General features: G+C 44.5%; 44 protein-coding genes (1 of these 44 running past the window's edge). 21 read left to right on the top strand and 23 right to left on the bottom strand.

The features are described 5' to 3' along the window. From H5073_RS06745 to H5073_RS06720, 6 genes are all read left to right on the top strand, one after another. Positions 1 to 1,006 carry the 3' portion of an inorganic phosphate transporter gene (locus tag H5073_RS06745; protein WP_182678216.1) on the top strand. Its footprint begins 263 nt before the window's first position, so 1,006 of the gene's 1,269 nt are visible here — the last part of the coding sequence; the start codon falls outside the window, past its left edge; its stop codon occupies positions 1,004 to 1,006. Positions 1,007 to 1,178: 172 nt separating this feature from the next. Next, positions 1,179 to 1,706 (top strand): TIGR04211 family SH3 domain-containing protein, encoded by a 528-nt coding sequence (locus tag H5073_RS06740; RefSeq protein WP_259394843.1) that lies wholly within the window; start codon positions 1,179 to 1,181, stop codon positions 1,704 to 1,706. A 382-nt stretch (positions 1,707 to 2,088) separates the two neighbouring features. After that, entirely contained in the window at positions 2,089 to 5,283 is a 3,195-nt protein-coding gene (putA, locus tag H5073_RS06735; protein WP_182678212.1) for a bifunctional proline dehydrogenase/L-glutamate gamma-semialdehyde dehydrogenase PutA, read from the top strand. Positions 5,284 to 5,417: 134 nt separating this feature from the next. After that, entirely contained in the window at positions 5,418 to 7,109 is a 1,692-nt protein-coding gene (locus H5073_RS06730) for an RluA family pseudouridine synthase (RefSeq protein ID WP_182678314.1), read from the top strand. Between the two features lie 198 nt (positions 7,110 to 7,307). Next, entirely contained in the window at positions 7,308 to 8,657 is a 1,350-nt protein-coding gene (locus tag H5073_RS06725) for a Na+/H+ antiporter NhaC family protein (RefSeq protein WP_182678210.1), read from the top strand. Between the two features lie 43 nt (positions 8,658 to 8,700). Next, on the top strand, positions 8,701 to 9,411 hold the full coding sequence (locus H5073_RS06720) for a 23S rRNA pseudouridine(2604) synthase RluF (protein ID WP_182678208.1): 711 nt from the start codon (positions 8,701 to 8,703) through the stop codon (positions 9,409 to 9,411). A 29-nt stretch (positions 9,412 to 9,440) separates the two neighbouring features. Here the strand turns inward: H5073_RS06720 and H5073_RS06715 are convergent, their stop codons facing one another. After that, positions 9,441 to 11,597, bottom strand: a complete 2,157-nt coding sequence (locus tag H5073_RS06715) for a S46 family peptidase (RefSeq protein WP_182678206.1) — start codon at positions 11,595 to 11,597, stop codon at positions 9,441 to 9,443. Positions 11,598 to 12,062: 465 nt separating this feature from the next. Continuing rightward, on the bottom strand, positions 12,063 to 13,262 hold the full coding sequence (locus H5073_RS06710; RefSeq protein ID WP_182678204.1) for an aromatic amino acid transport family protein: 1,200 nt from the start codon (positions 13,260 to 13,262) through the stop codon (positions 12,063 to 12,065). 354 nt (positions 13,263 to 13,616) lie between these two features. Between H5073_RS06710 and H5073_RS06705 the strand changes: the two genes are divergently transcribed. The 3 genes from H5073_RS06705 (at position 13,617) to H5073_RS06695 (ending at position 17,413) form a co-directional block, all read left to right on the top strand. Beyond that, on the top strand, positions 13,617 to 14,171 hold the full coding sequence (locus tag H5073_RS06705) for a TMEM165/GDT1 family protein (protein WP_182678202.1): 555 nt from the start codon (positions 13,617 to 13,619) through the stop codon (positions 14,169 to 14,171). A gap of 650 nt (positions 14,172 to 14,821) precedes the next feature. Next, positions 14,822 to 16,927 carry a S8 family serine peptidase gene (locus H5073_RS06700; RefSeq protein WP_182678199.1) on the top strand — a complete coding sequence of 702 codons (2,106 nt, stop codon included), beginning with the start codon at positions 14,822 to 14,824 and terminating at the stop codon, positions 16,925 to 16,927. 21 nt (positions 16,928 to 16,948) lie between these two features. After that, on the top strand, positions 16,949 to 17,413 hold the full coding sequence (locus tag H5073_RS06695; RefSeq protein ID WP_182678197.1) for a hypothetical protein: 465 nt from the start codon (positions 16,949 to 16,951) through the stop codon (positions 17,411 to 17,413). A gap of 94 nt (positions 17,414 to 17,507) precedes the next feature. Here H5073_RS06695 and H5073_RS06690 read toward each other — a convergent pair whose 3' ends face one another. The 6 genes from H5073_RS06690 to ubiD all read right to left on the bottom strand — a co-directional run bounded on the left by H5073_RS06690 (position 17,508) and on the right by ubiD (position 24,596). After that, positions 17,508 to 18,200: a hypothetical protein gene (locus tag H5073_RS06690; RefSeq protein WP_182678195.1), complete on the bottom strand. Its 693-nt coding sequence runs from the start codon at positions 18,198 to 18,200 to the stop codon at positions 17,508 to 17,510. A gap of 189 nt (positions 18,201 to 18,389) precedes the next feature. Further along, positions 18,390 to 19,214: a hydratase gene (locus tag H5073_RS06685; protein ID WP_182678193.1), complete on the bottom strand. Its 825-nt coding sequence runs from the start codon at positions 19,212 to 19,214 to the stop codon at positions 18,390 to 18,392. Positions 19,215 to 19,421: 207 nt separating this feature from the next. Then, positions 19,422 to 21,332 carry a methyl-accepting chemotaxis protein gene (locus tag H5073_RS06680; RefSeq protein ID WP_310734234.1) on the bottom strand — a complete coding sequence of 637 codons (1,911 nt, stop codon included), beginning with the start codon at positions 21,330 to 21,332 and terminating at the stop codon, positions 19,422 to 19,424. 306 nt (positions 21,333 to 21,638) lie between these two features. Next, a complete protein-coding gene (locus H5073_RS06675) occupies positions 21,639 to 22,217 on the bottom strand; it encodes a nucleoside triphosphate pyrophosphohydrolase family protein (RefSeq protein WP_182678192.1) in 579 nt (192 codons plus the stop codon). Between the two features lie 98 nt (positions 22,218 to 22,315). Then, positions 22,316 to 23,014: an NAD(P)H-flavin reductase gene (gene fre, locus H5073_RS06670; protein WP_182678190.1), complete on the bottom strand. Its 699-nt coding sequence runs from the start codon at positions 23,012 to 23,014 to the stop codon at positions 22,316 to 22,318. A gap of 118 nt (positions 23,015 to 23,132) precedes the next feature. Then, on the bottom strand, positions 23,133 to 24,596 hold the full coding sequence (ubiD, locus tag H5073_RS06665; protein ID WP_182678189.1) for a 4-hydroxy-3-polyprenylbenzoate decarboxylase: 1,464 nt from the start codon (positions 24,594 to 24,596) through the stop codon (positions 23,133 to 23,135). A gap of 139 nt (positions 24,597 to 24,735) precedes the next feature. Here ubiD and H5073_RS06660 point away from each other — a divergent pair, with 139 nt between their 5' ends. After that, a complete protein-coding gene (locus tag H5073_RS06660) occupies positions 24,736 to 25,437 on the top strand; it encodes a hypothetical protein (RefSeq protein WP_182678187.1) in 702 nt (233 codons plus the stop codon). Between the two features lie 4 nt (positions 25,438 to 25,441). Here H5073_RS06660 and H5073_RS06655 read toward each other — a convergent pair whose 3' ends face one another. Both H5073_RS06655 and H5073_RS06650 read right to left on the bottom strand, forming a co-directional pair. Continuing rightward, complete coding sequence (locus tag H5073_RS06655; RefSeq protein WP_182678185.1) at positions 25,442 to 26,842, bottom strand: diguanylate cyclase domain-containing protein; 1,401 nt, start codon at positions 26,840 to 26,842, stop codon at positions 25,442 to 25,444. A gap of 4 nt (positions 26,843 to 26,846) precedes the next feature. Continuing rightward, positions 26,847 to 27,839: an ABC transporter substrate-binding protein gene (locus H5073_RS06650; protein ID WP_182678183.1), complete on the bottom strand. Its 993-nt coding sequence runs from the start codon at positions 27,837 to 27,839 to the stop codon at positions 26,847 to 26,849. A gap of 439 nt (positions 27,840 to 28,278) precedes the next feature. Between H5073_RS06650 and H5073_RS06645 the strand changes: the two genes are divergently transcribed. The 4 genes from H5073_RS06645 to H5073_RS06630 all read left to right on the top strand — a co-directional run bounded on the left by H5073_RS06645 (position 28,279) and on the right by H5073_RS06630 (position 34,830). Further along, positions 28,279 to 29,382 (top strand): phosphoribosylaminoimidazolesuccinocarboxamide synthase, encoded by a 1,104-nt coding sequence (locus tag H5073_RS06645; protein WP_182678181.1) that lies wholly within the window; start codon positions 28,279 to 28,281, stop codon positions 29,380 to 29,382. A 246-nt stretch (positions 29,383 to 29,628) separates the two neighbouring features. Continuing rightward, the gene (locus H5073_RS06640; RefSeq protein WP_182678179.1) at positions 29,629 to 31,767 is read left to right on the top strand and encodes a TonB-dependent siderophore receptor; all 2,139 of its coding nucleotides are present in this window, start codon (positions 29,629 to 29,631) and stop codon (positions 31,765 to 31,767) included. Positions 31,768 to 31,881: 114 nt separating this feature from the next. Further along, positions 31,882 to 32,982 carry a PepSY domain-containing protein gene (locus H5073_RS06635; RefSeq protein WP_182678177.1) on the top strand — a complete coding sequence of 367 codons (1,101 nt, stop codon included), beginning with the start codon at positions 31,882 to 31,884 and terminating at the stop codon, positions 32,980 to 32,982. A gap of 381 nt (positions 32,983 to 33,363) precedes the next feature. After that, on the top strand, positions 33,364 to 34,830 hold the full coding sequence (locus tag H5073_RS06630; protein ID WP_182678175.1) for a methyl-accepting chemotaxis protein: 1,467 nt from the start codon (positions 33,364 to 33,366) through the stop codon (positions 34,828 to 34,830). Positions 34,831 to 35,186: 356 nt separating this feature from the next. Here H5073_RS06630 and pmbA read toward each other — a convergent pair whose 3' ends face one another. Then, the gene (pmbA, locus tag H5073_RS06625) at positions 35,187 to 36,530 is read right to left on the bottom strand and encodes a metalloprotease PmbA (protein ID WP_182678173.1); all 1,344 of its coding nucleotides are present in this window, start codon (positions 36,528 to 36,530) and stop codon (positions 35,187 to 35,189) included. 272 nt (positions 36,531 to 36,802) lie between these two features. Between pmbA and yjgA the strand changes: the two genes are divergently transcribed. Continuing rightward, positions 36,803 to 37,336, top strand: a complete 534-nt coding sequence (yjgA, locus tag H5073_RS06620; protein ID WP_182678171.1) for a ribosome biogenesis factor YjgA — start codon at positions 36,803 to 36,805, stop codon at positions 37,334 to 37,336. An 83-nt stretch (positions 37,337 to 37,419) separates the two neighbouring features. Here yjgA and H5073_RS06615 read toward each other — a convergent pair whose 3' ends face one another. From H5073_RS06615 to H5073_RS06605, 3 genes are read right to left on the bottom strand one after another with little or no spacing between them, the layout of a single operon-like run. Next, positions 37,420 to 38,367 carry an SPFH domain-containing protein gene (locus H5073_RS06615; protein WP_182678169.1) on the bottom strand — a complete coding sequence of 316 codons (948 nt, stop codon included), beginning with the start codon at positions 38,365 to 38,367 and terminating at the stop codon, positions 37,420 to 37,422. 2 nt (positions 38,368 to 38,369) lie between these two features. Beyond that, positions 38,370 to 39,311 (bottom strand): slipin family protein, encoded by a 942-nt coding sequence (locus H5073_RS06610; RefSeq protein WP_182678167.1) that lies wholly within the window; start codon positions 39,309 to 39,311, stop codon positions 38,370 to 38,372. 12 nt (positions 39,312 to 39,323) lie between these two features. Next, positions 39,324 to 39,803, bottom strand: coding sequence for an NfeD family protein (locus H5073_RS06605; protein ID WP_182678165.1), 480 nt, complete (start codon positions 39,801 to 39,803; stop codon positions 39,324 to 39,326). A gap of 261 nt (positions 39,804 to 40,064) precedes the next feature. Between H5073_RS06605 and H5073_RS06600 the strand changes: the two genes are divergently transcribed. Beyond that, positions 40,065 to 40,820: an outer membrane protein OmpK gene (locus tag H5073_RS06600; RefSeq protein ID WP_182678163.1), complete on the top strand. Its 756-nt coding sequence runs from the start codon at positions 40,065 to 40,067 to the stop codon at positions 40,818 to 40,820. Between the two features lie 74 nt (positions 40,821 to 40,894). On the opposite strand, the gene udp is transcribed toward H5073_RS06600, so the two are convergent. Then, positions 40,895 to 41,653: a uridine phosphorylase gene (gene udp, locus H5073_RS06595; protein WP_182678162.1), complete on the bottom strand. Its 759-nt coding sequence runs from the start codon at positions 41,651 to 41,653 to the stop codon at positions 40,895 to 40,897. A 291-nt stretch (positions 41,654 to 41,944) separates the two neighbouring features. Here udp and H5073_RS06590 point away from each other — a divergent pair, with 291 nt between their 5' ends. Continuing rightward, complete coding sequence (locus tag H5073_RS06590; protein ID WP_182678160.1) at positions 41,945 to 42,160, top strand: YdcH family protein; 216 nt, start codon at positions 41,945 to 41,947, stop codon at positions 42,158 to 42,160. 104 nt (positions 42,161 to 42,264) lie between these two features. Here the strand turns inward: H5073_RS06590 and H5073_RS06585 are convergent, their stop codons facing one another. From H5073_RS06585 to H5073_RS06565, 5 genes are all read right to left on the bottom strand, one after another. Continuing rightward, positions 42,265 to 43,440: a type III PLP-dependent enzyme gene (locus tag H5073_RS06585; protein WP_182678159.1), complete on the bottom strand. Its 1,176-nt coding sequence runs from the start codon at positions 43,438 to 43,440 to the stop codon at positions 42,265 to 42,267. 225 nt (positions 43,441 to 43,665) lie between these two features. Further along, positions 43,666 to 44,544, bottom strand: coding sequence for a radical SAM protein (locus tag H5073_RS06580; protein ID WP_182678157.1), 879 nt, complete (start codon positions 44,542 to 44,544; stop codon positions 43,666 to 43,668). Beyond that, positions 44,528 to 45,004 carry a GNAT family N-acetyltransferase gene (locus tag H5073_RS06575; protein WP_182678155.1) on the bottom strand — a complete coding sequence of 159 codons (477 nt, stop codon included), beginning with the start codon at positions 45,002 to 45,004 and terminating at the stop codon, positions 44,528 to 44,530. Before H5073_RS06575 ends, H5073_RS06580 begins: the two co-directional genes overlap by 17 nt. Positions 45,005 to 45,014: 10 nt before the next feature. After that, positions 45,015 to 46,613, bottom strand: coding sequence for an MDR family MFS transporter (locus H5073_RS06570; protein ID WP_182678153.1), 1,599 nt, complete (start codon positions 46,611 to 46,613; stop codon positions 45,015 to 45,017). A 40-nt stretch (positions 46,614 to 46,653) separates the two neighbouring features. Further along, complete coding sequence (locus H5073_RS06565) at positions 46,654 to 47,757, bottom strand: HlyD family secretion protein (protein ID WP_182678150.1); 1,104 nt, start codon at positions 47,755 to 47,757, stop codon at positions 46,654 to 46,656. A 157-nt stretch (positions 47,758 to 47,914) separates the two neighbouring features. On the opposite strand from H5073_RS06565, the gene H5073_RS06560 reads away from it, so the two are divergent. Then, on the top strand, positions 47,915 to 48,838 hold the full coding sequence (locus H5073_RS06560; RefSeq protein WP_182678148.1) for a LysR family transcriptional regulator: 924 nt from the start codon (positions 47,915 to 47,917) through the stop codon (positions 48,836 to 48,838). Positions 48,839 to 48,850: 12 nt separating this feature from the next. Here H5073_RS06560 and H5073_RS06555 read toward each other — a convergent pair whose 3' ends face one another. Continuing rightward, positions 48,851 to 49,465: a TetR/AcrR family transcriptional regulator gene (locus H5073_RS06555; RefSeq protein ID WP_182678146.1), complete on the bottom strand. Its 615-nt coding sequence runs from the start codon at positions 49,463 to 49,465 to the stop codon at positions 48,851 to 48,853. Between the two features lie 224 nt (positions 49,466 to 49,689). Here H5073_RS06555 and H5073_RS06550 point away from each other — a divergent pair, with 224 nt between their 5' ends. Genes H5073_RS06550 through H5073_RS06540 form a run of 3 tightly spaced genes read left to right on the top strand, consistent with a single transcriptional unit; the run spans position 49,690 to position 55,603 of the window. After that, a complete protein-coding gene (locus tag H5073_RS06550; protein WP_182678144.1) occupies positions 49,690 to 50,943 on the top strand; it encodes an efflux RND transporter periplasmic adaptor subunit in 1,254 nt (417 codons plus the stop codon). A 12-nt stretch (positions 50,944 to 50,955) separates the two neighbouring features. Further along, positions 50,956 to 54,123: an efflux RND transporter permease subunit gene (locus H5073_RS06545; RefSeq protein WP_182678142.1), complete on the top strand. Its 3,168-nt coding sequence runs from the start codon at positions 50,956 to 50,958 to the stop codon at positions 54,121 to 54,123. Next, a complete protein-coding gene (locus H5073_RS06540) occupies positions 54,116 to 55,603 on the top strand; it encodes an efflux transporter outer membrane subunit (protein ID WP_182678140.1) in 1,488 nt (495 codons plus the stop codon). Before H5073_RS06545 ends, H5073_RS06540 begins: the two co-directional genes overlap by 8 nt. A gap of 804 nt (positions 55,604 to 56,407) precedes the next feature. Here the strand turns inward: H5073_RS06540 and H5073_RS06535 are convergent. Together H5073_RS06535 and H5073_RS06530 are read right to left on the bottom strand one after the other, a co-directional pair. Continuing rightward, positions 56,408 to 56,935, bottom strand: a complete 528-nt coding sequence (locus H5073_RS06535) for a hypothetical protein (protein WP_220487989.1) — start codon at positions 56,933 to 56,935, stop codon at positions 56,408 to 56,410. A 427-nt stretch (positions 56,936 to 57,362) separates the two neighbouring features. Beyond that, entirely contained in the window at positions 57,363 to 57,572 is a 210-nt protein-coding gene (locus H5073_RS06530) for a hypothetical protein (protein ID WP_182678330.1), read from the bottom strand. Between the last annotated feature and the right edge of the window lie 99 nt (positions 57,573 to 57,671).

Below are 57,671 nucleotides of genomic sequence, written 5' to 3'. Positions count from 1 at the left end.
ACTGCTTGTTTACGGTATGATTTCAGCACTACTTGCTGCAGGCATTTGGCTAGTTGTTGCTTCTGCACTAGGTTGGCCGGTATCGACGACTCACTCGATTGTGGGGGCTATTGTTGGTTTTGCTGCCGTGGGCGTGAACGCAGATTCAGTCGCTTGGGGCAAGGTTGGTGGTATCGTTGGCTCTTGGGTTGTAACCCCTGCCATTTCTGGTTTTATCGCGTTTATGATATTCCAGAGCGTGCAAAAGCTTATTTTCAACACTGAAAATCCATTAGTAAATGCTAAGCGCTATGTGCCTTTCTACATGGCATTTGCGGGCTTTATTATGTCTCTGGTGACCATAACTAAAGGCTTAAAGCACGTTGGATTACATTTCTCGACAACCGAAGCCTATGGTCTTGCGCTAGCTGTTGCTATCGTTGTAGGGATTTTCGGTCGCATTGCTATCGGTCGCTTAAAAATGAGTGATAAAGCAGACCGCCAAACTACCTTTGCTAACGTTGAAAAAGTGTTTGCCATTCTTATGGTCGTCACCGCTTGCTCTATGGCATTTGCCCATGGCTCAAACGATGTTGCCAACGCCATTGGTCCATTAGCAGCTGTCGTTTCTGTAGTTGAAAGTGGCGGTGTTATCGCATCTCAATCGACACTTGTGTGGTGGATTTTGCCACTGGGCGCTGTGGGTATTGTATTGGGCCTTGCCATTTTTGGTACTCGCGTAATGCAAACTATAGGTAAAAATATTACTCACCTTACACCCAGTCGTGGTTTTGCTGCCGAACTTGCAGCAGCATCAACTGTGGTTATCGCATCAGGCACTGGTCTTCCAATCTCTACCACGCAAACCTTAGTGGGCGCGGTATTAGGTGTAGGTATGGCGCGTGGTATTGCGGCAATTAACATAGGCGTAGTACGTAACATCGTTGTGTCATGGGTCGTTACCTTACCAGCAGGCGCAGGTTTATCCATAGTGTTCTTCTACATCATCAAAGGTGTATTCGAATAAGCCATTTGGCACTTTTATTGAGTAAAATGCCAAAAAGAAGGAAGTCTTGTGACTTCCTTCTTGCATTCTAGCAATGAAGTAAATAGCATTAGCGTTAGATTTAATGCCTAGGAAAATTAACGTGTTAAGATTACTTTCAATTATAACGCTATTATTAGTCTCAAATGGATTGATGGCCGCGGAGCCCGCGCATTATATTACCGATGATGTTTATGTTTATATTCATGGTGGTCCAGGTAATCAATACCGCATCATAGGTAGCGTTGAGGCAGGTCAAGCTGTCACCTCTCTCAATGAAACTCAAGACGATTATGCCAAAATCATCGACCATAAAGGCCGGGAAGGCTGGGTAAAATCAGAGCTTATCACTACCACTAAAAGTATCCGAGAACGTCTGCCGGATCTTCAAGATATGGTCAATAAAGCTAAAGATGATCTGCTACAGATGACCCAGACACAGGCATCAACGGCAAAAGCACTTGAGGATGCCAACAAGAGTATTTCTCAGCTTAAACAGTTATTAGCTAAGACCGAAGCACAACGAGACAGTATCAAGCAAAAAGCAAGCTCAGTTGAAGACCAGCAGAAATTTGCCATGTGGCAACAAGGTGGCATCATTGGCGGCATTGGCGCCTTGATTGGTATTATTTTAGTGTATTTGCCTCGCCCAAATGGCCGTAAGCAAAACCGCTGGATGTAAATTTTACCGCAGCTGTTATGCATAAGAGCCAAGGCCAAAAGCCTTGGTTTTTTATTACATCAACCCACTCTGCCCTAGCTCCTGCTTTTACTCTCCGCTTGCATACCCTTAAATTCAATTAAAAATCTGGAATGCTCGGATTACCTGTCTTTTTCTCGTTACAAAACACTAGTTTCCTAATGCCAAAACAACAGCCCCTACCAGTTAAGCTATGGTGTGCAGAAATGTCTTTTGCTTGTATAATCGCGCCGAAAAATATCGTAGATTGTATACAAAATAATAAGAATCCCCGAACCCTCAATCTTCACTCCAGAGAATGCCTCAAAGTACAGAGTAAAGTTGGGATAAACAGCGATTTTGCATCACCCTTTAACTGACCAAGATGGAAAACATGATTATGTTCAAAGCGAGTGAAGTATTGGCCGGCCGCTATGACGATGCCACTCTTGACCAACTTTTCCAAGCCGTGACCGACAACTATATTGTCGACGAAGAAGCCTACCTTACTGAGCTTATCAAGCTTGTCCCTGCTAGTGATGAGCAAATCGAGCAAGTGACCCAGCGCGCCCATGACTTAGTCAGCAAGGTGCGTAAGTTTGAGAAAAAAGGCTTAATGATTGGCGTTGATGCTTTCTTGCAGCAATATAGCCTGGAAACTCACGAAGGCATCATCCTTATGTGTTTAGCTGAAGCGCTGCTGCGTATACCTGATGCTGAAACAGCCGATGCCCTTATCGAAGATAAACTCTCAGGCGCAAAATGGGATGCACACTTAAAACAGAGTGACTCAGTATTGGTGAATGCCTCAACTTGGGGACTCATGCTGACGGGCAAAATCATCAAGCTAGATAAGAAAATTGATGGCACGCCAAGTAATCTGCTTAAGCGCTTAGTCAATCGCTTAGGTGAGCCAGTTATCCGCCAGGCCATGTACGCAGCCATGAAAATCATGGGCAAGCAATTCGTACTGGGCCGCAATGTCAAAGAAGCCCTTAGCAACAGCGAAGCCAAACGCACGCTAGGCTACACCCACAGCTACGATATGCTAGGTGAAGCCGCACTCACGGACAAGGATGCCAAGAAATATTTCAATGATTATAGCAACGCCATTAAAGAACTTGGCGCTCAACGCTATGATGAAAATGAATCACCGCGTCCGACTATCTCAATTAAGCTTTCGGCTCTGCATCCAAGGTATGAAGTAGCCAACGAAGACAGAGTATTAACTGAGCTTTACGCTACTGTGATTAAATTGATTGTGCAGGCTCGTGAGCTTAACATTGGCATTTCAATCGATGCCGAAGAAGTCGACAGGCTGGAACTTTCCCTTAAATTATTCAAAAAACTGTTTAACTCAGTGGAATCCCAAGGCTGGAATTTACTTGGCATAGTAGTGCAAGCCTATTCTAAACGGGCATTGCCTGTGCTGTGCTGGCTTAACCGCCTTGCCAAAGAGCAAGGTGATGAAATTCCAGTACGCCTTGTAAAAGGCGCTTACTGGGACAGTGAACTTAAATGGGCGCAGCAAGCCGGTGAAGCTGGCTACCCGCTATTTACCCGTAAAGCAGGCACGGATGTGTCCTACCTAGCTTGCGCACGTTTCTTACTGTCCGATGCCACTCGCGGCGCCATCTACCCACAATTTGCCACTCATAATGCGCAAACTGTGGCGAGCATTGATGCCATGGCAACGGATAGAAACTACGAATTCCAACGTCTACACGGCATGGGCCAAGAGCTCTATGACACGATTTTGGCTGAAAGCGGTGCTAAGACGGTGCGGATCTACGCCCCAATAGGTGCCCATAAGGAGCTTCTGCCTTATTTGGTTCGCCGTCTGCTAGAAAACGGCGCTAACACCTCATTCGTGCACAAGCTGGTTGACCCTAAAACCCCTATCGCTTCGTTAGTGGTTCATCCTTTGGTCACTTTGCAAGCCTATAAGAGTCTTGCTAATAAAAACATCGCTTTACCCGCCGATATCTTTGGCGCTGAACGTAAAAATTCTAAGGGATTAAACATGAATATCTTGTCTGAAGCTCAGCCATTTTTCACCGCTATCGATAAATTTAACGACACTCAATGGCAAGCAGGCCCCTTGGTGGACGGTAAGACCTTAACGGGTGACCTAAACACTGTCGTCAGCCCTTATGATACCAAGCAGACCGTGGGTCAAGTGGTGTTCGCCGATCCCCAAGCCATAGAACAGGCGTTAGCCTCTGCCAGTCACGCCTTCCCTAACTGGGCCCGTACTCCGGTAGAAACCCGCGCCAGCGCACTGCAAAAACTTGCTGATCTGCTGGAAGAAAATCGCGAAGAGCTGATTGCTCTTTGTACCCGTGAAGCCGGTAAGAGCATTCAAGATGGCATAGATGAAGTTCGTGAAGCCGTCGACTTCTGTCGCTACTACGCCGTTCAAGCCAAGAAGCTGATGGGTCAGCCTGAATTACTGCCAGGACCTACCGGTGAGCTTAACGAACTGTTCCTCCAAGGACGCGGTGTGTTTGTCTGTATCAGCCCATGGAACTTCCCACTAGCGATATTTTTAGGCCAAGTATCGGCGGCATTAGCTGCGGGTAACACAGTTGTAGCTAAGCCTGCGGAGCAAACCTCACTCATAGGTTATCGCGCTGTGCAGCTGGCTCACCAAGCCGGCATTCCGGTTGAAGTGCTACAGTACTTACCAGGCACAGGCGCAACTGTAGGCTCAACCATCACGGCCGATGAGCGCATTGGCGGCGTATGCTTTACTGGTTCTACTGGCACAGCCAAACTCATTAACCGCACCTTAGCCAACCGTGATGGCGCGATTATTCCTTTGATTGCCGAAACCGGTGGTCAAAATGCCATGGTGGTCGACTCAAGCTCACAGCCTGAGCAAGTGGTTAACGATGTAGTGTCATCTTCATTTACCAGCGCCGGACAACGCTGCTCAGCGCTGCGAGTGTTATTTTTACAAGAAGATATCGCCGACAGAGTCATAGAAGTGATGCAAGGCGCCATGGAGCAGCTTGCTATTGGGCATCCTGGCAAGGTGCAAACCGATGTCGGCCCTGTGATTGATGCTACAGCTAAAGCGAACTTGAATGCGCATATCGATCACATCAAGCAAGTGGGCAAGCTTATCAAGCAAATCCAGCTGCCAGCCGGCACTGAAGATGGTCACTTTGTCGCGCCAATCGCGGTTGAAATTGACTCAATCAAGGTACTAGAAAAAGAACACTTCGGCCCAATATTACATGTTATCCGCTACAAGGCCGCTGATTTAAGTAAAGTAATTGATGAAATCAACAGCACAGGATTTGGCTTAACCTTAGGTATTCATAGCCGTAACGAAGGTCACGCCCTTAATTTGGCTGACAAAGTGAATGTGGGTAACGTCTACATCAACCGTAACCAAATTGGCGCTGTGGTTGGCGTGCAGCCATTCGGTGGTCAAGGTCTTTCTGGCACGGGCCCTAAAGCGGGCGGCCCTCACTACCTGACCCGTTTTGTCACCGAGAAAACTCGCACTAACAACATCACCGCCATAGGTGGTAATGCGACGCTATTGTCATTAGGCGATAGCGACGAGTAAGGGTTAATCCGATCCAAGTAAAATGCCCGCCCTGTGCGGGCATTTTTATGCCCATGGCCCAAGAGACAAAGAGACAAGCAGACCAAAGCAGGTTACCATTGCCCCTGCTTATGCCACCAACGCCAGAAACCTTTATGCCTTCTATACCCACTTGTTTTACGCCCTTTAACGTCGCAATTGATCATCACCCATTACCCGAACGCTTTACCTTCCCGTTTTATTATCAGCCGCATCCCTTGTGCATTATGGCCGCCGAGGAGTTACAGCTGCATCTCAACCAGCAGAATGAATGGCAGCATAACTTTGGGCTAACTGATGATAAACACAATGTCATCGGTAAGATGTTTGGTGTCATGCTTGTACAAAATCGGCAGGGTGAACTTGGCTATCTGGCAGCATTTTCAGGAAAACTAGCTAACAATAATCATCTGCCAGGCTTCGTGCCGCCGGTATTTGACATGCTGCATCAAGATGATTTTTTCCTTGCTGAAAACAAGATAATAAATGACCTTAATCAAAAAATAACCTTGCTACAAGATAACCCCAAACGCCATCAGCTCACAGCACAACTACAGGAGTTAAACCAAGCCGCCATTGCTGCAATCGAGGCCCACAGAGGGCTTATGATAGAAAGGCGCAAACACAGAAAAGCCCAAAGAGCAGAGCTTGCGTTGACGTTGCACAACCAAGACCTTCAGGCGGCTGAGCTTACACTTAATCAGCAGAGCGTAGCGGAAAAGCTTCAATTGCGAGACCTAAAACTCAGTTGGGACACTAAAATTGCTGCTGTAAAACTGGAATTAGATACATTCAACAAGGTGCTAGATTCGCTTAAACTCGATCGTAAACAGCGTTCTAGTGCACTACAGCAACGACTATTTGATCAATATACATTTTTAAATGCCAACGGCGCCCAAAAAAGTTTAGGCGATATTTTTGCAGCTACAGTTGAGCGTACTCCACCTGCGGGTGCAGGCGAGTGCGCGGCACCTAAATTATTACACTACGCATACCGCCACTCACTCACGCCGCTGGCCATGGCAGAATTTTGGTGGGGCACGCCACCTAAATCTCAAGTGCGTCGTCACGGGCAATTTTATCCCGCTTGCCTAAGAAAGTGCCAACCTATCCTAAGCCATATGCTAGAAGGCCTAAAGGTGGATCCCAATCCATTATTGGAAAACCCCGCAGATGATAAGCAGCTCACTGTCATCTATCAGGATGAACACTTGCTGGTCATCAATAAGCCGGCTGAGTTTTTATCTGTGCCGGGGAAAAACATTAGCGATAGCGTGCACACCCGTATCATTCGTGACTTTCCAAGTGCCAGCGGCCCCATCATAGTCCACAGGTTAGACATGTCGACCTCAGGTCTGATGGTGATAGCTCTTAATAAGCAAACCCATGAACTACTGCAAAAACAGTTTATTCAGCGCAGCGTCACTAAGCGGTATGTCGCCCTACTGGATGGTCAATTATCAACAACCTTAGGTGATGAAGGCAGTATTTCCCTGCCCCTTCGCGGCGATTTAGATGACAGGCCCAGGCAATTGGTGTGTCATGAGCATGGCAAAAACGCCGACACCCGCTGGCAAATCATTGCCAATCAAGGGGAGTATACAAAAGTATTCCTCTACCCTAAAACCGGTCGTACTCATCAGCTTAGAGTCCATTGTGCTCATGTTCAGGGGCTTAACCTGCCGATTATGGGCGATGACCTCTATGGCGTTCGTGGCACTCGGCTTCACCTACACGCAGAGTCGTTAAGTTTCACCCACCCAGTAAGTGGTAAGCCACTGCACTTCCAACTGGATGCGGACTTCTAAATGAGTTTTTTTTGTGCAAACAGACACTAAACGCACCACGGAAGCAAAGAAGTCTAGACGTCCATATTGACTCAGTAAAAATAATCTCCTATTCTAAGGCTGACTTGTTATGATGAGGTAACAAGAACAATCATTAAGCAGGCTAATATTGGTCCATTTAGATAATATTTTCGATGCTAAAAATAGAGAGAATTGCTTTTGAGTCAATCACATAGTTTAAATAAAACCAGTCCAGCGTCTTTTATTGCCCTATTACCCTTATTCCTATTTCTAAGCCTATTTATTGGTGCAGGCCTGTACTTTCAGAGCCAAGATGTGGATTACGCTTTTTACCAATTGCCGAGTGTCATCGCCATTCTGCCGGCCATAGTCTTGGCATTGATCTTATCTAAGCAACAGATAAACCAAGCCATAGAAACCTTTATCGCAGGTATTGGTCACAGCAATATTATTGCCATGTGTCTCATTTATTTACTGGCTGGCGGCTTTGCCGCTGTCGCCAAAGCCACTGGCGGCGTTGATGCCACCGTGGCTTTGGGGTTGTCGTTTATCCCTAATGATTTACTTTTACCCGGCTTTTTTGTGATTGCCGCCTTTATTGCCACCGCCATGGGCACCTCTATGGGCACTATCGCCGCCGTTGCCCCCGTTGCCGTAGGCATTGCCGACCAAGCCCAAATTGATTTCGCTTTAATGGCAGGCGCGGTAATGTCAGGGGCGCTGTTTGGTGATAATTTATCAATAATTTCTGATACCACCATAGCCGCCACTCGTACCCAAGGCTGTGAAATGAAAGATAAATTCCGTGAGAATTTAATTTTTGCCGCTCCCGCAGCACTACTCACCTTAATTGCCTTCACCTTTGCTGGCCAAGGCCAAGCAGCATTGACAGAACAAGCCCTTGCCGCCCAAGAGATTGATGTTATTAAGGTACTGCCTTACATCACTATTTTGGTATTGGCGGTTGCTGGGCTGAATGTATTCTTAGTCTTGGGCTTAGGTATCGTTTTAGCGGGCGCAGTAGGACTGCTCAATCCAGAATATTCTGTGATCCAACTGGGCAATGATATTTACACTGGCTTTAGCAATATGCAGGAAATCTTCATTCTTTCCATGTTAGTCGGCGGCTTAGCAGCATTAATGCAGCAGCGTGGCGGCCTTGCCTTTGTGAGTCAATTTATCGAGCGTGCTATCAACCGTTATTCAAATAGCGAGCAAACTCAATCACCAAGAGCTGCCGAATTTGGCATGGCCGCCATTGTTGCCGGCACCAATACTTGTGTCGCCAATAATACTGTATCTATTGTAGTTACTGGTGACATAGCCAAATCCCTTGCTACTAAACACGGCGTCAGCCCAAAGCGCGCCGCCAGTGTATTGGATATTTTCGCCTGCATTATTCAAGGTTTAATTCCCCATGGTGCCCAAGCCTTATTAGTGGCGGCGACCTTTAGCATCACCCCGTTAGTTGCCGTTGCTAACGCTTGGTACTGTATGATCTTGGCTTTGGTTGCGATTGTTATCGTTTACCTGCGCCCACGGGGTTAAGTTTTCTAGATGAAATCTCATTGATTAAATTTGGATTAATAGCATGCGTTTAGCTCAGTATCTTGCTAAGTGCGGTGTTGCTTCAAGGCGTCAAGCCAGCCGCTTGATAGAAGCGGGGCGAGTAGCGCTAGATGGGAGGCAGGCTCTGCACACGGATACCGTTGAGGCTGATAATCCCCCTCACCTACTTGTGGATGGCAGCAGAGTCGAACCTGAAACCAAAGCCTACTACTTGTACCATAAGCCTGTGGGGGTGGATTGCCGCTTATTGCCTCAAGACCCAACTAGCCTTATTCATCGACTCCCCAAAGATGCACCCAGGCTCTATCCTGCTGGCAGGTTAGATAAAGACTCTCGCGGTTTGTTACTGCTGACCAATGACGGTGACTTGACTCATAAACTGATGCACCCAGATTTTCATCACCATAAAACCTATAACGTACAAGCTAATAAACCTATCTCTGATGATGACATTAAGGCGCTTTCTTGCGGGGTAAAGTATGCCGATGTGCTCACCCGTGCCTGTGAAGCCAGGCGCCTTAGTGCGGACAGGTTTGAGATAATACTCACTCAAGGCTTAAATCGACAAATTAGGCGCATGTGTCAGGCGCTGGGCTATAAGGTCATAGATTTACAGCGCACAGCTATCATGAAGCTTGAGCTGAACTCGAAAGAATTTGGTGAAGTAGCAGAAAATAAAATGCGGCCCCTGGAGGCCGCAGAACTTAAAGCGTTACTTTCGATACTCTCATAATCCCTAACTTAGGATTACTGCTGTATTACTTAATGGACGATTTCCATTTCAGCTAATAGATTATCGGCATTATCTAAATACTTCATCACCCATAACATGTAACGGCTATCAATCTGAATAGAACGGTTGTTGCTGTCGTTATATGACCAGTCACCTATGATGCTCTCATAAACGCCATCAAACAGTAGACCAACCAATTCAGCGCGGCCGTTTAAGGTCGGTGAACCTGAGTTACCGCCAGTAGTATCTAGCGTCGATAAGAAGTTAACTGGCACAGAATCGATTGATTTCACATAGAAATCACCATACTGCTTGGCCTTGATAAGCTCGAGTTGCTTTTTAGGCGCATCAAATGGGTCCACGCCAGTATCTTTAGCCAAAATGCCTTCAAGACGAGTAAATGGCACGGCCTTTAAGCCATCCTGAGGTGAATACCCTTTCACATGACCCACGCTCACGCGCAGACTCGAGTTAGCATCGGCATACACAGGCTTACCTAACTCACGGTTATAGGCGATGATGGCATCCATGTATTGTGGACGCACCTTCATTAGGTCACCAGCAAGCTGCTTCTTCTCTTGCTCTCTTGCCATGTCGCTTTCAAATAGCGCCACTGCCATCTTGATGAAAGGATCGTTCGATGCTTTAAACTCAGCAACAGACTTGTTCATCCAGCTTAAACGGCTCGCTTGCTCGCCAAGTTTAGTATTGGCGTACATGGCGTCTAAGGTTTTAGCTAGCTTGTCTTTGCTGAAGTTTGCGTCAATAGCAAATACTTTATCTAACGCAGCAATACGCTTATCAGCAGGCAATACCGCGTAACGGCTTAATAAATCTAACAATACCGCTTTATCGACACTTGGCGCGTAGCGACGGTCAATACGTTCCATGCTCGACTTAAAATTGGTCATATCGCGGTCTTGATAACCTGGCTCTCTATCCATATCGGCTAAGGTTTTCTCATTAGCTAAGCGGTACAAGTCGCGGGCTGTGGTCATCATGGTGGTGTAACCTATGTAACCTAATAGAATATCGCGCTGTTGGTTTTGCTGACCTTTGGCCACTAATTCATCAAGCTTGGCTAAGGTGCTGCCATACTGCTGCTGACGCTTAGGATCTTTAGCTATCCACTGAGCTAATTCAGTCTCTATGTTTTGACGATCGGCCAACATGGTCGACTTACCGTAAAACTCGATCATAGAGGTGAAGTTTTTAGCGTAGTTTGCAAGGCTTGCGATTAAGCTTTCATACTTAATGCGTTCATCGCTCCCCTCTGGCGCCGTTTCTTTGATGATGTCGATATAACGCTCACGCAGCATCTTGCCTTCAGGGTAAGCCCACTCGAACTGATTTTTCACTTCGCTGGCGGTGCGGTAACGATTTGTGCTACCTGGGTAGCCGGTCACCATCACAAAATCACCTTCGCTTACGCCTTTAGCCGACACTTTAAGGAAGCTTTTTGGCTCAAAAGGCACGTTATCTTTGCTAAAGTCCGCAGGCTTACCGTTTTTACCCACATAAGCGCGGTAGAACGAGAAGTCACCAGTATGGCGCGGCCACATCCAGTTATCGATATCACCGCCGTATTTACCCACACTTGCAGCTGGGTTATAGACTAAACGCACGTCACGGATTTCCATCTGTTTAACGAGGTAATACTCAAGTCCACCATGGAAGCTGTACACTTGGCAGCGGTAGCCCGGCTCTTTTTCACATTCGGCCACTAAGGCTTTTTCTTTGCTTTCTATGCCTTTATAAAAATCATTACCGGTTTTTTCCATCTCACCGGCTTTTATTTTTGCCGTTACATCTGTCACAGCTTCGGTAACAAAAATGCGCGAGCCTGGGGTTGCAGGCAATTCTTCACTGAATGTTTTAGCCAAGAAACCGTCTTTTAACAGATTTTTCTCAGGGGTTGAATTGTACTGAATAGCGCCATAAGCACAGTGATGGTTGGTGACCACTAAGCCTTTTGGCGATACAAATGACGCAGTACAGCCACCTAGGCTGATAACGGCGTTCATTGGGAACTCTGTCAGTTTAGAAATTGATTTAGCATCGATTTCTAACCCTTTAGCTTTTAATTCATCAGCCATTGCAGGTAATTGGTGCGGTTGCCACATGCCTTCATCGGCTTGGGCGCTAAAGCTTGCCGCAATTGCGACGCTCAGTAACCATTTTTTCATTGTTGAATTCCATTTGTTGGGGAATAGAGATAAAACCAGTCCCAAAGGGCGATATAAGCTCAGTGTTAACTTATACCAATCACATTAATTATGTGATCTATCAGAGCGCCTCAAGCTTTTCAATTCAAGGCGCATTAATGCAGTAAGGGTTATTCCCTTTCAAATTAATGCAACGATGAAGAGGAACGCTTGAGACGCTCCCAAGGGGCGGGTTTCAAGGGAGACTCCTCTGCGTTGAAGACTTTTGACATAGCACCACTATGCCTTCAAGCCTCAGCCTTGATTAATCTCCTTTGAATTCCCGCTGAATGACCAGATAATTAATACGATTGGTATTAGATTCAGGACAAATAAAAAAGTCAGCGTTATGCAAGACGCATAGACGCTGACTTTATCATATTGTTTTAGCGTAATAATAGACTTTGTAAAACTCGCTTACAAAGTTACAACGTTTGCAGCCGAAAATTACATCGCTACCCAGAGTTGAGCGAGTACTATCATCAAGCCCACCAACCCAGTTAACATTAGCGCAAAGGTGCCACCAGAGACTTCATAACCGCCCTGCTGCTGCTTACGCTGGCCTAATGCCATGGCAATTGGCAAGAATATAATCATAAATACCAAGGGTATAGCCGCAAAGCCTAGTACTTTAACAAAGCCGTCTGGGTAATATAACGCGCATAACAGCGGCGGTACAAAGGTGATTAACCAGGTCTGTAAACGACCCAACACGTTTGATTTCGCTCTGGTTAACTCAGCAACAAAATCAAATAAACTCATGGTGACGCCCAAGAAGGAGGTGATCAGCGCCAGATCGGCAAATAAGCCAATACACTTACTGACAAGTTCAGATTCAGCAACCGCTTGCAGCGCACTCACTAGTGCCCCTAAGGAGCCATTAAAGCCATTGATGGTCTCACCGCCTAAAGTGCCCAAGGTCACCGTCAGCCATAAAAAGTAGCACACAAGCGGCAAGGTTGAACCAATCAATAGCACTTTACGTAACGTTTTCGCTTCACCCTCAAGGTAACCCACTAATGTGGCAATACACACGTGAAAACCAAACGATGTAAATACTACAGGGATAGCAGCCATCCACACATCCATGCCAGCACCCGTGCTCATTAAGCTAGCGCCACCACTGACTAAGGTACCCATTTCAACATCAGGCAATAAAAACATCACCACCAAAATCAGTAATGCCACCATCAAAGAAAACAGTAATCTTGAGGCTTTATCAATCCAAGCTACACCAAAAGCCGCAAAACCACCTAAAAACACAGTAAAAAGTAACACAGCCAATTGTTTATCTAGCACAACATCAAAAAAAGCCTGTGCCTTTAGTACTAACAGAGAAGAGCCACCTGTGAGATAAGCGGCCGTTAACGCAAATAGCAAACTCAGAAAAGACGCCCCTTGAATAAGCTGACCTGTCTTACCTAAGGTTTTTCCTGTAATAACATGCACGTTATCGCCAACACCTGACTTTAAGTTAATTTCTAACATTAACAATGAGGTATAAGCTGACACGCCCCAAATAACCAACAAGAGCAACACGGTAGGAATGACACCTAAAGCCGCTGTCGCCAATGGCAAAGCAAGCATTCCGGCCCCGATGGCTGTTCCTGCAACTATGGCAATGGAACCTAAAATCTTTAAATTCACTCGTTATATCCTATTGTTATTCTTTTAAGTAATATCTGTGTTTTTATTAGTATTTCGACATTAGCAGATGCACACAGGCTCAAGCAAGCCTCTCTCGCTAAAAGAGTAAGCTTGAACTTAGCTGATTTGCAGATATAATGCCGGTCTCGTATTTAGGGGAGTAGCTAACCAAGGTTAACGTTTCGATGACCTTGGGGTGAGTATCAACATACTTGGCAACATGCCATGGTAATCACAGCGGTTAAGATGCATATCCATCATAGTAAACCGCCCAGCAAGACCTAAGCACGGCGACTGCATCATGGGGTATGCGGCTGCTTGTGCTTAGCTGTTATTTACCCCTGAGATACCGATTTGGACGCTTTTATCACATCAACGTTTGCCGTTGCCGTCGCTGAAATTGGCGATAAAACTCAGCTACTGGCTTTACTTCTTGCCGCTAGATTCAAAAACAAAACCGCGATTATCACAGGCATTTTGCTGGCCACCTTATTAAATCATTTTGCCGCTGCTTGGCTTGGGCAATGGTTAATCACTTGGCTTAACCCACAAATTGGCAGCTACTTAATTGCCGCCTCATTCTTTGCCATGGCTGTATGGGTACTGGTGCCGGACAAAATGGATGACAGCAATGAAGGTTTTTACCGCCTCGGCGCTTTTGCCGCGACGTTTGTGTTGTTTTTCATGGCCGAAATGGGCGATAAAACCCAAATCGCCACAGTGATTTTGTCCGCCCGTTATGAGTCACTGACTTGGGTAGTGCTAGGCACAACGTTAGGCATGTTAATCGCCAATGTGCCCGTGGTGATCGCCGGACATTTCAGCGCAGAAAAGCTGCCGCTAACCCTCATCCACAGAGGCTGCGCCCTACTATTTACCCTGCTTGGGGTTGCAACACTGATTTATTAGCAACAAGGCTAACAAACTTAGCGCCATAGAATAGTCGAACCATGGCACTCACAGACAGCCAGCAAGTCCGTCATTGGATGCTCGTCCGCCCCATCCATGGGTCGGACGGTCGGCTCGCAAATCACCATGGTTCGCCTTTTCAGCATTTGCGTATCTGTTAGCCTGAAAGATTACAGCCTATTTTAAGTAATCTGGCAGTCCTCACGAGACTCAGCCCCAACTTATTTTTTGGGCAGAAATGAGTCAGTGTCTTTGCTTGATTAGCGTTTAACGGATTACTTTATATATGGCAAGACTTCTAACCTAATGGCCAAATTCATTCTCTACACTGTGAGCTTCATTTGACAGAGAATGAGGAACACTTTCCTTAATTTCCATGAATTGCTAACTCGATTCAACTTATACCAGAGTAATCCTGATTACTAAGGCTAACTGAAATTTAAATTTGCTTAAATTTACGACAAACAATATGAATAACGAAGCTATTTATTTCACTTTTGTTAATTTTGTGATAAAAACACGCTCGGTATGTTGCACATATCAAATAATTTATTTAGATTTTTATATACAAAGCGTAGACATGTTATTAAGCATAACTGTTGTTTAGTGGTTGATTTATGCTTGTTTGTATAACAATAAAGGAATGTTAAATGCGTAAATCTCTTGTTGCAATAAGTATTACAGCCGCCATGTTGGCAGGCTGTGGTAGTGATAGTATAGCGCCTGAAAAAGTGAATACACCTCCAGTGAGTGCTGATGTTACTTTCAATACGACTCAATCAATCATGTTATCAGGCCAATTAGATGGTAAAGATGCTGAAGATAAAGTCTTATTTTCAATTGTAAACGCAAGTGATATCAAATTAGGTACATTAACCTTAGTTGACGCTGCTAGCGGTAAATTCACTTATTTAACTGACGCAACTGAAGGTAAAGAAGTTGTTCAATTTAAAGTAACTGATGGTAAAGCTGATTCGACTTCAACTTTAACTATTGATATTAAAGGCGGCGATCCTTTATATGTTCATCAATGGCACTTAAATAACTCAGGTCAAAGCTCATTTGCCATTAACCGCGGAAAAGCTGGCGAAGACATGAATGTTGCAGGGGCAATAGCAGCAAAAGTATTCGGTGAAGGGGTTACTGTAGCTGTAGTTGATGATGGTTTAGAAATCGCCCATCCAGATCTTAAAAACAATGTAGTATCTGGTGGTTCATACAACCTGATTACAGGCACCATTGATCCAACACCTTTTAGTGGGGAAGCTAGTCATGGTACTGCAGTTGGCGGCATCATAGCATCTGAAGGTTGGAATGATATTGGCGGCCGTGGTGTTGCACCAAAAGCTAAGTTAATAGGCTTTAACTTCCTAGATAGCGACCCAACCGGTAAAGTTACAAGTGTGCAAACCTTTGAGAACTTCGTGAAGTCCCATGGTGGTAATTCACTGAGTGATTATGCCCGCGTATTTAACCAAAGCTATGGCTATAGTGTGCCATACCCACATGGCTTTGATAAAGACGAGCTTGAAATCTATGCCGACGTCGCGACTACTAGTTCTGACGGTAAAGGGGCTATTTTTGTAAAATCTGCAGGTAATGGTTATAAATATTTCCGTTCTGCTGGCACATTCTGGCTACCAGGCGATTACTTCTCTGCTCGCACAGCCGGTATACCAGCAAACAATGGTTTGCCTTTTCATAACTCGAACATGTCAACCGATAACGCTAACGTTTACAACTTGGTTGTAAGTGCCGTCAATGCTAAAGGTGAGTTATCTAGCTATTCCTCTGTAGGGGCTAACATATTTGTTACTGCACCAGGTGGCGAATATGGTGAAGACAACCCAGCTATCGTTACTACCGATAGAGAAGGTTGCGTTAACGGTAATGCCAAAACTGAAGATCGTCCAGGTACTCCATTCCATGGTGGTTTACATCCATTAAACTTAGATTGTAACTATACGTCAACTATGAATGGCACCTCTTCAGCAGCGCCCAATACTTCTGGTGCTGTAGCTATGATAATGAGTGCAAATCCAGCACTGACTTGGCGTGATGTTCGCCATGTTTTAGCGACAACAGCCACTAAAGTGGATGCTGAAATCAAAGCAAAAACAGTTAAGTTAGGTACCGCTGAAGATGCACTAGAATACACAGCTATCGCAGGCTGGGAAACAAACGCTGCAGGTCTTAACTTTCATAATCTATACGGCTTTGGCCGTGTAGATGTAAGCGCAGCAGTAAAAGCAGCTCAAGAATATAAAACTGTTCTAGGTGAATATGTTGTAACGGATTGGGTAAAGTCTGCTGATTTAACAACAGCAATTCCAGATCAAGATCTAAAAGGTGCTAGTGACAAACTTGCTATCGAAGAAGATCTTATTGTTGAAGCCGTTCAGATAGAACTTACAGCCAATCACTTACGTCTACCTGACCTTGCAGTTGAACTTATCTCTCCAGCTGGTACTAAAAGCGTTATCATGACTCCATATAACGGTATGGTGTATCAAGGCGTGATGGATGCTACAGATCCAAATGATTTAGTCACTGGTTATGATGAAACACCTATGCTGTCAAACGCATTCTATGGTGAATCAACTAAAGGTGAATGGACGCTTAAAGTTATCGACGTTAATAGCGGTGATTATAGCTTCTACAAGTATGATGTAGCGGGCGCAATTACCATTCCAAATGAAGCCAACGGTGAACTTAAAGGCTGGTCTATCCGTTTCCACGGCCATAAAGCTAGTTAATCTGATTTAAGGAGTATAGATATGAAATTAGTAAAATTAACATTGCTTACTGCAATGGTCGCTTTGTCTTCACAAGCCCTAGCTCACGATAAGATTGTTCTGACTGAAGATGGCGCCAACGCACCGACTAAGACAAGTGTATCAAGAGCGGAATTTTTAGGTTTAAGCTCACATTACATCAAGACCAAAACAGGCGTTCAAAAAGCCCAAGCTCTAAGTAAAGATCAGCTGATAGTAACTGAGAGTGGTATACCATTTGGCACTTTAACAGGTCAATTAGTCGTAAAACTTAAAGCTGATGTCGATGCTGCAACATTCGCAAAATCTAAAGGTCTTACACTTGAGTGGCAAAATGATAGTAACTTAGTCATTTTGGCTGCTCCAGAAAATGCTGAATTACTAAGCCTATTAGAATCAGTGAAAGCCAGCGATAGTGTTATACGCGCTAAATTAGATCGCGCTGTAAATAAGCATGAGATCCACTAAGTAACACTTAGTTTTTATAATATGACTGGTTATTAATTAGCTCATCAACAAAAAGGCCGATACTTAAGTATTGGCCTTTTCATTATATGATTACCTAATCTGGCTGTGCATCTTTGTGAGTCTGCCCAGAAAAATCATCTATACCCTCAAGGGCTGCAAACCAGAAGGCTGAACTAATTAAACTAAACTCTCGGCTTCGTTCAGTTGCACTCACTTGCTCACATTGCCACAAAATACCAGTTGCCTCTTCGAAAATTTCACCACTTAGTTGGTCTTCATATAATCTGTGCATTAAGGCATCAGGGCTTAAGCCCACAGCCAATAAACGCACCATTGCAGCATGAGGCGGCTCGTCAAAAACAGTCAGTGCGTCAGCATCTGCAGTAATTTTAACACTAAATATCACTCCTGTAGGCTCGGCAAAAATGCCATTAAAGGCTTCCCTTAGTAAAGCGTAACAGCTAAATAGTTTGTGATGTAATTGGCAATCAGAATATTCTTCCCACATTCTATCACCTGCTAAATCATAGCTGAGCTGGTCAATTTTACCTTCAGCAAGTTCCTCTGAAAATTGATGAGTCAACACAACTTTAGCCGCTGCTGCAGGCTCTAAATCACTTAGAGACATCATGCACATCTCCCTGAGCTCTGTGGCATCCATTCCCTCAAGGCCTTCATCAAGCTCCATTAGCGCCATCAAGGCATGATAATCCTCGTTACTCCATGCATTAGGCAGTTTTGAGACTTTTTTGAAGTTTTGAATTTCTACTGCAAAAACCTGTTGCATAAATCTCCCCTAAGTAACGGTAATTACGATATTTTTGAATAAAAAATGTCTACCTCCAAAATAGATGATATTCATTATTAGTGCAATTTAACGGCTCATTTAACGAGAAAGAAAATAGGTGACTAAAAAAGTAACTTATAATCAATCTGTTGTGGCAAGACGGCGGTTATTGCTAATGTTTAACAAAGGCTATTTCGCTTTAAACTGCAGCTTAAACTGGCCTAACTCACCATAGCGGAAATGAATTTCTTGATCTAAAGGTAAATCTAATACTCCTGCATACGAGCCTGTGATCACCTGCTGGCCAGCGCTAATACCGATACCTTGTTGTGATAAAAAGTTTACCAACCAATAAAGCCCAGCTTTAGGATTATTATTAGGATGCTTTGCCGAATAACAACGAGATTGAGCGATAGTACCTGTACCTTGAGTCACTTCCAGTTCGAATGCTTCCACCAAGCTTAGCCCCCCTTCTTGGGGATAGTTGATATGAGGACCAAGATACAGACCTTGATTCACTAAACCATCAGCTAGAGCTTCAAAGTAACTCACTTCAGCAGGCTTACTGTAGCGACTCTGAATAAGCTCTAAAGCCAGGCGCACGCCTCCTATCGCGTTATCTATCTGTGCATTGGTGTATTCTTGCTCTTGTGGGGGTAATGCAGTGCCGAATTCAAAAGCAAGTTCAGGCTCGACTCGCGCCATATTTTTAGCTGATGGGAATAGCCGACATTGAGCGCTGATAGCTGCACTACTTTTAGATTCAATTATCGTCTCTGCGGCAAAAATTGGGGCCAGCACATATTTCGTATCCCCGAGTGCATTATCTACTACAGGAAGTAAACACTTCCAACCAATAACCTCAGTTAGCGCCTGCTGGCATACTTGTTGTGAAATCTGTTGTTGCAAGGCAAAGGCATCAATGAAGTTATCAGGCCTATCTGCTTCTGCTAACCTGGGGCCGGGTATCCCTGCTATGCGCCGTAAAGCTAAATCACTACTTGGAGTCATCATGTTACCGTTAGTTTTATTATTTAAGGTTAAATTAAAATCAAGCTGAAGTTCAAAAATAAAGTGTCATTATTGCCGTCATTTTTCAGCAAAATAAAAAGGCTTATCCAAGCTAATGTTCCGCTTTAGATAAGCCTTAATAAATGCTGCTTCAGTTATCATAATGCCATTTTGACCTAGGAAAAAATCCAGGCTCAATGGCATTAGATCTTATTCAAGTTTGAAACGTCCCACTACTGCACGCAGTTGCTGATTGGCATGATCAAGATTCAAGGTCTGTTTTAAGCTAGTTTGACCATTAATAGAGAGCTCATTTGCCATTTCACTGATGGCGGCCATATTACGAGTGATTTCACCTGAAACAGAGCTTTGCTCCTCTGCAGCTGTCGCTATCTGAGTATTCAAATCATTAATCTGATTTACAGAAATACTAATGGCATCTAAATCAGAAGCCACCATTTCAGTCGCTTCAGCTGTTTTTAGGCAAGTACCTTTAGTCACTTCCATGGCATCAATTGCCGCAGTAGAGCCCTTGCGAAGCTTAGCCAAGGTGCGCTCAATTTCAGCGGTACTGGTCTGAGTACGCGCAGCAAGCGCCCTTACTTCATCGGCAACCACCGCAAAACCTCGGCCCTGTTCACCCGCTCTTGCTGCTTCAATTGCCGCATTCAATGCCAATAGGTTAGTTTGCTCAGCGATATCACCAATCACTTTAAGCACATTGGTAATATCTATGGTGTCTCTATCAATATCAGTGATGTTACTGGCCGTGTTATCCATTTCACGCACCAAGCGCGCTACGGTTTCAGTCGCTTCACCGACCACCCTCTTGGACGCCATAGCTTGCTCATTAGTCGTTTGGGTGAAGGCTGCAGTTTCTGCACCGTTACGGGCAACATCATTAGCAGTAGCACTCATTTCTTCAATGGCAGTAACTATTTGTTCAGTCTCTGTGGTATGCGCGACTAAAATTTGGCTATTCGAATCAGTCTCAATTTTTAACCTATCAACACTGGCGGTGATAAGATCGGATGATTGTAGTACTTCTCGCATCATCACTTGGAGCTTGGAAATAAATTGATTGATCCCCTCAGAGATTTCACCTAAGTCATCCTGACTGCTTACAGGAAGCCGGCGAGTCAAGTCACCACTACCTTTAGATAAATCAGTAACCACTTCTTTTAACAATAAAATAGGACGATATAGAATGTGTAATAGCGTAAGCAGTAACGCGACAGCAATAGCAATCATAACCACAGAAGACACTAGCGCCTTGTTAAGAGCCTCACTTAAAGCTGCATAAGCTAGGCTTTTATCTACACTAATAAGTAAGTACCATTTTTTGCCATTGACCAGCTGAATAGCTTTGGAGAAGGCTAATTGCTCTCCAGAGTCCATGCTATATTCTTGCATCATTTGATCTTGGCTCAACATGGATTGCTCAACACTTGAAAGCCCTAAGTCACTAAGTCGGCTTCCGACTTTTAATCTTGGGGTGTTACTCGCAAGTACTTTACCTTTGCCATCGGTAATCGCTGCCGCCGAGTTTAAATAGGTGACGCTTTTAATGGTTTCAGCCAGAATAGTTAGTTCTATATCCACTAAAGCGACGCCGTCTCCCATCTCTTTCATAATAGAAATAACGTCATTCCCAGTGGTCGCATCCGCATAAACATCAGTAATATCAACGACCTTTACCTCTCTAGCTTGTTTATACCAAGGTCTTATCCTAGGGTCGTATATGTCTTGCTTAGCAACCCCATCAACCCAAGCTGCACCCACTGCAGTTGAGTAAGTACTGCCATTCTCAAAGCCTAGAAAGATATCTGTTACGCCACTGGTGGCTTTTGTTAGCCGAGCATAACTTGCAAAATTATCACGATAAACCCCAGCCTGATAATTACTCGCCAGCTGTTCCACCACCTTAGCTTTGGAGTGGAACCAAGTCTCGACTTTTCTCGCTTCATACTGCACCACTTTAGTTGATGTCTCATTGACACTTTCTATCGTGCTGTCACGGATCTGAATAAAAGACATCCAATTAGAAATTAACAAACACAGCGCAATAAGTACGCCCATCGAGACTATCAAGGAATTTTTAAAGCCGAGTAATTTATTCACGTTCGCCACCTATAAGGATTCTTATCATTTTAACTATAGAGAAACAGATAACTCATGCCTGATACCGAGCCTAAAGTCCTTTTAATCATGAATGAGCACTTAAGCTAATGTTAAGTTTATCCACTAACATCAAATTATTGCTGACGTTTTTAACTTTAGCCACTGACGAGACGATAAAATTTACAACTTGGGTAATATATCCCGTTTTTCTTTGAATTCCGCTGGTTACATTATGCTTAGAGCCAGGCTCACATTTATTGCAAACACGGATCTAAGCATAGTTCTATTCGCTTTATAAGAGATGTATTATCCGTTAACAATTGTACTCAGATCTGCTGGACGATAATAAACCGATTTAAGAACCTTACCCTGGCGCACTGTTTTACCAGCCATGACCACATCTTTTGCGCACTTAGCAATGATAAAGTCACCTTGCTTGCTACCAACAATTTCAACACCTTGCTTCGCATAAAAATCTTGAGTATCAACAAACTCTTGCTCATTACGGCAAACTTTACTCATATTGCTTGAGTGTACTTCATCCCAGCAGGCGATGAAGTTAACCCCTAAATTGCGAGCAACATTTAACAGTAAATCTATTAAATAGCTGACTTCCACTGTGTCTTTAACTTGGCTAGAGCCCAGATGCACTAGGCGGCCCATCAAAACATATACAGAATCAACAATGGCATCAGCTTGTTCAATCAAGCTATCGGCTTGAGCTAACTCTGTCAACTCCTCAATAATCAATGATGTATGTAAAATATCAGCTTTAGCATCTAAGCTGCTTTTATCATTGAGCGGTAAATCGAAAGTTTGGCGAAACTCGCGAATATCACGATAAAGTTGATCATAAAGAGATTGGCTTAATTGAGTAAATTCCATGATGTCCTCGGTACATTAATAATAAAAATATAATAAAAAAGCCGAAGAGCGACTTCGGCTTAATAAGCGTTCCCACGATGATGTTACAAATAGGTTATTTACTTAATAAACGCGAAAGCATCACCATATAAATAGGCTTCTTCGACACCCATCTCACGAAATGCCTGCCTTGCCGCACCCACCATATCAAAGCGGCCAGCAATGTAGATGTCATAGCCGTTTAAACTAACAAAATCTTGCTGAATTTGAGTTAATAGATTGCCTTGCTTGCCTTGCCAATCTGCTGGTGCATCTTCCACCACTGGAACAAACTCAAGCCAAGAGTGGGCCTCATGCCACTGGCGAGCAATACTTTGGTAGTACATGGCATCTTGATTACGGCAACCCCAATATACTTGAGTATGTACGGTTTGGCCCATTGCAATCTGTGCTTCTATGATGCTTTTAATGTAAGAAAAACCCGTACCACCAGCAATCATTAGTCTAGGTCTTTTGCTCTGGTGACGTAAAAATGCCTCGCCGGCAGGCGCTTCAATATCAATATGAGCCGCTGTTTTTAAGCGCTCCACCACCTGCATTGGATAGCTTTCACTCACAGCTGCACCTATATGTAGCTCAAGCAGTTCAGCACCTGGTGCTGAGGCTATAGAGAAAGGGCGCTTGTCGTTTTCTGCCATAACAACACTAAGATATTGCCCAGCCTTAAACTCAAAGCCAGCCTCAGGTTTAAGTAAAACTTGATAAACAGCATCATTAAATGGAGTGATTTTTTCTACCTGACAACGAATGGTTTTCATCTAACATCCTTTCTGCACCTTTAATTAAGGTCTGTACTTATAAATATAGGGTAATTGTATTTTTATGGGCAAACTTGATCTGTTTTCAACACAGATTAAGATCATTTCACCCCTAGGATTAAAGGCCTAATTGGCCCCAGATCTCATCAACCTTTTGTTTTACTTTAGGATCCATCACAATAGGTGTGCCCCACTCTCTTTGGGTTTCACCTGGCCACTTGTTGGTGGCATCTAAGCCCATTTTTGAACCAAGACCTGCCACAGGGGACGCAAAGTCGAGGTAATCAATGGGGGTATGATCGATCAATGTGGTGTCGCGGGTTGGGTCCATACGCGTGGTAATCGCCCAAATCACGTCCTGCCAGTCGCGGCAATTGACGTCCTCATCCACCACAATAATAAATTTGGTATACATAAACTGGCGTAAGAATGACCAAGCCCCCATCATCACCCGCTTAGCATGCCCTGGATATTGTTTGCGAATTGATATCACTGCCATGCGGTATGAGCACCCCTCTGGCGGAAGATAAAAATCAATAATTTCAGGGTATTGCTTGCGTAAAATAGGCACAAACACTTCATTAAGTGCCACCCCAAGCATAGCTGGCTCATCCGGCGGACGACCTGTGTAGGTACTGTGATAAATGGCATCTTTACGTTTAGTGATATGAGTCACGGTAAAAACAGGGAAACTGTCAGTCTCATTGTAGTAACCCGTGTGATCTCCATAAGGCCCTTCTTCCGCCATTTCACCCGCTTCGATATACCCTTCTAAAATGATCTCACTGGTTGCAGGAACTTCTAAATCGCAACTAATGGCCTTACATACTTCAGTGCGCTCGCCTCTAAGCAGCCCTGCAAAGGCATATTCACTCATAGAATCAGGCACTGGCGTGACCGCGCCCAAAATGGTCACGGGATCGCTACCTAACGCCACCACCACCGGATAACGCTCACCAGGGTGCTGCTCTTGGAAATCTTTAAAATCTAATGCGCCGCCTCTGTGATCAAGCCAGCGCATAATAAGCTTATTCTTACCGAGCAATTGCTGACGATAGATACCTAAATTTTGTCGTTTCTGCCTAGGGCCTTTGGTAATAGTTAAACCCCAAGTAACCAAGGGAGCAATATCATCTGGCCAGCAATGTTGAATAGGTAATGCCGTTAAATCAACATCATCACCCGTTATCACCACTTGCTGACAAGGAGCATTGCGTACAGTTTTTGGCGGCATGTTAAAGGCTTGCTTAAACTTAGGGATTTTAGCTAAGGCATCTTTAAAACCACTGGGTGGCTCAGGCTCTTTTAGAAACGCCAGTAATTCACCGACTTCACGTAGGGCCAAGGGATCTTCTTTACCCAACGCCATGGCAACCCGTTTAGCGCTGCCAAACAGATTAACTAACACAGGCATGGTGTTATTTTTAGGGTTTTCAAATAATAATGCTGGGCCGCCAGAGCGAAGTACTCGGTCAGCAATTTCAGTCATTTCTAAATAAGGATCAACTGGATAACTAATGCGCTTAAGTTCGCCATTAGCTTCTAGGTGGTCAATAAAGCTGCGTAAATCCTTAAAACTCATAGCCAAATGCCTATTATTTCAAACCCGTTATGGCGCGCACTATAGCATTTTTTATCTGCTCGAGTTAACTCAATTTGGCTACTCAAGTACTAGAGATTGGAGTAAACTTTAGCTATCTTAAGCGGCCTTGGGCGTCATTATGGCACACTGTAAAATAGCCAATGCTATCACGACACTTTCTCTGCCACTGCTTAATTTGAAAGCTTTCACGCTTTCCTCACTGTGGTTACTGTTATTTAGCAGCAACCCAGCTCAAGCAGATGAACCTAGAGTATCATTCAGTCAAGAATATCAACTTAATCATAGTGAAAGACATACCCACCGCTCAGCGCGGTGGCTAACTCCAAGGTATAATTCCTATGATTATCACACTCCCTATACCCATGGGGGATTATATCCCTATCAAGGCTCAAGACGTTATCCCTATGCGACTTCTGGCTCATCATTAAGTATCAGTTGGGGCAACAGCCCTTATTATCAAAATAGAGCTGCTTATCGCCATCCAAGATTGAGCCATTGGAATGGCTTTGAGGACAGTTTTCAAGATAGCTTTCAAGACAATTATGCCATCACGCCATGGCGTAATAACTGGCATTCGCCGTCATACCGACAAGCAGAAAGAGATGAGCAAACCTTAGCTGTGCAAAGTGCTCCTATCTCGCAAGTTAGCACCCAAATGAGCCATAGTAAGGGGTTAACAAGTTTACCTGCCAACGCTAGGGTAGTTCAGCAAGAAAATGGCACCGCCTATGAATGGCAAGGAATGCTTTATCGCTTTGATTGGGGCAGCCAGACTTATCAAATCATCAAAGAAGCAAGCACCAAAAAGCAAGCAGAGTAGCCATTTACTCCATATCTTCGAAGAAGTGATAACCTGTCTTCGAGTGCTCTTTGGCATGATACATGGCCGTATCTGCGGCCCTTAACAATAAACCACTAGTGTTACCGTCAGTGGGTAATAAGCTAACACCAAAACTAGCACCGACAGTCAACTGGTGCTCTTCCACCGTTATAGGCTCACTTATCAGTGCTTTTAATTGCAGGATTTTATTGACTACATCTTGCCGCTGAGTAATAACATCAAGCCAAATAACAAATTCATCACCCCCTAAACGCCCCACAATATCAGTATTACGCAGACTATTATGTATACGCTTAGCTATGGTCATGATCACTTTGTCCCCCACTGCGTGGCCTAATGTGTCATTAATGATTTTAAAGTCATTAAGGTCTATAAACAGTAATGCTGCTTGACTATGGGATCGTATAGCGCGGGCGATGGCGATATCAACTTGCTTAATTAATGCACGGCGATTAAAAATACCAGTCAACTCATCATGTTCTGCTAAAAACTTAAGTTTTAGCTTTTGTTCAGTAAGAATTCCCGTCTGCTTCTCTACCTCGCGCTTCAGCTCCTCCTTCTTGATAGTCATGCCTTTAAGAGAAGCTTTCATATCATTGAAATCTTGGGCAAGGCAAGAGAACTCATCCTGATTATTGACTTCAATTTTGCTGTTCAAATCTCCTTTTGCCAATAGCTTAACCCCAGTGACTAACGAATGAATGGCACTTTTAAAACGGCCAAGGGTCAGGTATGAAAAAATGGTTACCAGCAATGTCAGCAATAACAAACAAACCCCTGTAACATAAATTAAATTTCGCTGAATATGCTTAGCGCGCTGAATTGACATGTGATGCAAAGTAAATACATCTTCGGTCATTTCCTGAATAATCATGTTGTATCTTGCTTGCAATAAGCTAGCTGTAGTGGCTAAAACCTCCTTTTTTAAGGTTACTCCTCCACTCATTGACTGAGCTACTGCAGATTTATCTAACATTGGAGGCGGGGTATTTACTGCTGAGGCAGCTAATAATGGCGGAGTTGAGGTGGCAGCAGTAACAGGCAACTGGGTATTGATCAATGCACGGGTGTTGGTATTAAGTCGGTTGAGATTATTTAGCAATCTTTTCTGCTTGCTATCCCAATCCATGGGAGCTTGTAACTCTCGAGCTAAGTTTGCTTGTCGACTATTTAGCACCTTAAGGCTTAACTCATCAGAATATTCTTGATATATCCACAACTGGCTCCTTAAATTATCTATATTCAGTTGGATCCTCATCACCTGATCAAGCTGATTATAAATAAATTCTTGGTAAGAATAAGCCTTATACAAGGATGACCCTATGCCAAAAATGATTAGAGCACACAAGTAAACCGTCAGCTGTAGCCTCAATGAAATCATCATAGACTCACCAGCCCCCTCTTTGAGTGCTTATGTCTTCAAATGCTTGAGTATCGATAACATCACGAAAGTCTACCAAAATATCCCCAGGCACGAGGCGACTCTCCACTGCCCACTGTGCTTGGGTTTGTAAATTAGACACCAAGGCATTACCTAGTGATAGACGAAATGTATAGTCCCCCCATGAGTAACTAAGTTGCGACAGTGAGACTTTAAGCAACTGACTCACTTCTTGCTGATGCTGTAATGGCGCTTCATTGATAAGTTCAATAGCTTCACTTAATGCCAGCAAGATCCTTACATTGACTTCATTTTGCTTCAGATCTCGGCTTTTTTTGGCAATAAGATTAAATGAAAGGCTATATAATCCCTTAGTACTCAGTATCTGAGAAGCTCCTGCTGCGATTTGAGATACTTGATAGCCTAAAGGCTCCCAAGCCGAAATAATATCGACTTTACCCGCTAATAAATTCGGCACTAATTCATGTGCACCAAAATAAACCCTATCAATAAAATCTAAATTTTTTGAATTTAATATCAGAGTGTTATCGACAAAAAACTCACTCGCGCTACCTTTAATCATCCCAACTCTTACACCTTCGAGATCGGCAACATTAAGGTATTTTTCAGGAGTTAAACTAAGGAGTTTTAAGTCATTATCTGACTCAACAAAACTTGCCAATACCGAAAAGTCATCCCTAAAAAAACTGTTAAACATCACTACTGTTTCAGAAACAGTAGCAAACTCAGCATCACCCGCAGCCATCTGCTCAAAACACTTAACTCCACCACTGAGAATTTGAAGCTCAATGTTTAAGCCAAACTTTTTGAAGAGCCCATGTTGCTGAGCCACAAAAAATGGCGCCGATAACGGCGTATGTGAGACAGCAATGCGGTAGGTCGGCGCGATCTCTGGGTAACTCGCTGTTGCAAATACACTTTGGTAGATAAACAAGGCTGCTAAGCTAAATCCCATCAATATTAAGGCAAGTTTGGTCATTCTTATTTTTTTATGAAGTCTAAGGTCGCTTAAGTGTAGTCTTCAAATAAAAATTTGCCTGCCAAAGTACGGTATCTAAGGTACAGTAAAATAAGCGTTAATATCGTTGATGGTCGGATCCAATAACTTATCTAGCAACCTCAATAATCGCGCAGCTATGTTGAGCTTAAATACAGTTGATATTGTACTGAATAAAAACTAAGCACTGTGGCTAATATCAACATTCCCCCTCCGTTGGAATGAAGAGTAAATAACATCGACTCCCACAGATAGCCACAGATGTAAATTCACTAACTGGTCTTTTTTGCGATAAGACTTTACGCCTCAGAGTCCAACTTAGCCGATGAATAAATCCACCGTTCAGGCTAAAATAGCCCAGTTATAGCAATAGTATTAATCCTGCTTATACCACTTAAATTATTCTAAAGGGATCCTCGTTATGAGTCTTGCCGATTCTGTCTTAGCCATTAACAACGATTTACCCATACGTACTCAAAAGCCTGTCCATAGTGGAAAAGTACGCAGCGTTTACTGGTTAACTGAGTCAGATAGTCGCCGTTTGATTAAGCAAAAAGGCTACCAAGTTCCCCCAAATACTCCCCTTGCTATCATGGTAATTAGCGACAGAATTTCAGCCTTCGATTGTATTTTTCACGGCGAAGGCGGCTTACTGGGTATTCCGGGAAAAGGCGCGGCATTGAATGCCATTTCTAATCATTGGTTTAAACTGTTTGCCGAGCAAGGCTTAGCCGATAGCCACATCCTAGATATTCCCCATCCTTTTGTGTGGATAGTGCAAAAAGCTCGCCCCATTAAAGTCGAAGCTATTTGCCGTCAGTACATTACCGGTTCAATGTGGCGCGCCTATGCTAAAGGCGAGCGCGAGTTTTGCGGCATCACTCTGCCTGAAGGGCTCAAAAAAGATCAAAAACTGCCAGAACTTATCATCACGCCATCAACCAAAGGGATTTTAACCGGTATTCCCGGGGTGCCTGCACAAGATGATGTCAATATCAGTCGCCAAGATATTGAAGCTAACTATCAAGCTTTTGGTTTTGAATCACTTGCAGATATCGACCTCTATGAAAAACTTCTTAAAGACGGCTTTAAAGTGATTAGCGATGCACTGGAAAAATTAGATCAAGTGTTTGTCGATACTAAGTTTGAGTTTGGTTACGTCACAGATAAAGACGGCCAGTCTAAGCTCATTTACATGGATGAAGTGGGTACTCCAGATTCATCACGTATTTGGGATGGGCAGGCCTATAGAGATGGAAAGATACTTGAAAACTCTAAGGAAGGCTTCCGGCAATTTTTATTAACTCATGTTGCCGATGGCGATGTATTGCTTAACAAAGATAGGATGCCAGAGCGTGAGGCCCTAGCCCGAGATAATGCCCTACCGTTAGTGGCCATGATGGACGTGTCCCGCACTTATACTGGGGTGGCAGAAAAAGTCACAGGCAAAACGATCACCCTAGCAACTAACCCTAAAGCCGACATCATCAAAATATTACGTGAACAATATGATTTGATTGACTAAAGCAGCACGAAACACAGCCCTCTACCTTATTTAAGGCGCCCTAGGCGCCTTTTTTGTTGTTTATTCACAGCGTCTAATTGTTGTTAACATAAACATAAAGAATGTAAATGACAATGATTTGCATTTACTATCAGCTTGATTTGCTATACCGTGCTTGAGCGAAATTTAACCTGAAGGCCTATTAACTTCAAGATCCATAAACCAAAGAACAAGGACAGTTCATAACTCGCTGAAGATGATGACACTATGAAACTAACACCCATTTACCTCGCCGTAATAACTAGCATCGGCCTCTCTAGCCATGCCACCGCCGAGCAAGCCGTCTCACCAGAAAACAATGAAAATATCGAAAAAATTGAAGTCACAGGTCGTTATATTCAAGGCTATAACCCACACTCTGTCAGCGGTGCCTCTCGATTAGATTTAGCCATTAGCGACATCCCCCAATCTGTGTCGGTAATCACCAGCGCCCAGCTCGATGACTTTCAAATCAATGATATTAACAGCGCATTAGACACGGCAACGGGTGTTAACGTAGAGCGTATTGAAACTGACAGAACTTACTATACTGCCCGTGGGTTTGATATTACCAACTTTCAGATTGATGGTATTGGCTTACCTTTAACCTCAGGCAGTAACCACTCAGATGAAGACACTGCAATTTATGACAGAATTGAAGTCATTCGCGGCGCTAACGGTTTGATGACAGGAGTTGGCAATCCGTCTGCAACGGTTAACTTTATCCGTAAACGCCCCACCGCTGATAACATGCTGTCATTAAGCACAAGCTATGGCAGTTTTAATGACGTGCGTTTAGAAGCCGACGGTTCAGCACGCCTTAATGACACTTTTGCAGTCAGAGCGGTAGCCGCCAACCAAACTAAAGACTCTTATTTAGACAGATACCAGACAGATAAAAATGTTTTTTATCTGTTTTTAGAAACCAACTTAACAGATGACACCAATGTGTCATTGAGCCATAGCTACCTCAATAATGACGCTAAAGGTAACAACTGGGGCGCACTGCCGCTATTTTACACCGACGGTAGCGCAACCGATTACGCCAGATCAGCCAACACCTCTGCGAATTGGTCAAACTGGCAAGTTGTGAAAAACAATACTGTGCTAGAGCTAAGTCATTTTTTTAATGATAATTGGCGATTACGCGCGACCTACTCGCACAAAACCACAGATGAAGATACTGAATTATTCTATGTCTTTGGCACTCCAGATAAAATGACGGGACTTGGGTTAATCGGTTATGGCAGTGAGTACGACCTTGATGATAAGCATGATTTATTTGATGTGTATATCAATGGCGACATCAGTCTCTTTGGCCGAGATCACCAACTGGTATTTGGACTCAATCATTCAAAAATGAGCTATACAGACAGCTCACTTTATGACTACACCACAGGCAATGGCTTTCCAGCCATGCCAGATCTCAACAGCTGGAATGGCAACACGCCCAAGCCAACATTCAAAGATAAGCTCCGCGGCAGTGATGTTAGCCGCGAGCAGCAAGCTGCTTACTTTACGGGTCGTTTCAATTTAATTGACGATTTACATCTAATGTTGGGCGGACGTTATAACGATTGGCAGCAACGAGGCATTAGCTACGAAACCAAGCAAGATGCCGAGGATGGCGAGTTCATTCCTTTTGCCGGTGTCGTTTATCGCTTATTACCAGAGTTAGTGGCTTACACCAGTTACACTGAAACCTACATGGTGCAAAAAGAGTTAGACATTAACAATCGCATACTCGATCCAGTCACTGGAGAAAGCCGTGAAATCGGCCTTAAAAGCGAACTTTTTAATGGCAACTTGATAGCCAGCCTTGCCTATTTCGATGTAAAACAAACTAACTTGGCAAAACCCGATCCAATAACCGCACAACTACCTCCTACTGAGCAGCGCTATATCGGTATTGACGGGATCCACAGCCATGGTATTGAGCTTGATATTGCCGGCGAAATCTACCCAGGCCTTAATGCCAGCATAGGTTATACCGACTTTACTATCACAGGTGACGATCAAGTATCAGCCTATACCCCAAGTAAAATTCTTAAATTAGCCGCAACTTATGAATTTAGCAGCATCGACGGTTTAAGCCTTGGTATGAATGCACGCTGGCAAGATGATATTTATCGCGAACAAGGCGTAGTCGCCACGGGCTTTAATAATGCGGGAGAGAAAATTATCACCACCCAAGAAGCCTATGCAGTCATCGATTTAATGGCTAAATACCAGTTCAATGACAATCTAACTCTGGCCTTACATGCTAAAAATGTCACCGATGAGAAATACATTAATAGCCTCTATTGGGCCCAAGGTTATTACGGTGCTCCCGCAAATTACGGCGCAACGTTAAGCTGGAAAATGTAATTATTGACATCACTCTACCTGCCCTCAAGTTTAGCTTGAGGGCATTTTGCACCCTAACACATAGTAAAACCTAAGCACCAAGGCACTAAGGCACTAAGGCACTAAGGCATTAGCATGAGAAAAAAATTATTTAAATGGCACTCCTACACTGCCCTTATCACCCTGCTGCCATTATTGATCATCTCAATCACTGGCAGCATTTTAGTATTTAAAGTTGAGCTAGATAGCCTGCTAAGACCTGCGCACATGTTAGTTAACACCGCAGCAGATACAACGCGAGTCAGCCTAGACACCATGATGGGCACTGTACTTAAAAAAAACACCGAGTTTGAACTTGGCGGCTGGGAGCTATTTGACAACCAAAGCCGCTCAGATGCGGCGTACTTAATTAAACGTGGCACCCAAGACTGGTACAAAGTTTATATTAATCAATATACCGGTGAAACATTATCCCAACCACACATAATGGGACATTATCTGACAGATTGGCTACTTGAACTGCATTACACCTTTTTACTTCATATAACGGGCACCAGTTTTGGCTTTGTACTGGCTTTAGTCATGGTTTTTTTAGGAGTAAGCGGCATCATCCTCTATCGTAGATTTTGGGCAAAGTTATTCACCCTTAGGCTCACCGCTGCCAAACGCATATTGTTCAGCGATATTCATAAATTTACCGGTATCACCAGCTCACCTATGTTAATCATCATCGCTGCGACTGGGGCCTACTGGAACATAGCGAGTATTTTACATGAAGTCGATGAACACTCTGGGGATGGACATGTGTTCATTGAACAGCCATTACATGCGGCGCAGATTTCTTTTGAGGCACTCAAGAGCCAAGCTGAGACTCACATTCCGAGTTTTAAAGCCGGCTACCTTGCCATGCCCCATGAAGCAGATTTAGATATTGTCTTTTATGGTGACGTTGACACTAGCAACCCACTGCATAGTGAATACGCCAGCACTGTGGGTTTTGATAAACTCACTGGCAAACTTATCTACTCGCAAGATATTCGTGAGGCTGACATGTTAATGGTATTTTTAGACAGTTTTCGCAAACTTCACTTCGGCTACTTCGGCGGCATGCTAACCCGTATTCTTTGGTGTATTGTTGGCTTGATGCCCTTAATATTGGCACTAACGGGCACTTGTATGTATATCCTCAGGAAAAAGCGAGCCGCACTCCCACAACGACAAACTGCAACAATCTGAGTCTGCTTGAGCAGAGTCATCAATTATCATCTCACTCATATGCCAGTATAAAGCGGTGCTAGCATCGCTTAAGCACGCTAGATAACAGGTTTCACTCCAGAATGTCGCCCTTCACTTTAAGGGTTTGTTTAGCAGTGACGGCAACTAAATCAAACCTACAGTTAAACCAATAAATTAAGTTACCCATCAAACAATGTCACAATAATGATAAATATTAGAATTTTATGTAAAACAGATTAAACTAAAGCGCAAACTGGCCGAAAATAGATACAAGCTAGCGCACAATTTAGATAACAAGTTAATGACCTTGTGTGTCAAATTAGATTAAATTAATTTACTATTGCAAAAAATGATTCCTTGCTTGCCCATTTTGGAGAAATTATGAAGGAAGTAGATTTTAGAACAATTGATAGATTGTTCATTAAAATGTCAATCAATGATAAATTCTGGTCGATATTCAGTCTATTTATTGTCGTTTTACTGACATTATCCCTAGGCCGTTATCAGTACTCTATCAATCAGATAGAGCAGCAATCTGTAGTTGCATTAGAATCACAGTTGTCTGGCATGGTGCAGGCGCTAGAGACCACAGGGCAAACCGATAAATTTTCTCAGCTGGGAATTAATACGACTTCTGCAACTATCTCCAGCAGACAAAGAGATACCATTACGGCGGTTGCAAAAACCAGTGCTCAAGAATATGTCTCTCAAACTCAAGGGGCACCAAGTACAGAAGCCGATGCCAAGCAAGATGCGCTCTTTTCCTTATTGCTATCTTTCCTATGGATATTGCCTTTTTCGTTAGTGCTTTATTGGGTAGCAACCTTTCTAGGTGGTGCTTTGTGGGTACTGTGGGATACCACAGAAAAGATTGCCAAAGGCGACTTAAGTTCACGTTTAGGTTTCCACCCAGGTCGTGATGAGTTCGGTACCATTGGCTGCGCTTTAGACAAAGCTATGGATACGCTAACGGAACTGGTAATCACAGTTAAAGGCAGTGCTAAGACCTTACACACCACATCGACATCATTTGCTAATGAGGCGCGTCAGAGCGAGGAGCAAATTGATTCACAGTATGCCTCATTAGACTCTGTAGCGACTGCAATGGAGCAGATGACAGCCTCTTCGTTGGTGGTGTCTGGTATTTCACAGAAAGCATCACAACAAGTTGAACAAGATTCTGAATACATTAAGCAAAGTTATAGCCGCGTTCAGAAAGCAATAAGTGAAATTCAGCAGCTGTCTAACTATATTGAGCAAACATCAGACTCAGTCACCACCTTACAATTAAACGCCACCAAGATTAATGATGTAATCACCACCATTAACTCTATTTCTGAGCAAACTAATTTACTGGCGCTGAACGCTGCCATTGAGGCCGCTCGAGCTGGTGAAATGGGCCGTGGTTTTGCCGTGGTTGCCGATGAAGTAAGAACCTTAGCAAGCCGCACTCAGTCAGCCACAGTAGAAATTCAGGCTATGATTGCCAACCTGCAATCAGAAACCAGCAACATTTCAAGTATTACTCAAAATACCGTGAAACAAGCCCAATCAAGTCGTGAGCTTATCTCCAACATAGGTACGGATGTGAATTCGATTACGCAATCGTCACAATCTATTATCGACATGAGCTTCCAAATTGCGGCTTCAGCGGAAGAGCAGAGCACAGTTGCTAATGAGATCTCATCTGAATTAAGTGAGATCCGCTCAAAATCAAACACCATACGCGATCTAGCAAAACAATCGTCACATGGCGTCAAGGATTTATCTCAAGCATCTGAAAAGCTTGGTAAAATACTTGCCAATTACCACACTACAAAAACGGACTTTAAGCGCGAAATTGATTAATCCCGCGCTTAATTACCCGCAAAAAAATGCCTAAGCTTTGCTTAGGCATTTTTTATTACCGCGACATTCAGCAGCTAAGTTTAGCCATGTTATACCAATCCTTATAAATATCTGATCAGTTCAGAGCTCTGTCAGCGGTTCGAAAACCAGCCAAATTGGTGACGTCATAGTGGTGCTATGGCGAGACAATTTGGCGCAGTAGTCGCCCTGCTGACAAGCTCCCGCAGGGCGAGTTTATAAGGGGGGTATGCTGTGTTGCCCGATGTCGACTTATCCCGATAGGCCTTCCATCGGGCGCCTTGCCTCCCCTCCCTTATAACACTCGCTGAATGAGCACATATTTATGCGGATTGGTATTAATTACCCGCAATCTTCATTTCGCTTAGCAAAATACCACCTGTGCGAATAGATGAGCGTAGATCTCTATCCATGGCCACTCCCTGAATACCCATAAACATGTCTTTTAAATTACCCGCTATGGTGATTTCTTCAACTGGATATTGAATCACGCCATTTTCCACATAAAAGCCTGCCGCGCCGCGTGAATAATCCCCCGTCACACCGTTAACGCCTTGGCCCATGACTTCAGTGACAATTAAGCCCTTATCCATGGTTTTTATCAACTCAGCAAAGGTTTGATTAGTATGACTCAGGGTCCAATTATAAATGCCGCCCGCATGACCGGTATTTGTCATACCAAGCTTTCTAGCCGAATAACTAGTGAGTAAATAAGTTTCCAACTGGCCGCGATCAACGATGCGTCGGTCTTGAGTTGCCACTCCTTCACTGTCGTAGTTGGCGCTTGCCAAGCCAGACAGTAAGTGGGGCTGCTCTTCAATACTAAACCAGTCAGGAAAAATTTGGCTGTGCAATGAATCCAGTAAAAAGCTTGATTTGCGATATAAACTGCCGCCGCTAATCGCGCCAATTAAATGCCCCATTAGCCCTGTGGCTATCTCAGGCGCAAACAATACTGGCAACTTAGCTGTTGCTATTTTTCTAGCATCTAAGCGACTCAAAGTTTTCTCGGCGGCTTTAGCACCCACTTCTTCAGGGCTCAGTAAATCCGCAAATTTACGCGACACGGTATAGTCATAATCACGCTGCATATTACCGTCAGATTCTTCGCCTATCACCACACTACTTAAGCTGTAACGTGAACTGCAATAACCTTGTAAAAAGCCGTGGCTATTACCATAAACTTTAGCCGAAGTATGGGCATTGGCTGTGGCACCATCAGAATGCTTAATACGAGTATCAGCATCCACACCCGCTTTTTCGGCCCTAATGGCTAAATCAGCAAGTTCTTCGGCACTAATATCTTGAGGGTGATACAGCTGTAAATCACGGATATCCTTAGCCATTAAAGCAATATCGGCCAGACCGCTGAACGCGTCTTCTGACGTATAGCGGGCGATGTCATCAGCCGCTTTCACTGCTTCTGCAATAGCATTAGGACTAAGATCAGAAGTTGAAGAACTGCCTTTACAGCCACCACGATAGACAGTGATACCTAAGGCACCATCTTTATTAAACTCTACGGTTTCAACTTCTTGAGTACGAGTTGATACAGATAACCCCTGCTGCTTGCTAATGGCCACTTCAGCGGCGCTTGAGCCTAATTTTTTCGCATGCGCCAAAGCCACTGAAACCGCTTCTTTAAGGGCATTCAATTCAATATCTATGTTAGGTGATGACACGTAGTTACTCTTTAATTTAAGTCGACTTTTCACTAGCATAGCAAATTCAATATATGATTGATAACTCCAGCATCAGCATTCATCGCAAACTTAATGCCTCAAGGTTATACAGGCCAAATTTACGTCTTTAAATCCCCCAAAACGCCTATCGCAATTCTCAGTAAAATGGCCCTTTGGCGCCCATAATCTATGGCGAATAGTCAGTATATTATCTGGCTTGCAGATCCTGATAAGTGATACTATTGGCAGATATTTATTTGAGGTTTATGATTATGAAAATCGTTGGCGATTCAGAACACTTTCAACAACCCTATGACAATGATGACGATTACGTCAGCCGTACGGGACAAAAAGTAGAAAGCGAAGCCGCACAAAAACTAGGTATGCGTTTAGTTGATCTAAGTAAGTCGCAATTGGCAAAGATGGAATTAGATGAATTCCTCTATGACGCTATTTTGCACTCTAAGAATATCAAAACAAAAACTGAAGCCTACCGCCGTCATCTACAGTACATAGGCAAGCTGATGCGTGGTTTTGATCCTGAGCCAATTGAAGCAACATTAGATAAAATTCTTAACAAGAACAATAATGAAAGCGCTCAAATACACATTTTTGAAAAAATGCGTGAACGCTTACTGAGTTTAGGCGATGACGAAATCAGTACCCTAATTGAGCAGCACCCCCAGCTTGATAGACAAAAGCTACGCCAGCTTGTAAGACAAGCGAACAAAGAACTCGCTAAAGGCCCAGACTCTAAGTCATCAAGGGAAATTTTCAAATATCTGCGTAGCGAAATCACAGAGTAATCTCATAAATTTACCATTATCCTCAAAAAAAGGACCTGATTTCAGGTCCTTTTTGTTTTTAAGCTAATGGTATTTTAAAAGGATTACTTATCTTCTTTAAGACCTATGCTTTGCAGCCAATAGTCAAAATCAACCATATTACCCGGCAGCACCACACGGGTATCTTTCTTACTCAAGCCTTCAAGCTGCTTTAAGTATTGTTCGCCTAATTGCATCCGCAGTGCGCTCTGACCACCAGGAGAGGCAATAACACTTGCAAGACGCTCAATAGACTCTGAAGTCGCTTTGGCCAAGGTTAAGATTTCCTCAGACTTACCTTCAGCCTCATTGATCCTGCGCTGCATTTCACCTTCTGAGCGGTTAATGGTTTCGGCCATCACACCTTCAGAGCGGTTAATTTTACTTTGCTTATCACCTTCACTCTTGGCCAATAATGCTCGGCGCTCACGTTCAGCATTGACCTGCATTTCCATGGCATTTTTAACTGTCTCTGGCGGTGTGATATTTTTTATTTCATAGCGATGCACTCGGATCCCCCAAGTGGAACCCGCCTCATCTAGCACCTCAACTACCTTGGCAGAAATAAGATCGCGTTCTTCAAAAGTACGGTCCAGATCTAAGGTACCTATAACAGAGCGTGTGGTGGTTTGCGCCAATTGAATAGCAGCATAACGATAATTAGTGATCCCATAGCTTGCCTTGACCGGATCGGTAACCGAAATATAGATCACCCCATCAACCTCCACGTTCACTTCATCACTCGAGAAGCACTCCTGCGGCGGCACATCTATGGTTTCTTCTTTTAAATCGTGGACATAGGCCACTTTATCGATAAAAGGAATAAGCGCGTGAAAGCCTGCATCTAAGGTACTGTGATATTTGCCTAAACGTTCAACTATATACGCAGATTTTGTAGGCACCAAACGGATAGATTGAAATAATTTAAGAATGAAAATAGCAAAAATAACACCCCAAATAATCATCACCACAAAATTAGTCTGCATCAGACCTGAACCCATTAATTCTTCCATAATTATGCTCCTTGGCCTGTGGCTTTATGGTTATCTTTAGCTGCAATAGTATTGGTAACTTGATCCATGCCTTCAAAAAAGCCTTCAAGTTTAGCCATTTCAGCCGGCACCACAGAGACCTGCGCTTCCGATAAAATGCTGCCAACTTGACCGATAAATTGCTCTTTTAATAGCATATTCATCGCATCATTACCGCCGTTAACCTCTAAGGCATTACAGATCATCTCCATCCCTTCCGCTTTCGCTTTCGCAATAATGGAGATTTCTCGCCCTTTACCTAGAGCCTCATTGATGCGTTTTTGCTTCTGACCTTCAGATAGATTGATCGCTTCTTGGCGCTCACCTTCTGACATATTAATCATCGCTGCTTTTTCGGCGTTAGCTAAGGTAATCTCAGCGCGCTTACGGCGTTCAGCCTCCATTTGCTTCTCTAAGGTGTGAATGACTTTGCTGGACGGGGTAATGTTTTTTATTTCATAGCGCAGCACTTTGATCCCCCAAGGATCTGAAGCTTTATCAATTTCTCTCACTATAGATTCATTCAAACTGTCACGCTCAGAAAAGGTCTGCGATAGACTTAGTTTGCCGATTTCAGAACGCATAGTTGTCTGCGCTAAATTAACTGCAGCTCTTCTATAATTTTCAATGCCATAGCTTGCAAGCTTACCGTCCATCACTTTTAAGTAAACCAAACCATCGACTTCTAATTGGGTATTATCTTTTGAGATACAACTTTGGGGCGGTACATCTAATACTTCTTCACGGGTATCATGGCGATAAGCCACCCTGTCGACAAAAGGCACTAGAAAATGAAACCCAGGCTTAAGCACAGTTAAAAACTTACCTAAACGCTCAATGACATGCACTTCTCGCATCGGCACTATAAGCATCAACTTATAGAGCACAAATAAAAATAATAAAAAACCTATAGTGAACAATAACATAACTAACTCCCTTTAAGATGAAACTGGATCTGTCTCTGGAAACGCACACGGCTCAACGATAAGCGCAATATTTTCTCGGCAAATTATCCGCACTTGAGTGCCAGCTTTTATTTCGCTGCCATCTCCTAATGCAGTCCAATCGGCGCCTTGAAATGTCACCCTCCCCGACTTTTCTCCAGGACCTATAACCTCTTTAACCAAGGCGATTTTATTATAAAGATCTAACTCTTCATCGGTATTATCTTGGTGTGAATCACCACCTATAAGTTGCTGAGTAATATGCCTAAAACTCAGTAGCAAGACGATAGACAAGATAAACCACAATGTGAGGCTTTGGACTATCCCTTCAACCACACCTATTGCCAATGCGCCAGCCACTAATAAGCTCGCGGCGCCAAGCAAAACCACTATGCCACCTGGAACAATAATTTCAGCAAGCATAAGCACTACACCTAAGCACGCCCAAATTAGAATAGGATTTGAAAACTCCATATTTCCTCCACTGCAAGTTGAAGACCTTTGTCAATCAACCGCTTATTCTTATATAAGAGAATTTACTATAACAGCAGATAAAAAAACAATCGACATAATATGTCATTAATTTACTCTTAACTCTGTTTCCTAAAAAATATGCCAATAAATACCGCCATTTGTGTTATTTTCTCGCCCCGAAACAAATAGTCGTATCCCTGTGGTAATAATTGAACCGCTATACTATTTTTCTTATGACACAAGTCCCATTAAGGTAACACAATGAAAAAATCATGCTTTGCACTTATGCTATTGGCAGCAACTGCGCCAACCCATGCAGACGATTTAATCCACTGGTGGGATGTAAGCGGTACCTTCCTCTATGGTGATAATTACGATTTGGCCCCTTCGGATAATCAAACCACATTAACCTTTGAAACTGCTGGCGGCTGGAAATACGGTGATTGGTTTATGTTCCAAGATGTCACCTATTACAACAGTGACAATTTCGGTGTAACCTCAACCACTTATGGTGAAATAGCCCCTCGCTTCAGCCTAGGAAAAATCACAGACCAGGCGCTTAAGTTCGGCCCAGTAACCGATGTCTCTATTGCACTCACCTATGAAGAAGGTGAAGGCCCAGTGCAAAGCTTTCTCTACGGCGTTGGATTGGACTTAGCCATCCCTGGATTTACTTACTTCAGTCTAAACACCTATAAACGCGAAGGGATTAGCACAGGCAACATCAGTGATGGCTGGCAACTGACTCCCGCCTTTAGCATTGACTTCCCCATAGGCAATGCAGATTTTGTTTTCGATGGTTTTGTGGATTGGGTATTCTCGACTGATAACGTCGGATATGAAGAAAACCTGCACATTAATCCCCAGCTTAAATATGATTTAGGCAAAGCGCTTTTTGGTGATAAACGAGCCAAAAAACTGTATGTGGGTATTGAATATGATTACTGGCGCAACAAGTATGGTGTCGATGGCATAGACCAAAGCACTTATTCAGTTATCGCGAAATATCACTTTTAACTCATAAATACTAGCGACAAAAAAGGCGCTCAAGGCGCCTTTTTTATTATTAATTCAGCAGTGTTTTAGCAAAATTACGCTAACAACTTCTTCGCTGCTGCAACCACAATTGAAACAGCACTGACTTCAGTTTTCTTCATGCTAGCTTCATCTGGAATTTCTTGCTGAGTACGGTTTACGATAACACCCGCCACACAAGCCGCTTTCCAGCCTTGAGTGGCACACATAGTAAATAATGTTGCCGACTCCATTTCATAGTTCAGCACACCCATTGACTGCCATTCTTTCATTGAACCAACATAGCGGCTAGTGATGCGGCCAGAAACCGTGTCGTAACGCTCTTGACCTGGATAGAAAGTGTCTGAAGACGCCGTAATACCTATGTGCGGCTCAAGACCTGCATCACGACAAGCAGCAACCATAGCCGTTGTACATTCAAAATCTGCCGCAGCAGGGAATTCAAGCGGCGCAAAATGTAAGCTCGCGCCATCTAAACGTACAGAAGCTTGAGTTACAATCACATCCCCCACATTAACGTGTGGTTGAATAGCGCCAGTGGTACCAACGCGTAAGAAAGTACGCACCCCAAGTTGTGCTAACTCTTCTACTGCAATAGAAGTCGATGGACCACCAATACCCGTCGAACAAACCACAACTGGCTTGCCATCGATGTAAGCTAAGTAGCTAGTGTATTCACGGTGGCTAGCTAAAAACGTCGCGTTGTCCATTAATTCAGCAATACGTTTGACACGTTCAGGATCACCTGGAACGATAGCTAACGTTGCACCATCTAACATTTTTTTGGTCAAACCTAAGTGAAATACATCCGACATTTTGTAAACCCCTTTCATTTTTGTATATTAAATTCTACTTACCATGACTTTAACCTAGTATAGAAACCGATTTGGTTAACTCGATCACAGTTATATCGCGAATAGCTAAATCTTAGCATGTTGGTTAATTACTTATTAACTGTAATTAAGTCATAACTAATGAAACTGATGTTTTTTTCCTTATCCGTATAACAAATCGACAATTATTGAGCTCGATCACGGATTTTGTCCTGCTGGTCACTTAGGTTAGTAGTAAGAAAAAATGACAATAACAGGATAAGGAGTCCACCTATGTTTCCAGAGTACAGAGAATTAATCACCCAACTTAAAACCTCTGACGCCCATTTCCTACGAAAGTTTGATGAGCACAATCAACTTGATGAGGAGATCAAAAAAATAGAGCAGCATTCCAGCAGCGATCTGACCCCTGAGGTAAAAGTGCTTAAATCCAAAAAGTTACACTTAAAAGAAGAAATTTTCACCATCTTACAAAACCATAGTAAGTAACTTAAGCTCTGAATAAACCATGTTAGCTCAAAACAATAAAGACTTATCAAACCACTCTAAAACAAAAAAGGACGCCAAGGCGTCCTTTTTTACTGCCAACTCACTTACAAGTAGTAATCTTTAAGCGGTGGGAAACCGTTAAAGCACACCGCGGAATACGTGGTGGTATAGGCACCCGCAGTTAACCAGAACATGCGATCGCCAATGGCTAGATCATCCGGCAAACCATAGCTGTAGTGCTCATACATGATATCTGCACTGTCACAGGTCGGTCCTGCGATAACGCACTTATCTAGCTCCCCCGTTCTGTCGGTATAAATCGGGAACTTAATGGCTTCATCTGTGGTTTCAATCAAACCAGAGAACTTACCTACATCGGTAAATACCCATCGTTCAAGGGCAGTGTTTGATTTACGAGAAATCAATACCACCTCAGACACCAACACACCGGCATTGGATAATAATGAGCGACCTGGCTCTAGAATGATCTCTGGTAAATCATCACCGAAATCTTCTTTTAAGAAATGGGTAATTTGCTCAGCATAGGTTGCTAATTCATTGGTTTTATCAATATAGTTAGCAGGGAAGCCACCGCCTAAATTGATCATCTTCAATGTGATGCCATGCTCTTCCTTAAGACGCTCGTAAATGCCTTTAACTTTACCAATCGCCGAGTCCCAAGCACCGATATCACGTTGCTGTGAGCCCACATGGAAAGAAATACCGTGCGGCACTAGGCCAAGCTCACGGGCTAGCACTAATAAGTCATAGGCCATTTCGTTTTGACAGCCAAACTTACGTGACAAAGGCCAATCAGCCGTGTGGGTGCCTTCAGTAAGAATGCGCACATACACCTTTGAGCCTGGTGCTTCTTCGGCAATCATACGTAAATCGGCTTCTGAGTCAGAGGCAAACATACGCACCCCTTGCTCGTAGAAAGAGCGTACATCGACGCGTTTTTTGATGGTGTTGCCGTAGCTGACCCTATCTGTAGAAACCCCAATTGAGGTCACCATTTCTAATTCATAAATAGAGGCGATATCAAAGTTCGAGCCTTTATCGCGCAACAGGGTTAATACTTCTTTGGCCGGATTTGCCTTAACTGCATAATACACATTTGCGTAAGGAAAATTTTTCACCATATCATCGTATTGTTTCGCAATGATCTTGGTATCTATGACCACGAAAGGAGTTGGTTTGTCTTTAGCAAACTCCTTGATCTGGTTAAAAGTGTCCGTCTCATAATAATCTGCAACATCAATCGATTGAAATTGGCTCATTAGGCCAGTGCCTCCTGTAGTTGGGCGTAAAAAATAGCAATTAACTGCTTGAAATAAAACAGCCGCAGTAAACGATATTTTCACGCAATACGCAACGAATTTTTATGCATAAAGAGTAATTTTTTATGCCTACAGCTTTGAAGTCACCTTCAAAGGGGATACAACAAACTTAGCACAGTTCAATTAGGCTTTCTGTAAAAGTCATTCAAATTCCATAACGTCTCACTACAAGCCTCGCTGCCATTCTTGGCGAAGTGGAATCGTGCCTTTTATTGCATGTTCAACTTGGGCCACCAGCGCCGATTTGTCTTTACCCAGCACGCCCTTAAGCACTAAATAATTAGACGCGTGATCTGAGCGAAAGATGGTTTTTTCAAGCTCCAAATGGCTAAGTAATATGCCCATTTCTTTGAGCAAGCCTTGAGTATCGGGAAGCACAAACTTGCCGCCAAATACTTTGTCCATCCGCTCAGTGCCTAAAGGTAAACTCACCACTAAGGTCGACAGATAATCAGGCTGGGCGGCATTCATTAATCGCGCCGAATTAAGCGCATGCTGCTCGGATAACGCCACTCCGCCTAGGCCCATTAAAATCATCACAGATGATTTCATTCCCGCTTGTTTAATTTTCTCAAGCGCGGCGAGTGATGAAGCAAAATTCTCGCCCTTTTCGATGAGGGTCAGCACTTGGTCATCACCACTTTCGCAGCCCACATACAAAAGAGATAACCCCATGGTTTTTAGCTCTTGAAGCTGCTCAACCGTCTTATTGGTTAAATTTCGCGGTAAACAATAACTGCTGATGCGAGTCACACTGGGAAGGTGGGTATTAATCAGTTCACAGATTTCTTTTAGGCGCTTAAAAGGCAGGCTCATGGCATCACCATCGGCGAGAAAAACCCGAGCTATGGGATAGCCAGACGCGGCCGCAGTGAGAATATCTTGCTCTATTTTATCGAGTTTTTGTGCGCGAAATTGCTTTTGCGGCTGAGTATACATGTCACAAAAACTGCAATTATTCCAGCTACAGCCATTGGTGACTTGTAAAATCAGTGACTTCCACTCCGATGGCGGGCGAAATACCGGTTCAATATAATCGATCATTGTGTTGTGGCCTTTGAAATAACATGTCTAAATGGGGAATGCCATCTTCGAGGTAGACCTCTGAATTAACGACAAAATTAAGCCCTTGGTAGAAGTGACTTAAATATTCTTGGGCGCCAATTTGAATCCCGGCCTCAGGCCAAGTCTTAAGAGCTGTCTCTATGCTTATTTGCATCAATTGCTGAGCCAGACCTTGGCCCCGCCCTGCTTTGGCTACCGCCACGCGGCCTATGCTGGCTTGGAGGTAACTCAGACCTGGAGCCAACAAACGGCTATAGGCCAATAAGCGGCCTTCATCATCTGTGCCCAGTACATGTAAGGTTTGTGGGTGCCTGTCTTTACCATCAAGTTCTGGATAAGCACAGGCTTGCTCAACCACAAAAATATCTGTCCGCAGGGTTAGTAGCTCATACAAGCTGTCTGTGGTGAGCTGTGAAAAAGTAACCACGTTCCAATTCATCTTGGCTCCGCTAGTGAAAATCACCTCCGCCACGGCTATCGGCTTGAGGTTTGCGGATACACAATACCGCAACTACAGCAATTAACAAACAGCCGCTCATGATCAAAAACACATCATTATAGGCTTGAATATAGGCTTGCTGAGTTAAGGTCTGGCTTAATAGCAGTTGCGCCTGGGCTTTAGCTGCATAGGCATCGGAGCCAGCCCCTTGCAACATAGCGCTAGTGCTAGACAGGTATTCATAGGCGCTGTCACTCACCCTAGGTAAGGATTCTTTCAGCCGTGCTAAGTGACTGCGGGACAAGGTATCGACTAAAGTGGCTACCAGCGCAATACCACAGGCGCCGCCTAAGTTTCGCATCACATTGAGCACAGTTGAAGCCGACGCATTGTGCTCCGCCTTAATGTGCATAGTGGCTAAAATCCCGATGGGAACCAACACAAAAGGTTGCCCCAGCGCGCGCACTATCTGGGAGAATATCATCTGATCGCCAGCATAATCTGCGCTCATATGGCTATTCATATAATAGCTAAAACCAAACAGCGCAAAACCAAAGGCTGCCAGATAACGGCTATCAAACTTTTTCATCATTCTAGGCACTAAAGGCAAGACCAACAGCTGCGGAAAGCCCATCCACATGATGACTTTACCTATTTCTAATGGAGTGTAATTATGAATTTGCGACAGGTATAACGGGATCATATAAATAGCGCCAAACAAGGCCATTCCCAGTAAAAAATATGCCAGAGTCGACAGCGCAAAATCTCGCTGAGCTAATAGACGAATATTGACTAAAGGCTGGGGCTTTTTAAGTTGGATCCAAATAAATAACCCTATGTTAACTACGGCAAGAATGCTCAGATTTCTAATAAGATCAGAGCCAAACCAGTCTTTGCGATTGCCCTCTTCTAGCACCACTTCTAAGCAGCCCATGCCAATAGCCATAGTGATAATGCCAGAATAGTCGGCGTTTTTAAGTTTTTCCCAAATAATGGGCTTTTTCTCGAGCCCATGGGCCAACATGGCCATCACTAATAAGCCTGGCGGCACATTGATGTAAAACAAATAATGCCAGCTAAATTCTTGAGTTAACCAGCCACCCAAGGTTGGGCCAATAGACGGTGCAAAAGTCGCCGTTACCCCAAAGAGCGCCATACCGACAGCGCGTTTATCATCGGGTAAACATTCCAAAATAAGCCTGAAAGCCAAAGGGATCAGTGCGCCGCCAAAAAAGCCCTGCAAGGCGCGAAAAACGATCATCGACTCTAAATTCCAAGCCATGGAGCACAACAAAGAAGCCAGAATAAAAAACGCCGCATTCCAGAGTAAATAGCGCCGCGCCGATAAACCATTACTGAGCCAGCCAGACAGAGGAATGGCGATCATTTCAGCCACCAAATAGGCGGTAGCTATCCAGCTGGCTTCCTCTAAGGTTGCTCCTAGACTGCCTTGAATTTCTTTCATTGAGGCATTGGTTATTTGAATATCTAAAATCGCCATAAAGGCGCCAATAAGACCACCAAAAACGGCAATCCAAGCACGGCGACTGCCACGCTCAAAACCCGCGGATTGGGTTTGGGCTGTTAACGCTAGGGCGGCTGTACTCATAGGTAAACACTCATAAATGGATTAGCAAAGCTTAAGGCGATTAATGCGATCGACTAGCCACAAGCTCAGCTTGAGCTGTCGTCGCTGAAGTATCTACATCGACAACCACGCTCAGCCCTGGGATCAAACCTGAATGAATCTCAGCATTTAATGTGCGCGCGCTAAGCTCAGTACGCCCTATAAGCTCATCGGCCTCAAGCCTTATTCTGACCGGAATGCGCTGCACAATTTTGGTGAAATTTCCGGTAGCATTTTCCGCAGGCAATAAACTAAATTGCGAACCCGATGCCGGAGAGAAGCTCTCAACCACGCCATAAAACTGGCTGCCTGGGAAGGCGTCCACACTCACCTTGACCCTTTGGCCCACTTGCATGTGTTGAATTTGAGTTTCTTTAAAGTTAGCGTTTATCCATACGCCCGTATCTGGCACTAAGCTAAACAAAGCTTGCCCCGGCTGAACATATTGGCCCACCAAGGCACCACGCTTACCTATCACCCCAGAAAAAGGTGCGGTTATGCGGGTATCTTGCAATTGGATCTTCGCCAATGCCAAGTTAGCGCTAGCCTGCTTAACGTCTGAATCCAATTGAGTTAACTGGGCCGTAAACACAGCTAATTCACGCTGTTTAGCCACTAACGCCGCCTTGGCTTGATCCAAATGAGCCGAAGAAGAATCAAATGCTGACTGTAACTGGTCGACATTATCTTGGGAGCTGTAATTACTGATTTTAAGTTTTTGAGAGCGAGCTAATTGTTGCCGCGCTATTTTTCTGTCAGACACAGCAGCCACCACCCCGGCTTGAGCTTGATTAATTAGCGCCCCTTGTAAGTCAACTTTTGCCGCTAGGGTCTGTAACTCAGCCTTAGCACTGGCTAGCTGAGCATCGGCCTGCTCTACTCGGGCATGAAACTGGTTATCTTCCAGTTGCGCCAATAAGTCACCCTGGTTCACATGTTGGTTATCCACCACATCGGCCTGCACCACATAACCTGGTACTTTAGCGCTCACATGAGAGATATCCGCCTGAATATACGCATTATTCGTGGATTCAATAAACCTCACTTGGCTCCACCAGTAATAGCCTGCTGCGATCACGGCAAACAGGATCACAGGGACAATAACACCCATTTTTTTGTTGGACATAACAGACTCCTTGATTAGTGTTAGCTATTTTACTACTGTCTCAACAAAATGATTAGATAGCTAAAAAAACACTTACTGTTGCACTGTCGCAACAATCAAACAATGACCCGCTTTCACAGTAACCAATAAGCTAGATGTCATAACGAGGAGATAAACAATGGATTTAAATCGCGTACTGATTTTTGCCCAAGTGGTCGAGCAAGGCAGTTTTACCGCTGCGGCCAAGGCACTTGGCCTGACAAAATCCACCATAAGCCGTAAGGTGGCTGAACTTGAGGCCGATGCGGGCGCCCAACTGTTGTTTCGCACCACCCGCGCCTTAAAACTTACCGAGGCTGGGGCAAATTACTACAACAAAATCAGCAAAATACTCCTCGATTTACAAAGTGCAGAAGATCAACTCAGCGAACAGCAACAGGTGATAAAGGGGAACTTAAAAATTGTCTGCCCTATCGAATTAGGCCAGCTTATTTTAGGCAGAATGTTCGCCCAGTTTTTACGTCAATACCCAGAAATAACCATAGAGGCAGAACTGACCAACCGTAAAGTGGATGTGATTGAGGAGGGGGTAGACATTTTATTTCAAATCACCCAAAGTCATGATCCGCGCCTGCAAAGCTATGCCCTATCAAACTCACACAAAACCTTAGTGGCAAGTCCAGAGTATTTGGCACGTTATGGCACGCCGCTGCTGCCAATGGATTTATTAGCCCATAAGGTCATAAAGTTACAATCGGCGCATATTGATGGCAGTTGGAATATTTTTGATGGTAAAACTTGGCTGCACTTAGATCCAGGTGCTCAACTTACAGTAAACAATGTCACCTTAGCCAGAGAAGCGGCAATAGAAGGGCTTGGAATAGCTCAGATACCTAGCTTTATCGCCCAAGAAGCATTAGATAAAGGCCAGCTAATCACCCTACTCAATGACTACCCTTTATCACAAACTAAGGTTGTCCTTTGCTATCCTCAACGGGCATATTTACCCAGAAAGTATCGAGTATTTATCGAATTTCTTTACGCCAGCATGGAAAAGCGCTTAGGTGAGTTAATTCTTGAAAAACCTGATTTTATTGCATAAAAAAATAACACGCTACTTGCCAGTACTGGTGAATAGTATCTCTAGAGCAAACTCTGCAATTTCCATTAACTGCTCAGAGCTAGCACCATTGGTAGATTGAATCGTCATGCCATTAATTAACGTCATCAGATAACGAGCCAATATTTCAGGAGAGCCATTAATAAACTCACCTTCAGCTAATGCGCGCTCAAAGCGTTCTTGCAGGGCATGCTCACCTTCGAGACGACGTTCAATTAGCGCCGCTTTAATACTGGAATTTTGCTCGCTACAGGCCAATGCCCCTTGGACTATCACGCAGCCTTGAGGGTGGCTCTTATCGGCTAGGCTAAGCGCCGCGCCCTTAAGTAAACTCGCGATCACCTCAGAGGCTGTCGCTTGCGCTAAGGCTGGAGTAAAAAAACCGCAGGGACGATTGGAATAAAGATCTATCGCCTTAAGAAATAACTCTTCCTTGTTACCAAAGGTCGAGTACAAACTCGGTTTGTTAATTCCCATCGCCTTGGTTAAGTCCGTTAACGAGGTGCCTTCATAACCCTTTTGCCAAAATACCTCTAACGCCTTTTCTAAGGCTTCTTCGGGATCAAACGCTCGCGGACGGCCTAAGGCTGAACAGGATGTAGCAGACATATAACACTCCTCGCTTAACAATTCTCCACATAATAAACAGCCCCAAAGCCCTTGTCTAGGCAATCACAGTTTAGTGTTCATGCTTTCACAATAAGCCCCAAGACTAAATTACCAATCGGTACAAAAAAGATTGACTCATTATCTAAAATGGATAATCATACCGACCGGTACAAATATTCTTGCTCTTTTTAGCAACGATTGCAAACACTATTAAGGAAATTGTCATGGCGACGACAAATACACGTAAAAAATTCATCTTAGGTAACCTGACAGCTGTGGTGTTATCTGCGTTGGCCTTGTCGGCCTGTGGCAGTCCAGAAGCTGCAACCCCACAACAACCTATGGCACCACAAATTTCTGTCGCCAATGTGTTAGTTGAGCGCATCACAGAATGGGACGAGTTCACCGGCCGCCTGCAAGCCCCTGAAACTGTAACCTTGATGCCAAGGGTGTCGGGTTATATTGAGTCAGTAAATTTTGCAGAAGGCGCTTTGGTCAAACAAGGTGAGCCATTATTTCAAATTGATTCCCGCGCCTTTAAAGCCGAAGTGGCTCGATTAAAAGCCAATCTTGAAAGCGCTAAAACTGCCAACACTTTAGCCATTAATGACTATCAACGGGCTAAGACGCTTAGCGATCAAAAAGCCATTTCAGCCGAAATGCTAGATAGCCGTTTTGCCCGCAAGCAGCAAAGCCTTGCTGAAGTTGCCGCCATTGAAGCGGCTTTAATGAAAGCCGAACTGGATTTGTCATTCACCACAGTAACGGCGCCCATTACAGGCCGAGTGTCTAACGCCCTTATCACCCGTGGTAACTATGTTAATGCCGGCCAAAGCCAGCTTACTCAAATCGTTTCCACCGCAAAAATGTACGCTTATTTTGATATCGACGAGCAAACCTACCTTAAGTACGCCCAGCTTAGCGAGCAAGGCAAGCGCGCCGATAATCGCAGCAGCGAACAAAGCGTGTATTTAGCCCTTGCTAACGAAACTGAATTTAACCGTTTAGGCGCTGTGGATTTTGTCGATAACTCGCTCAATCAACAAACCGGCACGCTGCGCCTTCGCGCAAGCTTTGATAATGCCGAGGGTGATTTATTGCCTGGGCTGTTTGCCAAAATTCGCCTCGCGGGCAGCGCAAGCTACGACGGAGTATTAATCGATGACAAAGCCATAGGCACGGATTTAAGCAGCAAATACGTGCTATTGGTCAACGACACCAATCAGCTGGAATACCGCCCGGTGACCTTAGGTGAAAAAGTCCATGGACTTCGCATCGTCACCCAAGGATTAACGGCCAAAGACAGGATTGTTATCAATGGCATGCAAAAAGTCAGACCTGGCATGCAGGTGGAGCCGAACATGCTTCCCATGGCACCAGAGGCTGAGCTTGAGCAGCTGCGCCAGAAACAAGCCCGTTTAGACAAAGCACAACAAGCATTAACAGCGCAAACTGCCACCAGCAGCACCCGCGGCTAAGGAAATAGACTTATGTTCTCACAATTTTTTATTAAACGGCCTATCTTCGCCGCAGTGATCTCCTTGATGTTCTTCATCGCAGGCGCTATCGCTGTGTGGAAGTTACCTATTACCGAATACCCAGAAGTGGTGCCGCCAACTGTGGTGGTTACCGCAAGTTACCCAGGCGCCAACCCAAAAGTGATTGCCGAGACTGTGGCATCTCCCCTTGAGCAGGAAATCAACGGCGTTGAAGACATGCTGTATATGTCATCCCAAGCCACCTCCGATGGCCTGATGACGCTAACCATTACCTTCGCCATTGGCACAGATGTGGACCGCGCTCAGACTCAGGTGCAAGCCCGCGTTGATAGAGCAACGCCGCGCCTGCCTCAAGAAGTGCAGCGCCTAGGCATAGTGACAGAAAAATCATCGCCAGATTTAACCATGGTGGTGCATTTAACCTCGCCAGATCAACGCTATGACATGCTGTATTTGTCAAATTATGCGGCGCTAAACGTTAAAGATGAGCTGGCCCGTATCGAAGGCGTGGGCGCAGTGCGCTTATTTGGCGCCGGCGAATACAGCCTGCGTATTTGGTTAGATCCCAACAAAATGGCCGGTTTAAACTTGTCACCCGCCCAAGTGCTTGCGGCGGTGCGTGAGCAAAACCAGCAAGCCGCGGCAGGTAGCCTTGGCGCTCAGCCGAGCGGCGGCGCGGACTTTCAGTTGCTTATCAACGTCAAAGGCCGCTTAAGCACGGTTGAAGAATTTGAAGACATCATTATCAATGTAGGCCCACAAGGTGAGCTTAGCCGCCTAAGGGATGTGGCCAGAGTCGAGCTCGGCGCCAGCACGTATGCGCTGCGATCCTTACTTGATAATCAAGACGCTATCGCCATTCCTGTGTTCCAAGCCTCAGGCTCGAATGCGATTCAGATTTCTGATGATGTGCGCGCAAAAATGAGCGAGCTGTCAGCCTCTTTCCCCGACGGCTTAAGCTATGACATAGTGTATGACCCAACCGTGTTTGTGCGCGGCTCTATCGAAGCGGTAGTCAAAACCTTGTTTGAAGCCATATTATTGGTGGTATTAGTGGTGGTGCTGTTTTTGCAAACTTGGCGCGCTTCTATAATCCCCTTAGTGGCCGTGCCTGTGTCCTTGGTGGGTACCTTTGCCTTCATGCATTTACTGGGTTTCTCGTTAAATGCGCTATCACTCTTTGGCCTAGTGCTGGCAATTGGTATTGTGGTCGATGACGCCATCGTCGTGGTTGAAAACGTTGAGCGTAATATCGGCGATGGTCTCTCCCCAGTAGCGGCTACTCAAAAAGCCATGAAAGAAGTGACTGGCCCTATTATTGCCACCACGCTTGTACTAGCAGCGGTATTTATCCCCACCGCCTTTATGGCAGGATTAACCGGGCAATTCTATAAACAGTTTGCGCTAACCATCACCATTTCGACCTTTATTTCGGCGTTAAACTCGCTGACATTAAGCCCAGCGCTTGCTGCATTATTACTAAAAGGCCATGATGCGCCAAAAGATGGCTTAACCCGCGCCATGGACAAGCTATTCGGCACTTGGTTATTCAAGCCCTTTAACCGCATGTTCGATAAGGCATCCCGTGGTTACGGCTTTATCGTTAAAAAAGTCATCCGCTTTGGCGCCATCGTCGGCATCATCTACCTAGCCTTAGTGGCACTGACTGGTGCTATGTTTGTTAACACCCCAACGGGCTACGTGCCAGGGCAAGACAAGCAATACCTAGTGGCGTTTGCACAGCTCCCTGATGCAGCATCCTTGGATCGCACCGAAGCGGTAATCAAGCAGATGTCAGAAATTGCGCTAGCGCAACCCGGTGTCGCTCACTCGGTGGCCTTCCCAGGTCTTAGCATCAATGGTTTCACCAATAGCCCAAACAGCGGCATCGTCTTTACCCCACTGGATGACTTTAGTGAGCGCACAGACCCAAGCTTATCGGCGCAGGCGATTGCCATGCAGCTAAACCAAAAGTTTGCCGCCATTGAAGGCGCCTTTATCGCTATCTTCCCGCCGCCGCCAGTGCAAGGCTTAGGCACCATTGGTGGCTTTAGATTGCAAATTCAAGACAAGGGCAACTTAGGCTACGACGAGCTGTACAAGGTCACTATGCAGGTAATGCAAAAAGCGTGGGGCACCCCAGCGCTTACCGGGGTATTTTCAAGCTATCAGGTGAATGTGCCGCAGCTTGATCTCAATATCGATCGCACCAAGGCCAAGCAGCAAGGCGTGTCACTGGATGAAGTATTCCAAACCCTGCAAACCTACATGGGCTCAACTTACGTTAACGACTTCAACCAGTTTGGTCGTACTTATCAAGTAAAAATGCAGGCCGATGAGCAGTTCCGTCAAACGCCAGAGCAAATTAGCCAGATAAAAGTGCGTAACCAGCAAGGCGACATGGTGCCGCTGGGCTCGTTTATTAACGTCACCCAAGTGGCAGGCCCAGACAGAGTCATGCATTACAACGCCTACACCACGGCAGAGTTAAACGGCGGCCCAGCCCCTGGTTATAGCTCGGGTGAAGCCCAAGCGGCCATAGAGAAAATCTTGGCGGAAACCCTGCCAAATGGCATGACCTATGAGTGGACTGAAATCACCTACCAGCAAATTCTGGCAGGCAACGCCGGCTTGTTAGTCTTCCCGCTAGTGATCTTGTTAGTGTTTATGGTGTTAGCCGCCCAATATGAAAGCCTAAGCTTACCTATGGCCATCATATTGATTATCCCTATGACCTTATTGTCAGCCTTAAGCGGCGTGCTGCTCTACGGCGGAGACAACAACATCTTCACTCAGATTGGCTTAATTGTCTTGGTGGGGCTGGCGACCAAAAATGCCATCTTAATCGTTGAATTTGCAAAAGAACTGCAAGATGAAGGCATGAATGTGATGGACGCAATTTTAGAGGCAACCCGTCTGCGTTTACGCCCGATATTAATGACCTCCATCGCCTTTATCATGGGTGTGGTGCCTATGGTGTTCTCAACCGGTGCTGGCGCTGAAATGCGTCAAGCCATGGGCGTTGCGGTATTTGCAGGCATGATAGGCGTGACCCTATTCGGCCTACTATTAACGCCATTGTTCTACCACTTTATGGCAAAGCGCCAGAAAGCAATAACCGAACCAGGCATAAATGAAGGAGTGCAAGCTAATGGCTAATCTATACCCAGCAACATCAGCTAAGAAACTGTTTAAACGCACTGCTGTGGCCATCTTAGTGGCCTCCTTGACCGCTTGTGCCAGTGTTGGCCCAGACTATCAAGCGCCCACTAAGGTGAATGAGCAAGTCATTGATAGCCAATACAGCCAAGCTGAACACAGCCTAGATTGGTGGCAAGCCTTTGATGATGTTGAACTTAACCGCATCGTCAACTTAGCATTAGCGCAAAACCGCACCTTGCTGCAGGCAAGTCTTAATGTTGAGCGCGCTCAGGCAATCTTTGGCGATACTGACAACGATATGCTGCCAAAGGGCAGCCTAGATTCCAGCTATCAAGCGGCCAAGAACCCAAGCGCCAGTAGCCAAGCTAACGACAGCATAATACGCACCAACCAAGTGGGCGCTAACTTAAGCTGGGATGTGGATTTATTTGGCAAATTGCGCCGTGCATCAGAGGCGGCCAAGGCCAACTCTGAGCAGGCAACACTCTTGTGGCGTGAAGCCCAAGTTCAGCTAATCAGCCAAGTCGCCAGCAGTTATGGCGAGCTTCGCGGCGCAGAATTAAGACACCAAGTGGCCAAGGACAACCTTGCCAGCATAGCCCAAAGTCGCAGCATTATTCATTCGCGCTTTGAAGCAGGGTTTGCCTCAGAGTTAGAGCTTTCACGCATCGATGCCCAGCGCTTTGAACTAGAAGCCAATCTGCTGCAACTTGAGCAAGATAAAGCCCGCGCTAAGGCGACACTTTCAGCTCTACTTGGCCAAACTGAGGAGTATGCGGCTAGCGTTAGTTCGAATGCTAACGTCAGTTCCAACGCTGCGCAAAGCATAGCGACCAAGGGCTCGGCCGTGAGCCAAATCCCGACCCTAAAGCAGCCTCTAGCCATGATGGACACTGCCGCAGAGCCGGTAAATTATCTACAGCACAGAGCTGACGTGGCCGCCGCCGAGCGCGCCATCGCCAGCACCAGCGCCAAAATCGGCGTTGCCAGTGCCGACTTATACCCTAATGTATCGGTCAGCGGGTTCTTAGGTTTTATTGCCCCAGCAGGCGTGAGCTTAAGCAGTGACAATCAAGCATGGTCAGTAGCCCCCAGCATTAGCTGGCAGTTGGCCGATCTGTCCTCAATCAAGTCACGCATTAAAGTGAGCGAGATAGAGCAGCAAATTGCCCTGGCCGAATTTGAGCAAACGGTATTTAATGCCTTAGCCGATATGCGCTTATCCTTAACCGGTTACAGCCTAAGTCAGCAGCAGCTCGCTAAAACCGAGCTGCAATGGCAAGCCACACTGACGGCGCTCAATATCGAAAAAGCCCGTTATCAGGCCGGAACTGGCGAGTTCCTCGCCCTACTCGATGCCGAACGTGAGCAGCTAAGCAGCCAAGACAAACTCGCCCAGATGCAGCAACAAAGCTTCAGCCAGTTGGTCAATGTCTACCGCAGTTTCGCGGGGAGTTTGAGCTTAACTAAGGGGTAGGTTTGAGGGCCTAGATCCTAGGCCCTAGAGTCGAGAACTTAAAACCTAAAGCAAAGCCAGCATACAAATGCTGGCTTTGCTTTTTAGCCCAACAACTAATAACCAGTCGCACCGCTGAAACAGGCCAAAAGTGAGAGGGGATTAATACGAGTAACTTGAACTTAGGTATACAGGATCGCCATGGCACTTCTTGTACAATAAAGAGTCATCGACACGCAGTACTTTGCTTTTGATTTAAACCATAGTTAAACCAGAGTCATCCCTGAGGGCTCGAAGAGCCAGCCACTGACATTTCATCGTACAGGCTTACCATGGCATTCACTCATCGACACGCCGTAAACTCATCCATGAGGGCTCGAACATCCCGTCTGATGTGAAGGGACTCACAAATGCCGCGATGGCATGGATGCCAAAGAGCGGCCATGGGATGGACGCTCGTCTCGCAAATTGCCACGGTTCACCTCTTGTAGCATTGGAGTAACCTGTTGACTTAAAAGGTGCATGTTCAAATTTAGCGGGGCTGTTTAAATTTTATTTAAAATTCTTGGGCAACTAAAACAGGTACAAGAATTATGAAGGCACTTAAGCTCATGCATACAGGCTCGCCATGGCATTCACTCATCGACACGCAGCAAGTCCATCCTTGGATGCTCGAACATCCCGTCTGATGTGAAGGGACTCACAAATGCCGCGATGGCATGGATGCCAAAGAGCGGCCATGGGATGGACGGTCGTCTCGCAACTCTTATAGTGTATTCGCATGGATGGCTCGTTAAATTGTTGCACGAAACCTATCTTAATTTATTAGGTGAATTTTTTGCCGTTTATGAACGAATTTACATTACTCATTTCTCCAGATCCATCTTCAACAGATACGAAAGAAGCATGTTTATTTAAAGTGATTAATAAACTTTCAAGCTCTAGAGGATCTTCAGGTTGCTTGACTAAAATTGATGTCAACTGATATGCACCTCTATTGTCATTACTACTTACAACATAATCAAAATCACCAAGCTCTGCGATCATCATGCTTAAATTAAGAATCTTTCCACCCCTGGCAAGATTCGCATCAAAAGCCATTGCCCAAACGGTCTTTGAATATGGAATGTCTTCTTGTTCTTCATCTTCAGAAGAACGTTCATATTTTACAATATATGTACCTTTGGGAAACGCGTCTAAACGCTTTTCCATAGCCTGTGCAACAAACCGTGGTGAAGTTGTATTAGACACAACTATCGATACACTATTGCCAAAGCTAATCGATAACAGGGTTATACCAGCGGCCGATTTCAACCATTTTAATAATTTTGCTCGGCTAAATTTTTTCTTCATCTCCCACTCCATTTACATAACATTAAGCTCAGATAAGTGGACAAAAATAATGGATTACATCACGCAACACAGGTAGCTATAAGCAACTATTTTAGTTTTATTTTATTGTGTTTTGTTTAACTCCCACCTTCTTTAATCATGTTCACGGCAAATTGAACCAGCCATTATAAAACAACATAATGTACTTTCGACATGCGCTCAAGCAAGATTTAGGTGCTTCATTGCTAGAAGGCTAATATCGGATGCGTTTCTGGAAGATGATTGACTAAATGAATTGGTTTCATCCAGAAACGGTGATTTTTAGCCATAATGCCCCAATCCATTGGTTTATTGGAAGTATTAAGATGAATGGTTATTACAGGGAGGGTGATGTCAGCCCGCTTTTAAGTGCCTCTTTTAACGCTGTATGCCACTCTAATCATGAGATTCACCGCCCTGGAAATGCAATGTTAGAAAAAGGCCAATCATTAGATAGCCAGTCAAGGACTGCCCCATAAAGCGTTTTATCTAAAGCCAAACTATCATCACGGATCCATAAATATACTTCACAATCGTAATCTTGCGATTGACTCGGATCGATATAAACAGAGCCTAGGCATTTGGTGTTGCTGGGGTAGCGTTCATAATTCTGTGTCATTTCAGTAAACTGTACAAAAACAGGAATGACACATGACTCAACCTTTTAACTTTGAACAAGCCCTTAAAGATCTTCAAGCGGGTAAAAATCTCACAGGCA

The organism is Shewanella sp. SR44-3, assembly GCF_014163735.1.
Classification (GTDB): Bacteria; Pseudomonadota; Gammaproteobacteria; order Enterobacterales; family Shewanellaceae; genus Shewanella.
The sequence above is the reverse complement of the archived record's forward strand: the minus strand, read 5'-3'. Positions and strand labels throughout refer to the sequence as shown.

Bases quoted from the DNA above. Each gene is read 5' to 3' on its own strand.
- H5073_RS06740 (WP_259394843.1), top strand. From the start codon at position 1,179: ATGGCCGCGGAGCCCGCGCATTATATTACCGATGATGTTTATGTTTAT.
- putA (WP_182678212.1), top strand. From the start codon at position 2,089: ATGGAAAACATGATTATGTTCAAAGCGAGTGAAGTATTGGCCGGCCGC.
- H5073_RS06730 (WP_182678314.1), top strand. From the start codon at position 5,418: ATGCCTTCTATACCCACTTGTTTTACGCCCTTTAACGTCGCAATTGAT.
- H5073_RS06720 (WP_182678208.1), top strand. From the start codon at position 8,701: ATGCGTTTAGCTCAGTATCTTGCTAAGTGCGGTGTTGCTTCAAGGCGT.
- H5073_RS06715 (WP_182678206.1), bottom strand. From the start codon at position 11,597: ATGAAAAAATGGTTACTGAGCGTCGCAATTGCGGCAAGCTTTAGCGCC.
- H5073_RS06700 (WP_182678199.1), top strand. From the start codon at position 14,822: ATGCGTAAATCTCTTGTTGCAATAAGTATTACAGCCGCCATGTTGGCA.
- H5073_RS06695 (WP_182678197.1), top strand. From the start codon at position 16,949: ATGAAATTAGTAAAATTAACATTGCTTACTGCAATGGTCGCTTTGTCT.
- H5073_RS06690 (WP_182678195.1), bottom strand. From the start codon at position 18,200: ATGCAACAGGTTTTTGCAGTAGAAATTCAAAACTTCAAAAAAGTCTCA.
- H5073_RS06685 (WP_182678193.1), bottom strand. From the start codon at position 19,214: ATGATGACTCCAAGTAGTGATTTAGCTTTACGGCGCATAGCAGGGATA.
- H5073_RS06675 (WP_182678192.1), bottom strand. From the start codon at position 22,217: ATGGAATTTACTCAATTAAGCCAATCTCTTTATGATCAACTTTATCGT.
- fre (WP_182678190.1), bottom strand. From the start codon at position 23,014: ATGAAAACCATTCGTTGTCAGGTAGAAAAAATCACTCCATTTAATGAT.
- ubiD (WP_182678189.1), bottom strand. From the start codon at position 24,596: ATGAGTTTTAAGGATTTACGCAGCTTTATTGACCACCTAGAAGCTAAT.
- H5073_RS06660 (WP_182678187.1), top strand. From the start codon at position 24,736: ATGGCACACTGTAAAATAGCCAATGCTATCACGACACTTTCTCTGCCA.
- H5073_RS06655 (WP_182678185.1), bottom strand. From the start codon at position 26,842: ATGATGATTTCATTGAGGCTACAGCTGACGGTTTACTTGTGTGCTCTA.
- H5073_RS06650 (WP_182678183.1), bottom strand. From the start codon at position 27,839: ATGACCAAACTTGCCTTAATATTGATGGGATTTAGCTTAGCAGCCTTG.
- H5073_RS06645 (WP_182678181.1), top strand. From the start codon at position 28,279: ATGAGTCTTGCCGATTCTGTCTTAGCCATTAACAACGATTTACCCATA.
- H5073_RS06640 (WP_182678179.1), top strand. From the start codon at position 29,629: ATGAAACTAACACCCATTTACCTCGCCGTAATAACTAGCATCGGCCTC.
- H5073_RS06635 (WP_182678177.1), top strand. From the start codon at position 31,882: ATGAGAAAAAAATTATTTAAATGGCACTCCTACACTGCCCTTATCACC.
- H5073_RS06630 (WP_182678175.1), top strand. From the start codon at position 33,364: ATGAAGGAAGTAGATTTTAGAACAATTGATAGATTGTTCATTAAAATG.
- yjgA (WP_182678171.1), top strand. From the start codon at position 36,803: ATGAAAATCGTTGGCGATTCAGAACACTTTCAACAACCCTATGACAAT.
- H5073_RS06615 (WP_182678169.1), bottom strand. From the start codon at position 38,367: ATGGAAGAATTAATGGGTTCAGGTCTGATGCAGACTAATTTTGTGGTG.
- H5073_RS06610 (WP_182678167.1), bottom strand. From the start codon at position 39,311: ATGTTATTGTTCACTATAGGTTTTTTATTATTTTTATTTGTGCTCTAT.
- H5073_RS06605 (WP_182678165.1), bottom strand. From the start codon at position 39,803: ATGGAGTTTTCAAATCCTATTCTAATTTGGGCGTGCTTAGGTGTAGTG.
- H5073_RS06600 (WP_182678163.1), top strand. From the start codon at position 40,065: ATGAAAAAATCATGCTTTGCACTTATGCTATTGGCAGCAACTGCGCCA.
- udp (WP_182678162.1), bottom strand. From the start codon at position 41,653: ATGTCGGATGTATTTCACTTAGGTTTGACCAAAAAAATGTTAGATGGT.
- H5073_RS06590 (WP_182678160.1), top strand. From the start codon at position 41,945: ATGTTTCCAGAGTACAGAGAATTAATCACCCAACTTAAAACCTCTGAC.
- H5073_RS06585 (WP_182678159.1), bottom strand. From the start codon at position 43,440: ATGAGCCAATTTCAATCGATTGATGTTGCAGATTATTATGAGACGGAC.
- H5073_RS06580 (WP_182678157.1), bottom strand. From the start codon at position 44,544: ATGATCGATTATATTGAACCGGTATTTCGCCCGCCATCGGAGTGGAAG.
- H5073_RS06575 (WP_182678155.1), bottom strand. From the start codon at position 45,004: ATGAATTGGAACGTGGTTACTTTTTCACAGCTCACCACAGACAGCTTG.
- H5073_RS06570 (WP_182678153.1), bottom strand. From the start codon at position 46,613: ATGAGTACAGCCGCCCTAGCGTTAACAGCCCAAACCCAATCCGCGGGT.
- H5073_RS06565 (WP_182678150.1), bottom strand. From the start codon at position 47,757: ATGTCCAACAAAAAAATGGGTGTTATTGTCCCTGTGATCCTGTTTGCC.
- H5073_RS06560 (WP_182678148.1), top strand. From the start codon at position 47,915: ATGGATTTAAATCGCGTACTGATTTTTGCCCAAGTGGTCGAGCAAGGC.
- H5073_RS06555 (WP_182678146.1), bottom strand. From the start codon at position 49,465: ATGTCTGCTACATCCTGTTCAGCCTTAGGCCGTCCGCGAGCGTTTGAT.
- H5073_RS06550 (WP_182678144.1), top strand. From the start codon at position 49,690: ATGGCGACGACAAATACACGTAAAAAATTCATCTTAGGTAACCTGACA.
- H5073_RS06545 (WP_182678142.1), top strand. From the start codon at position 50,956: ATGTTCTCACAATTTTTTATTAAACGGCCTATCTTCGCCGCAGTGATC.
- H5073_RS06540 (WP_182678140.1), top strand. From the start codon at position 54,116: ATGGCTAATCTATACCCAGCAACATCAGCTAAGAAACTGTTTAAACGC.
- H5073_RS06535 (WP_220487989.1), bottom strand. From the start codon at position 56,935: ATGAAGAAAAAATTTAGCCGAGCAAAATTATTAAAATGGTTGAAATCG.
- H5073_RS06530 (WP_182678330.1), bottom strand. From the start codon at position 57,572: ATGACACAGAATTATGAACGCTACCCCAGCAACACCAAATGCCTAGGC.